At 72.4% G+C, this 57,671-nt stretch carries 51 protein-coding genes (2 of these 51 only partly in view); 32 read left to right on the top strand and 19 right to left on the bottom strand.

What is annotated here, in order from left to right; genetic code table 11:
- From H4696_RS19950 to H4696_RS19965, 4 genes are all read right to left on the bottom strand, one after another.
- Positions 1-96 carry the 5' portion of a hypothetical protein gene (locus H4696_RS19950; RefSeq protein WP_086864915.1) on the bottom strand. It extends 123 nt beyond the left edge of the window, so 96 of the gene's 219 nt are visible here — the first part of the coding sequence; the start codon lies at positions 94-96; the stop codon falls past the left edge of the window.
- A gap of 215 nt (positions 97-311) precedes the next feature.
- Positions 312-1,283 (bottom strand): LLM class flavin-dependent oxidoreductase, encoded by a 972-nt coding sequence (locus H4696_RS19955; RefSeq protein WP_192782429.1) that lies wholly within the window; start codon positions 1,281-1,283, stop codon positions 312-314.
- 48 nt (positions 1,284-1,331) lie between these two features.
- Positions 1,332-1,724, bottom strand: coding sequence for a DUF6221 family protein (locus H4696_RS19960; RefSeq protein ID WP_086864913.1), 393 nt, complete (start codon positions 1,722-1,724; stop codon positions 1,332-1,334).
- A gap of 487 nt (positions 1,725-2,211) precedes the next feature.
- Positions 2,212-3,228 (bottom strand): DNA polymerase domain-containing protein, encoded by a 1,017-nt coding sequence (locus H4696_RS19965; RefSeq protein WP_086864912.1) that lies wholly within the window; start codon positions 3,226-3,228, stop codon positions 2,212-2,214.
- Between the two features lie 172 nt (positions 3,229-3,400).
- Here H4696_RS19965 and H4696_RS19970 point away from each other — a divergent pair, with 172 nt between their 5' ends.
- The 8 genes from H4696_RS19970 to H4696_RS20005 all read left to right on the top strand — a co-directional run bounded on the left by H4696_RS19970 (position 3,401) and on the right by H4696_RS20005 (position 9,745).
- Positions 3,401-4,066 (top strand): TVP38/TMEM64 family protein, encoded by a 666-nt coding sequence (locus H4696_RS19970; RefSeq protein ID WP_086864911.1) that lies wholly within the window; start codon positions 3,401-3,403, stop codon positions 4,064-4,066.
- A gap of 166 nt (positions 4,067-4,232) precedes the next feature.
- Positions 4,233-5,834, top strand: coding sequence for a serine/threonine-protein kinase (locus H4696_RS19975; protein ID WP_249027244.1), 1,602 nt, complete (start codon positions 4,233-4,235; stop codon positions 5,832-5,834).
- 53 nt (positions 5,835-5,887) lie between these two features.
- Positions 5,888-6,193, top strand: a complete 306-nt coding sequence (locus tag H4696_RS19980; RefSeq protein ID WP_192782430.1) for an aminotransferase class IV — start codon at positions 5,888-5,890, stop codon at positions 6,191-6,193.
- Between the two features lie 19 nt (positions 6,194-6,212).
- Positions 6,213-6,635, top strand: a complete 423-nt coding sequence (msrB, locus tag H4696_RS19985) for a peptide-methionine (R)-S-oxide reductase MsrB (RefSeq protein ID WP_086864908.1) — start codon at positions 6,213-6,215, stop codon at positions 6,633-6,635.
- Between the two features lie 89 nt (positions 6,636-6,724).
- Positions 6,725-7,636 carry a TIGR04222 domain-containing membrane protein gene (locus H4696_RS19990; protein ID WP_192782431.1) on the top strand — a complete coding sequence of 304 codons (912 nt, stop codon included), beginning with the start codon at positions 6,725-6,727 and terminating at the stop codon, positions 7,634-7,636.
- A gap of 66 nt (positions 7,637-7,702) precedes the next feature.
- Entirely contained in the window at positions 7,703-8,617 is a 915-nt protein-coding gene (locus H4696_RS19995; RefSeq protein ID WP_192782432.1) for a TIGR04222 domain-containing membrane protein, read from the top strand.
- On the top strand, positions 8,610-9,410 hold the full coding sequence (locus H4696_RS20000) for an MbnB/TglH/ChrH family RiPP precursor modification enzyme (protein WP_086864556.1): 801 nt from the start codon (positions 8,610-8,612) through the stop codon (positions 9,408-9,410). The genes H4696_RS19995 and H4696_RS20000 overlap by 8 nt, the downstream gene beginning before the upstream one ends.
- Entirely contained in the window at positions 9,407-9,745 is a 339-nt protein-coding gene (locus H4696_RS20005; RefSeq protein WP_086864555.1) for an SCO6045 C-terminal-like domain-containing protein, read from the top strand. The genes H4696_RS20000 and H4696_RS20005 overlap by 4 nt, the downstream gene beginning before the upstream one ends.
- Positions 9,746-10,132: 387 nt before the next feature.
- Here H4696_RS20005 and H4696_RS20010 read toward each other — a convergent pair whose 3' ends face one another.
- The 4 genes from H4696_RS20010 to hemE are packed head-to-tail and all read right to left on the bottom strand — an operon-like array spanning position 10,133 to position 14,689.
- Positions 10,133-11,473 carry a CoA transferase gene (locus H4696_RS20010; protein ID WP_086864554.1) on the bottom strand — a complete coding sequence of 447 codons (1,341 nt, stop codon included), beginning with the start codon at positions 11,471-11,473 and terminating at the stop codon, positions 10,133-10,135.
- Positions 11,473-12,165, bottom strand: a complete 693-nt coding sequence (gene hemQ, locus H4696_RS20015; protein WP_086864553.1) for a hydrogen peroxide-dependent heme synthase — start codon at positions 12,163-12,165, stop codon at positions 11,473-11,475. The genes H4696_RS20010 and hemQ overlap by 1 nt, the downstream gene beginning before the upstream one ends.
- Positions 12,166-12,221: 56 nt before the next feature.
- A complete protein-coding gene (gene hemG / locus H4696_RS20020; protein WP_086864552.1) occupies positions 12,222-13,622 on the bottom strand; it encodes a protoporphyrinogen oxidase in 1,401 nt (466 codons plus the stop codon).
- Complete coding sequence (hemE, locus tag H4696_RS20025; RefSeq protein WP_086864551.1) at positions 13,619-14,689, bottom strand: uroporphyrinogen decarboxylase; 1,071 nt, start codon at positions 14,687-14,689, stop codon at positions 13,619-13,621. The genes hemG and hemE overlap by 4 nt, the downstream gene beginning before the upstream one ends.
- Positions 14,690-14,777: 88 nt before the next feature.
- On the opposite strand from hemE, the gene H4696_RS20030 reads away from it, so the two are divergent.
- From H4696_RS20030 to H4696_RS20040, 3 genes are all read left to right on the top strand, one after another.
- On the top strand, positions 14,778-15,341 hold the full coding sequence (locus H4696_RS20030) for a DUF3000 domain-containing protein (protein WP_163046892.1): 564 nt from the start codon (positions 14,778-14,780) through the stop codon (positions 15,339-15,341).
- Between the two features lie 1,110 nt (positions 15,342-16,451).
- Positions 16,452-17,168 (top strand): response regulator, encoded by a 717-nt coding sequence (locus H4696_RS20035; RefSeq protein WP_033261886.1) that lies wholly within the window; start codon positions 16,452-16,454, stop codon positions 17,166-17,168.
- 98 nt (positions 17,169-17,266) lie between these two features.
- Positions 17,267-18,490 carry an HRDC domain-containing protein gene (locus H4696_RS20040; protein ID WP_086864549.1) on the top strand — a complete coding sequence of 408 codons (1,224 nt, stop codon included), beginning with the start codon at positions 17,267-17,269 and terminating at the stop codon, positions 18,488-18,490.
- A 100-nt stretch (positions 18,491-18,590) separates the two neighbouring features.
- Here the strand turns inward: H4696_RS20040 and H4696_RS20045 are convergent, their stop codons facing one another.
- Positions 18,591-19,253 carry a TetR/AcrR family transcriptional regulator gene (locus tag H4696_RS20045; protein ID WP_086857730.1) on the bottom strand — a complete coding sequence of 221 codons (663 nt, stop codon included), beginning with the start codon at positions 19,251-19,253 and terminating at the stop codon, positions 18,591-18,593.
- Between the two features lie 165 nt (positions 19,254-19,418).
- On the opposite strand from H4696_RS20045, the gene H4696_RS20050 reads away from it, so the two are divergent.
- The 9 genes from H4696_RS20050 to H4696_RS20090 all read left to right on the top strand — a co-directional run bounded on the left by H4696_RS20050 (position 19,419) and on the right by H4696_RS20090 (position 32,846).
- Positions 19,419-20,885 (top strand): amino acid permease, encoded by a 1,467-nt coding sequence (locus tag H4696_RS20050; protein WP_086857731.1) that lies wholly within the window; start codon positions 19,419-19,421, stop codon positions 20,883-20,885.
- 10 nt (positions 20,886-20,895) lie between these two features.
- Positions 20,896-21,729, top strand: coding sequence for an urea amidolyase associated protein UAAP1 (locus H4696_RS20055; protein WP_086857732.1), 834 nt, complete (start codon positions 20,896-20,898; stop codon positions 21,727-21,729).
- Entirely contained in the window at positions 21,726-22,361 is a 636-nt protein-coding gene (locus H4696_RS20060) for an urea amidolyase associated protein UAAP2 (protein WP_086857733.1), read from the top strand. Before H4696_RS20055 ends, H4696_RS20060 begins: the two co-directional genes overlap by 4 nt.
- A complete protein-coding gene (uca, locus tag H4696_RS20065; protein ID WP_086857734.1) occupies positions 22,358-25,885 on the top strand; it encodes an urea carboxylase in 3,528 nt (1,175 codons plus the stop codon). The genes H4696_RS20060 and uca overlap by 4 nt, the downstream gene beginning before the upstream one ends.
- Complete coding sequence (locus H4696_RS20070) at positions 25,882-27,474, top strand: allophanate hydrolase (protein WP_086857735.1); 1,593 nt, start codon at positions 25,882-25,884, stop codon at positions 27,472-27,474. The genes uca and H4696_RS20070 overlap by 4 nt, the downstream gene beginning before the upstream one ends.
- A gap of 30 nt (positions 27,475-27,504) precedes the next feature.
- Complete coding sequence (locus H4696_RS20075) at positions 27,505-28,728, top strand: hypothetical protein (protein WP_086857736.1); 1,224 nt, start codon at positions 27,505-27,507, stop codon at positions 28,726-28,728.
- A gap of 59 nt (positions 28,729-28,787) precedes the next feature.
- Positions 28,788-29,417, top strand: a complete 630-nt coding sequence (locus tag H4696_RS20080; RefSeq protein ID WP_086857737.1) for a DUF998 domain-containing protein — start codon at positions 28,788-28,790, stop codon at positions 29,415-29,417.
- 127 nt (positions 29,418-29,544) lie between these two features.
- Complete coding sequence (locus H4696_RS20085) at positions 29,545-30,735, top strand: thiolase family protein (protein WP_086857738.1); 1,191 nt, start codon at positions 29,545-29,547, stop codon at positions 30,733-30,735.
- The gene (locus tag H4696_RS20090; protein ID WP_086857739.1) at positions 30,735-32,846 is read left to right on the top strand and encodes a 3-hydroxyacyl-CoA dehydrogenase NAD-binding domain-containing protein; all 2,112 of its coding nucleotides are present in this window, start codon (positions 30,735-30,737) and stop codon (positions 32,844-32,846) included. Before H4696_RS20085 ends, H4696_RS20090 begins: the two co-directional genes overlap by 1 nt.
- Here the strand turns inward: H4696_RS20090 and H4696_RS20095 are convergent.
- On the bottom strand, positions 32,843-33,283 hold the full coding sequence (locus H4696_RS20095; RefSeq protein WP_086857740.1) for a hypothetical protein: 441 nt from the start codon (positions 33,281-33,283) through the stop codon (positions 32,843-32,845). The genes H4696_RS20090 and H4696_RS20095 overlap by 4 nt on opposite strands.
- Positions 33,284-33,340: 57 nt before the next feature.
- Here H4696_RS20095 and H4696_RS20100 point away from each other — a divergent pair, with 57 nt between their 5' ends.
- Together H4696_RS20100 and H4696_RS20105 are read left to right on the top strand one after the other, a co-directional pair.
- The gene (locus H4696_RS20100) at positions 33,341-34,870 is read left to right on the top strand and encodes a twin-arginine translocation signal domain-containing protein (protein WP_086857741.1); all 1,530 of its coding nucleotides are present in this window, start codon (positions 33,341-33,343) and stop codon (positions 34,868-34,870) included.
- Positions 34,864-35,925 carry an alpha/beta hydrolase gene (locus H4696_RS20105; RefSeq protein WP_086857742.1) on the top strand — a complete coding sequence of 354 codons (1,062 nt, stop codon included), beginning with the start codon at positions 34,864-34,866 and terminating at the stop codon, positions 35,923-35,925. The genes H4696_RS20100 and H4696_RS20105 overlap by 7 nt, the downstream gene beginning before the upstream one ends.
- A gap of 4 nt (positions 35,926-35,929) precedes the next feature.
- Here H4696_RS20105 and H4696_RS20110 read toward each other — a convergent pair whose 3' ends face one another.
- The 3 genes from H4696_RS20110 to H4696_RS20120 are packed head-to-tail and all read right to left on the bottom strand — an operon-like array spanning position 35,930 to position 39,245.
- Positions 35,930-37,054 (bottom strand): sensor histidine kinase, encoded by a 1,125-nt coding sequence (locus H4696_RS20110; protein WP_086857743.1) that lies wholly within the window; start codon positions 37,052-37,054, stop codon positions 35,930-35,932.
- Entirely contained in the window at positions 37,051-37,728 is a 678-nt protein-coding gene (locus H4696_RS20115; protein WP_169734892.1) for a response regulator transcription factor, read from the bottom strand. The genes H4696_RS20110 and H4696_RS20115 overlap by 4 nt, the downstream gene beginning before the upstream one ends.
- Positions 37,729-37,763: 35 nt before the next feature.
- Positions 37,764-39,245 (bottom strand): PucR family transcriptional regulator, encoded by a 1,482-nt coding sequence (locus H4696_RS20120; RefSeq protein ID WP_225955748.1) that lies wholly within the window; start codon positions 39,243-39,245, stop codon positions 37,764-37,766.
- A 118-nt stretch (positions 39,246-39,363) separates the two neighbouring features.
- On the opposite strand from H4696_RS20120, the gene H4696_RS20125 reads away from it, so the two are divergent.
- The 5 genes from H4696_RS20125 to H4696_RS20145 are packed head-to-tail and all read left to right on the top strand — an operon-like array spanning position 39,364 to position 46,186.
- A complete protein-coding gene (locus tag H4696_RS20125; RefSeq protein ID WP_086857745.1) occupies positions 39,364-40,809 on the top strand; it encodes a sodium:solute symporter family protein in 1,446 nt (481 codons plus the stop codon).
- Positions 40,802-41,746: an agmatinase gene (gene speB, locus H4696_RS20130; RefSeq protein ID WP_086857746.1), complete on the top strand. Its 945-nt coding sequence runs from the start codon at positions 40,802-40,804 to the stop codon at positions 41,744-41,746. The genes H4696_RS20125 and speB overlap by 8 nt, the downstream gene beginning before the upstream one ends.
- A complete protein-coding gene (locus tag H4696_RS20135) occupies positions 41,743-43,386 on the top strand; it encodes a thiamine pyrophosphate-binding protein (protein ID WP_086857747.1) in 1,644 nt (547 codons plus the stop codon). Before speB ends, H4696_RS20135 begins: the two co-directional genes overlap by 4 nt.
- Entirely contained in the window at positions 43,383-44,741 is a 1,359-nt protein-coding gene (locus tag H4696_RS20140; protein ID WP_086857748.1) for an aminobutyraldehyde dehydrogenase, read from the top strand. The genes H4696_RS20135 and H4696_RS20140 overlap by 4 nt, the downstream gene beginning before the upstream one ends.
- Positions 44,738-46,186, top strand: a complete 1,449-nt coding sequence (locus H4696_RS20145) for a purine-cytosine permease family protein (RefSeq protein WP_086857749.1) — start codon at positions 44,738-44,740, stop codon at positions 46,184-46,186. Before H4696_RS20140 ends, H4696_RS20145 begins: the two co-directional genes overlap by 4 nt.
- Before the next feature lie 195 nt (positions 46,187-46,381).
- Here the strand turns inward: H4696_RS20145 and dxs are convergent, their stop codons facing one another.
- Positions 46,382-48,295, bottom strand: coding sequence for a 1-deoxy-D-xylulose-5-phosphate synthase (dxs, locus tag H4696_RS20150; protein ID WP_086857750.1), 1,914 nt, complete (start codon positions 48,293-48,295; stop codon positions 46,382-46,384).
- 187 nt (positions 48,296-48,482) lie between these two features.
- Here dxs and H4696_RS20155 point away from each other — a divergent pair, with 187 nt between their 5' ends.
- Positions 48,483-49,952 carry an aldehyde dehydrogenase family protein gene (locus H4696_RS20155; RefSeq protein WP_086857777.1) on the top strand — a complete coding sequence of 490 codons (1,470 nt, stop codon included), beginning with the start codon at positions 48,483-48,485 and terminating at the stop codon, positions 49,950-49,952.
- A gap of 50 nt (positions 49,953-50,002) precedes the next feature.
- On the top strand, positions 50,003-50,422 hold the full coding sequence (locus H4696_RS20160; protein ID WP_249026897.1) for a hypothetical protein: 420 nt from the start codon (positions 50,003-50,005) through the stop codon (positions 50,420-50,422).
- Between the two features lie 91 nt (positions 50,423-50,513).
- On the opposite strand, the gene H4696_RS20165 is transcribed toward H4696_RS20160, so the two are convergent.
- Genes H4696_RS20165 through H4696_RS20175 form a run of 3 tightly spaced genes read right to left on the bottom strand, consistent with a single transcriptional unit; the run spans position 50,514 to position 54,323 of the window.
- Positions 50,514-51,071, bottom strand: coding sequence for a TIGR03086 family metal-binding protein (locus tag H4696_RS20165; RefSeq protein ID WP_086857752.1), 558 nt, complete (start codon positions 51,069-51,071; stop codon positions 50,514-50,516).
- 34 nt (positions 51,072-51,105) lie between these two features.
- Entirely contained in the window at positions 51,106-52,293 is a 1,188-nt protein-coding gene (locus H4696_RS20170; RefSeq protein ID WP_086857753.1) for a class I SAM-dependent RNA methyltransferase, read from the bottom strand.
- Complete coding sequence (locus H4696_RS20175) at positions 52,290-54,323, bottom strand: APC family permease (protein ID WP_086857754.1); 2,034 nt, start codon at positions 54,321-54,323, stop codon at positions 52,290-52,292. Before H4696_RS20175 ends, H4696_RS20170 begins: the two co-directional genes overlap by 4 nt.
- A 148-nt stretch (positions 54,324-54,471) precedes the next feature.
- Between H4696_RS20175 and H4696_RS20180 the strand changes: the two genes are divergently transcribed.
- Both H4696_RS20180 and H4696_RS20185 read left to right on the top strand, forming a co-directional pair.
- Positions 54,472-55,137, top strand: coding sequence for a potassium channel family protein (locus H4696_RS20180; RefSeq protein WP_086857755.1), 666 nt, complete (start codon positions 54,472-54,474; stop codon positions 55,135-55,137).
- Complete coding sequence (locus tag H4696_RS20185) at positions 55,134-55,790, top strand: potassium channel family protein (RefSeq protein WP_086857756.1); 657 nt, start codon at positions 55,134-55,136, stop codon at positions 55,788-55,790. The genes H4696_RS20180 and H4696_RS20185 overlap by 4 nt, the downstream gene beginning before the upstream one ends.
- Before the next feature lie 514 nt (positions 55,791-56,304).
- Here H4696_RS20185 and H4696_RS20190 read toward each other — a convergent pair.
- Positions 56,305-57,027 carry a DUF3159 domain-containing protein gene (locus H4696_RS20190; RefSeq protein ID WP_086857757.1) on the bottom strand — a complete coding sequence of 241 codons (723 nt, stop codon included), beginning with the start codon at positions 57,025-57,027 and terminating at the stop codon, positions 56,305-56,307.
- 9 nt (positions 57,028-57,036) lie between these two features.
- The gene (locus H4696_RS20195) at positions 57,037-57,417 is read right to left on the bottom strand and encodes an OB-fold nucleic acid binding domain-containing protein (protein ID WP_003074944.1); all 381 of its coding nucleotides are present in this window, start codon (positions 57,415-57,417) and stop codon (positions 57,037-57,039) included.
- Between the two features lie 135 nt (positions 57,418-57,552).
- Here H4696_RS20195 and H4696_RS20200 point away from each other — a divergent pair, with 135 nt between their 5' ends.
- On the top strand, positions 57,553-57,671 hold the 5' end (the start) of the coding sequence (locus H4696_RS20200; protein ID WP_086857778.1) for an alpha/beta hydrolase. It continues 565 nt past the right edge of the window; the window shows 119 of its 684 coding nt (coding positions 1-119); its start codon is at positions 57,553-57,555; its stop codon lies off the right edge, out of view.

Below are 57,671 nucleotides of genomic sequence, written 5' to 3' on the forward strand. Positions count from 1 at the left end.
TTCGACGAACGCGCCGAAGGGCACCACCCGGGCCACGACGCCGTCGAGGATCCCACCGCCGGTGTGGGCCGCGACGAACTCTTGCCATGGGGACATGCGATTCACCTCCTTCCCGCGCACGTTCCGATGACGGAAGACGTGCGGGAAGCGGCGGGCCACGGGCCCGCCCGGAGGTCACGGCACAACCGGGTACCCCGTCTGCTCACGGCTCGAGGCCGACCCGGCAGTCACACCGGAAACTGTATCGCCGCCGCGCGGAAATGGACCAGCGGTAATTCTCCGACGCGATCTCCGGCTATCGGGAAATCGAGTCACACGAGTGCGCACAGATCGGCCAATCGGGCGAGGGAATCGAGCCGCGCGGATTGGTCGTAGGCGGCCGTCGTCACCAAAACCTCGTCGGCGCCCGCGGCCTCGGTCAATGTCCCCAGCCGCTCCTCGACTTCGGCCGCGGTGCCGGAGATCTGGCCGTCGAGGGTCTCTTCGAGACGACGGCGTTCGCGCTCGGTCATCGGCAGCGCCAGGACCTCCGACGGCGGCGACAGCGGCAGGAAGACGCCGTGGGAGCGCGAATACACCGTCGCCCAGGCTTCCGAAACGAGCAGCCGCCGCGCGTCGGCCGCCGTGTCCGCCACGGCGATCGCCGTCGACACCACGACGTACGGCTCGAGCGCCCACGCACTGGGCCGGAACCCGTCGCGGTAGCGCGTCACGGCTTCGGCCATGGCCCGTTCCCCGCGCACCGGCGCGATCACCAGCGGCAGCCCGAGTTCCGCGGCGAGATCGGCGCCGGAGCCGGTGGCCAGCAGGAACGGCGGCACGCGCAGTCCCTCGGCGGGGTAGGCGTGGACGCCGGGGTAGGCGTGCTCACCGGTGAAGAACCCGAGCAGTTCCCGGACCTGCGCGCCGAAGTCGTCGGCGGCTTCCTTGCCCTGCCCCAGCGCGGCCCGCACGCCGCCGGTGAAGCCGACCGACCGGCCGAGCCCCATGTCGATCCGGCCCGGGTGAAGCGCTTCCAGCACCCCGAACTGTTCGGCCACGACCAGCGGCCGGTGGTTCGGCAACATGACCCCGCCGGTCCCGACCCGGATCCGGCTGGTGGCCCCGGCGACGGCGGCGGCGAGCACGGTTGGCGCGGACCCGGCGACCCCGGGCACGCCGTGGTGCTCGGACACCCAGAACCGGTGGTACCCCAGCCGTTCGACGTCCACGGCGAAGGCGACGGTGTCCCGCAGCGCCCGCGCGGGCCCGCCGTCCCGCCGCACGGGCGAGCGATCGAGCACCGAGAACTTCACACGGAGTGCAACGCGCCGCCGTGAACGGGATTCCCGTCAGGGACGCCAGCGCTCGCTGTAGTCCGGGTGGTCGGCGTAGGGCAGGGCCAGCAGGCGCAGCGTGAGGCACCAGTTGGAGCCGGCCTCGTCGGCGGGCACGTGGCAGGTCTCACACCAGTATTCGCTGCCGTAGAGCGGAAACCCGGGGACTTTCTCCGAGACCGTGGTGCGGTGCGCGAGCAGGATCCGCCGCGTCGCTTCGATCTCGTTGATCATCTGGTTGACCGCGTCGAGGTCGAGATCGCTCAGCCCGCGGATCTTCTGCTCCACGGCGACCTTGGTCTCGCCGCGGTTCATCGTGTCGCCGGCCTTCGCCTTGTTGACGGCCTGCATGATCAACGCCTGCCGTGCGCCCACGCGCGCGGCGAGGAATGCGATCAGGTCGTCCACGAGGGCCTCCTTCCGGAACCCGCTCCCCGGCCCTGCCCGGGGAGTCATCGATTCGGGACCGCACGTTACGCCAGCGAAGCCGGTGATCGTGATCTCGAAGAAGGCCGTGCGCCATTTGTGACCCGAAAGGCGACAGCGGGCGCCCGCGTGATCACTCCGCGTTCGATGCGCATTTAGGCGGGGCTGATTAAAGCTTTGACGGAGTGGTGCTCGACACGGATGTGCCGCTCGTTACAGCGGGTGCCGGAGGGGCGAATTCCCGCCCCGCTCGGTGACAAGCGGGGCGGCCGCCGCACCTGTGCTCGCTGCCGCCGGTGGACCGTCGGCGGCAGTTCGGCCAGTCCAAGCCTCGACAAGGCCCGGCCGGCGCCTCGGCCGCCGCCGGCGCCGGCCCGTCCATCCCGGCCTTCGTCGCACCGACCACGAGTCGACCTGCTGTGCTGGCCAAGCGGTGCTGCGGCCGGGCCGCGCTGCCGCAAGCCCTGACTCAGTCCGGGCGGGCCTTGCTCGGCTGCACCCGCTTCGGCTCCCCCGGCATCTTCGGGTAGTCCGGCGGGTACGGCATGTCCCCCAGCCCCTCGTCCCGCAGGTCCCGCTCGTACCACTCCAGCGCCGTCTCCAGGCCGAACGCCTCCGCGTCCATCCCCGCGTGCAGGTCCCCGTGCTCGGCCAGGAAGGCCGGGATCGTCAGCACGTCGAAGTCGTCCGCGTCGACCTCGTCCAGCAGGTCCCACGTCAGCGGGGTCGAGACCGTTGCCCGCGGGGTGCCGCGGACCGACCAGGACGACGCCACCGTGCGGTCGCGCGCGGCCTGGTTGTAGTCGAGGAAGACGCGGCCGCCGCGCTCCTCCTTCCACCACGCGATCGTCGCCTTCTCCGGGATCCGGCGCGCGACCTCGCGGCCGAGCGCGATCACCGCGTGGCGGACCTCGATGAAGTCCCACTCCGGGCGGATCCGGACCAGGACGTGCACGCCGCGGCCGCCGGACGTCTTCGGGTAGCCGGTCAGGCCCGCGTCCGCCAGGACCTCGCGGACCACCCGCGCGACCTCCACCGCGTCCGCGAAGCCCGCCCGGTCCGGCGGGTCGACGTCGATGCGGAGCTCGTCCGGGTGGTCGGCGTCGGCGCGGCGGACCGGCCACGGGTGGAAGTCGAACGTCCCCAGGTTGGCCGCCCAGGCGAACACCGCGGGCTCGGTTGGGCACACCTCGGCGGCCTTGCGGCCCGACGGGAAGGTGATCTCGGCCGTCTCGACCCACGGCGGCGCGCCCTTCGGCACGCGCTTGGCGTAGAACCACTCGCCCTCGACGCCGTCGACGTAGCGCTTCAGCGTGGTCGGCCGCTCGCCGATCGCGCGCAGCAGCGGCTCACCCACGGTGATGTAGTGCTCGACGACCTGGCGCTTCGTGATGCCGCGCTGGGGGAAGTACACCTTGTCCGGGCTCGAGACGCGGACCGTCCGCCCGCCCACCTCGTACTCGACCGGATCTCCGTGCTTCGGCATGCGGCCACGCTAGCGGGAATCGCCTGCCCCGGCCCCCGCGAAACCGCCCGCCCGGAGGTCTTGAATGAGTCATTCAGGACCTCCGGTGCCCTGAATGACTCATTCAAGACACGCGGCGGCGGGCCGGACCAGGCCGGGGAACCGGCGAACCGGCCCCGGTAAGCTCGGCCGGGTGTCCGGCCGCACCAAGCTGATCTGCGCGCTCGCCGTGCTCGCCGTCTTCGCGGCGGCCGCGGTGCTGCTGCCGATCCCCGGCCCGGCCGAACTGCGGGCCTGGGCGGCCACCACCGGCGCGGCCACGCCGCTCGTGCTCCTCGTCGCCTACTCGCTGCTCACCGTGGCGCCGATCCCGCGGACCGTCTTCAACCTCGCCGCCGGGCTCCTCGTCGGCACCGCGGCCGGGATCGCGATCGGGCTGGTCGCCACCACGATCGCGGCGGCGCTGTCGTTCGGGCTGGCCCGGCTGCTCGGCCGCGACCTCGTCACCCGCCACCTGCACCGGTCGGCCGTCAGAACGGTGAACGACCGGCTGTCCGACGGCGGTGTCCTCGCCATCACCTCGCTGCGGCTGATCCCGGTCGTCCCGTTCGCGCCGTTCAGCTACCTCTGCGGCGTGTCGTCCGTGCGGCCGCTGCCCTACCTGGCCGGTACGCTGCTGGGCAGCGTGCCCGGCACCGTCGCCGTGGTCGTCCTCGGCGACGCCCTGACCGGCGGAACGCCACCGGCGCTGCTCGTCTGTTACGGCTTGTTCGCGCTGGCCGGGGCGATCGGCCTGGTCCGGGTGTTCCGGAAACGAGCGCCGGTGCCCGAACCGGAGCCCGCCGGACCGGCTGGCTGACGCGAAGAGCACCGGGCCGACCGCTACACTCGATCGGGTGCGCGAAGCGGAAACGCGCTGAGCAGGGTCACCACCACCGGGAATTTCGTCAGGAGCAGTCGCCATCGACACCGGTCAGCTGATCGCGGGGCACTACCGCCTCGTCGAGCACATTGGTAGCGGTGCCATGGGTGTCGTGTGGCGCGCCACCGACGTGCGCCTCGAGCGCACCGTCGCGATCAAGCAGATCCTCCCCCAGCCGGGCGTGTCCGAGACCGAACGCGACAACATGCGCCAGCGCGCGATGCGCGAGGCGAAGAACGCCGCCCGGTTCCAGCACCCGAACGCGATCGTGGTGTTCGACATCGCCGAGCACAACGGCGACCCGTGCCTGGTGATGGAGTACCTGAACGGGCCCAGCCTCTCCACGATCCTCGCCGAGGAGGGCACGCTCCCGCTCGGCCGGATCGCCCGAATCGGCGAGCAGGTCGCCTCGGCGCTGGTCGCCGCGCACCGCGCCGGGATCGTCCACCGCGACGTCAAGCCGGGCAACATCCTGATCGACGAGACCGGCACCGCGAAGATCACCGACTTCGGCATCTCGCGCGCGGCCGGCGACATGACGCTGACCGCGACCGGCCTGATCGGCGGTACGCCCGCCTACCTGGCGCCCGAGCTGGCGCGCGGCGCCGACCCGGTGCCCAGCTCCGACGTCTTCGCCCTCGGCGCGACCCTCTACCAGGCGATCGAGGGCACCACGCCGTACGGCAACACCACCAACCAGCTCGCGCTGCTCTACGCGGCCGCGAACGGCCAGATCAACCCGCCGGTGCAGGCGGGCGCGGCCACCGCGCTGCTGATGAGCCTGCTGCGCAGCGAGCCGGGCGAGCGGCCGAGCATGGCCGAGGCCCGCGAGCGGCTGGCCGCGCTGGCCCGCACCGAGCCCGGCGGCATGTCGGCGTCGCCGCCGCTGCTGTCGGGGGGCGCGGGCCGCAAGCCCGCCGCGCCCGCCGAAAGCGGCGATCGCCCGCCGTGGCAGCGGACCGACCAGCCCGCGCCGTCGTCGCCGCCGGTCGGCACGCCAGTGCCCGCGGGCAAGGCGCCGTCGAACCCGCCGCGCCCGACCGCGGCGTTCATGCCGATGCGGTCGCCGGCCGCGCCGCCGAACACCCCGCCCAGACCGATGCCCGCGGCCGCGCCGACGGCCAGGGCACCGCAGTACTCGTCGAACCCCGCGAAACCGGACAACAAGCGCAAGTACGCCCTGTTCGCCGGCGCGGGAGCCGCGGTCGTCGTGGTCGCGGTGGTCCTGTTCCTGGTGCTGAACTCCGGCAACGGCGGCTCCGGCGGCGACCAGACCGCCCAGTCGCCGGGCACCCAGCCGACGACGGGCCAGACCACGCCGAAGAGCGGCCAGAGCAGCGCGACGAACGCGCCCGCCGGGCTCGGCAAGACCGTCCCGGAAAGCAAGATCACCGACTTCGGGGCCGCCGGCCACGCGCTCACGGGGTTCTACGACAACCCCGCCGGCGGCTGGTCGAAGCTCACCCCCGCGGCCCAGCAGGTGTACGGCAGCGAGCAGGCCTTCGCCGACTACTGGGCGAACAACAAGGTCGCCACCTACGCGAGCGCCCGCGCCGACAGCGGCGGCTCGAACTCCGACGGTTCGATCACGATGAACCTGACGGTCAACGGCACGCGCAACGGCTACCGGATCGTCATGAGCGGCGGCCAGATGCTCATCGACGCCGACACCCGGCTCGGCCCGCACGACCAGGCCGGCTACTGAGACTTAACGCGCCGCTGGTGGGCTGACGGGCGCCGATGGCCTACCGTGGGGGTATGGCCGAGAACGGAGCTTCGCTGCCGGGCCAGAATCCTCGCTTCCACGAGGACCTGGTCGGCCTGGACCCCTACGACCCCGAGGCGCGCGCCTTCGCCGAGCACCTCGACCGGATGGAACGCTCCGGTCCCAACTTCACCATCGAGGCGGCGCTCGACGGCGTCGCCGACTTCGCGGACTCCAGCAACCGCCTCGGCGGGCTGCGCTACTGGGTGTCGGCCCTGATCGTGGTGCTCATCGTGCTCGGCGTGATCGTGACCGCATGGGACATCGTGGTGCACGCCCTCGCGTGGCTCGCGGCGTAACGTGGATCGGGTGAAAGGTATGAAACCCGTTGTCGGCGCGACCCCGCGCGTCGTGAAGTCCGAGCAGGAATGGCGGCAGCAGCTCAGCCCCGACGAGTACGCCGTGCTCCGCCAGGCGGGGACCGAACGGCCGTTCACCGGTGAGTACACCGACACGAAGACCACCGGCGTCTACGAGTGCCGCGCGTGCGGTGCCGAGCTGTTCCGCAGCGACACGAAGTTCGAGAGCCACTGCGGCTGGCCGTCCTTCTTCGACCCGGCCGACTCCGACGCCGTGCTGCTGCGCGAAGACCGCGCGATGGGCATGAAGCGGATCGAGGTGCTCTGCAGCTCGTGCCACAGTCACCTCGGGCACGTCTTCGAGGGCGAGGGCTACCCGACCCCGACCGACCAGCGCTACTGCATCAACTCGATTTCGCTGAAACTGGTCCCCGAGTCGTAAGAACCGTCAGCCTAAATCCTCCTTAAGCGAGCAACCAGCCGCCCTTCCTCGAACGTAGTCTCCGCACACGGACGAGGGAGGGCGGACTCATGACCGACACCTGGGGCATTCCCGGACCGGTGTTCGCGGGCCTTTACCTGGCCCTGCTGCTCCTCACGGCGCTGGCCGCGGTGGTGCGCCTGGCGCTGCTGGCGCGCGGGCACGCCGGCGGGGCGCCGGAGCGGGCCGAAGAACTCGCGCTGCTGACCGGCGGCCGACTGCGCGCCGGCGAACTCGTCGTCGCGCGCCTGCTGGAGCAGCAGGCCATCCGGCTCGACGGCACCGGCCGGGTCTCGCGCGTCAAGGGCACGACGTCCGACCCGCTGGGCCGCGCGGCGCTGCTGCGGGTCGGCAAGCACGGCTCCTCGATCGACCGGGTGCGCGCGGCCGTCGCCGAGCACACGTCGATGCGCGAGCTGGAAACCGCGCTGGTCGGCCGGGGCCTGCTCACCGACCCGCGGAAGGCCCGCTCGACCCGGGTGGCCGCCGCGGTGGCGCTGTGGCTGCTGGTCGCCTTCGGCGTGGTCCGGCTGATCGCCGGGGCGAGCACCGGGCATCCGGTCGGCTACCTGCTCGGCCTGCTCGCGCTCGGGGTCGTCCTGGCGATCGTCGCGACGGTCAAGGCCCGGAAGGAACCGCAGGTCAAGGCTACTTTCGCCGGCCGGAAGGCCGCGGCAGACGCACGCCGCGCCGGCACGCTCACCGCGGGCCCGGCCGGGGCGGTCGCGGCGGGCGGGTTCGGCGAGCACCCCGACAAGGACGTCCGGCTGGCGGTCATCCGGGCCACGCAGCAGTCGCCGGCGCGGGCCTACCGCAGCTCGCGCACCCGCTGGGCGAGCGCCGGGGGCGGCGCGGCCGTCGGCTACTACGGCGGCAGCTCCTGCGGCGGCGGGGGTGGCAGCTCCTGCGGCGGTGGCGGCGGGGGTTGCGGTGGCGGCGGTGGCGGGGGCTGCGGCGGTTGAAACGCCGACGCGAGCGCGTGCGTCTCACAGCTACGGTAATCGCGACTCACTGAGGGGAGACGGGCGATGGACGACCCGTGGGGCATCTCCGGACCGGATTTCGTGGTCCTCTACATCGTGTTGCTCGGCGCGGTCCTGCTGGTCAGGGTCGTCGTGTCCGGCGTCGTCGGCGGCCGCGCGCTGCGTGAGGACACCGGGCGGCCCGTCCCGCCGCCGACGGTCTACCAGCTCGCGTTCCTCGCCGGCGGCCCCGACCGGGCCGTCGACGCGGCGATCGCGGCCCTGGTGGACCGCGGGCAGCTGCGCGTCAACAGCTACAAGCAGGTCAGCCAGGCCGGCGCCCGGCCGTCCGAGCCGCTGGAGCAGGCGGTCTACGACATGGCCCAGCTGAGCACGACGACGACGCTGCGGGCGTACGGCCGCCAGTCGGCGGCGATGCGGGCCCTGGAGGAGAGCCTCGACCAGCACGGCCTGCTGGCGTCGGCCGCGGCGAAGCGCAAGGCGCGGACGATCGGGCTGGTCCTGCAGCTCGCCGTGCTGGCGCTCGGCCTGGTGCGGCTGGTGAACGGCATCTCGCTCGGCCGCCCGGTCGGCGTCCTGGTGTTCCTGGTCCTGGTCGCGGCGGTGCTGGCGATCGTGGCCGCGGTCCGCCGGTCCAAGACGGGCGCCCGGCAGCCGTCGGCGGCGGGGCACCGGGTGCTCGGCCAGGCGCGCGCGGCGGCGTCCGGACCGGTGCCGGCCGGCATGCTCGCGGGCGGGGTGCTGCTCGGCGGCGCCGCGGCGGCGGTGGCGCTGGGTGGCTGGGCGATGTTCCCGGACGAAGAGCTCGGCGCGGCGCTGACCCCGCCGGTGACGTCGTTCGGCGGCGGCGGTTCGTCGGGCGGTTCTTCGTGCAGCAGCGGCTCGTCCTGCTCGAGCTCGTCGTGCAGCAGCGGGTCTTCGTGCGGTTCTTCGTGCGGCGGAGGGGGCTGCGGTGGGTGAGCTCGGCATCGGGATCGGCTGGCGGCACGAACTGGACCTGTCCATCGCGCGGCTCCCGGGCGTCGACTGGGTGGAGGTGGTCGCGGAGAACCTGCACGCCGACCACCTCCCCGAGACACTGGTGGCGCTGCGCCGGAAGGGACTGCCGGTGCTGCCGCACGCCGTCTCGCTGTCGCTGGGCGGGGCCGAGCCGCTCGACACCGGCCGCGTCCAGCACCTGGCGGAGATCGCGCGGGCGGTGGACGCGCCGCTGGTCAGCGACCACGTGTGCTTCGTGCGCGCGGGCGGGCTCGACTCGGGGCACCTGATGCCGCTCCCCCGCACGCGCGAGGCGCTGGACGTGCTGGTGGCGAACGTCCGGCTGGCCCAGTCCATCGTGGACGTGCCGTTCGCGCTGGAGAACATCGCCGCGGTGCTGGACTGGCCGGACAACGAGCTGACGGAGGAGCAGTTCCTCACCGAGCTGACCGACCGGACCGGCTGCCGGCTGATCATCGACGTCGCGAACCTGTACGCCAACGCCCGCAACATCGGCACGGACCCGATGGCGTTCCTGGACGGCATCCCGTGGGAGCGGCTGGCGTACGTGCACATGGCGGGCGGTGTCGAGCGCGACGGCGTCTACCACGACACGCACGCGCACCCGGTGCTGCCCGAGGTGCTCTCGCTGTTGACGGAGCTGCGTAAGCGGACGGACCCGCCGGGCGTGCTGCTGGAACGCGACGACGACTACCCGAGCGACGCCGAGCTGGCCGCGGAACTGGCGGCCCTGCGCGCGGCGGTGACGGTGTGAGCCGCGAGCAGCTGGCGGCGCGGCAGGCGGAGCTGCTGCACGCGCTGCTGGCTTCGGGTCCGGCACCTTCCGGCTTCGATCCCGCGCGGTTGCGGGTGGAGGCTTCGGTGCTGCGGCGGAAGCACGGGCGGGTGCTGGCTTATCAGCGGCCTGAGCTGGCTGAGGCGCTGGGTGAGCGGTATGGGCCGTTGTTCGCGGAGTTCGCGGCGGAGCGGCCGAAGCTCGCCGCGGAACGGTCGGGGGCGTACGCGGATGAGTTCGTGACGTGGCTGATCGCTCGTGGGCATCTGCCGAAGCCGCGGCGGGGACTGCGGGCCCGGCTGCGGCGGCGTTGACCGGCTTTGTCGACGGCCGGCGCGGGGTGTCTTGAATGAGTCATTCAAGACCTCCTGCGCCCTGAATGACTCATTCAAGACATCCCCGCCCCCGCTTCCGTGGCCCCGCCGGAGTGATCACCCACCGGCATCTCGGTGCTGCCGCGGCCAGACATCCGCCGAGCTGAAGGGGACTTTCCTCTCGTCACGTGAGCGGAAAGTCCCCTTGAGCACATCAAGTCGGTGTCACCAGGCGCCCGGCGCCGGAGCCCGGCCCGGCGTCGCCCATCCACAACCGAGCCGGGCTGTGGACAACCCGGTCCAACCAGGGGCTTTCGTCGGGGGGCGCCGGTAAGCTGGCAGCGGGGCCTGCCCCCAGGGACGGGCGGGGCCCGTCTCCAGGGGTGACTACGGCGTCCAGGTCGGTTTGTCGACTCCCGGCAGCCGCGTCCCGAAGTCCCAGTGCGGCTCCGCCCCCGGCAGCCCGCCTGCCATCCGGACCCGCGTGAGGCGGCCGTAGCCGCTGTCCGCGTCCTCCATCAGGTCGCTGTAGTCGACCTCGACGCCCGCAGGATCCTTACGCCCCAACGAATCCAGCCACCTGCCCGTACCGGCAAGCGACAACCGCGCGCGCCACGTGCCGCCGTCCGTCAGCTGCCGGTGCACCGCCGTCATGACCGCCGCTGCCGCGAGCCAGCCCGTCGCGTGATCCAACGCCTGGACCGGCAACGGTGACGGCTCCTCCGGCCCCCAAGCCATCCCGTTCGACATCTGGACCAAGCTGTCGAAGCCGCGCCGCCGGGCCCACGGGCCCTCCCAGCCATACGCGCTCAGGTCCGCGACCACCAACCCCGGCCGCAGCTCAGCCAGCTCCGACGGGCCGAACCCGATGCGCTCCAGCGCTCCCGGCCGGAAGGACTGGACCAGCACGTCCGCCCGGCTGATCAGCTTCTTCAGCCGCGCGCGGCCCCCCTCGGTGTCCAGGGCCACGAACGTCGAACGCTTGCCCTGACCGGTGTCGCGCACCAAGGCCTCGACGCGCGGCAGGTGCGCCGCCCCGACGTGCAGGACGTCAGCCCCGTGCGCGGCCAGCACCCGCCCGGCCACCGGGCCCGCGAGGACGTGAGTCAGCTCCAGCACCCGGACCCCGCCCAGGGGACGGTCCGAGTAGAACAACGTCCGCTTCGGCGCCGCATCGATCGGCTCCAGGGAAACCAGCGGCAGTGAAGCCACCGCCGCCCCTTGCGGGTGCGCCGCCCAGTCCTCCGGCGAACGCAGCTCGGCGGCCGCTCCCCCGGCGGACACCACCGCGTGCTCGATCTCGCGCGCCGGCCGTCCGGCGACCGCCTTCGCGACCGCGGCCCGGGTGCCGGGCACGCCCAGCCCCCAGCACACCGCCGCTTCGTGGCGCGGGTAGTTGCAGTGCAGGCGCACCCAGCCGTCGGCCGTGCGGTAGTTGCCCGACAGCGGCGCCCAGACCGACTCCGCGCCCGTGCCGTCGACCCGCAGCAGCTGCTCGCTGTGGAACGCCGCCGCCGCGTGCCGCGTGTCCGCGGTGACGACGCCGGGCTCGATCCCGCGCTGCTTCAGCAGTTCACCTGCCGCCAGGGTCGCGGCCGCGATGGACGCCGTCGCCGCGGCCGCCACCCGGTACGGGCCGGGCAGCACGTCCTCGGTGCCGGTCAGCTCGAAGGGGCCCGGCGCCGAACCGGTGAGCGCCCGCCAGACGCCCTCGACTGCCTCGCGCACTACGGCAGAGCCGCGACGAGCTCGGCGGGCGGCACGCGCGTGCCGGTGTAGAACGGGATTTCCTCCCGGACGTGCAGCCGCGCCTCGGTGCCGCGCAGGTGGCGCATCAGGTCGACGATCCGGTGCAGCTCGTCGGCCTCGAAAGCGAGGATCCACTCGTAGTCGCCCAGCGCGAACGACGCGACGGTATTGGCGCGCACGTCCGGGTAGTCGCGGGCTTCCTTGCCGTGGTCGGCCAGCATCTTGCGGCGGTCGGCGTCCGGCAGCAGGTACCACTCGTAGGAGCGGACGAACGGGTACACGCAGATGTACTTGCGCGCCTCTTCCCCGGCCAGGAACGCCGGGATGTGGCTCTTGTTGAACTCGGCGGGCCGGTGCAGCGCGGTCTGGCTCCAGACCGGCGTCGACGCGCGCCCGAGCGGGGTCCGCCGGAAGCCGGAGTAGGCGGCCTGGACCTGCTCGATCTCCTCGGCGTGCCACCAGACCATGTAGTCGGCGTCGGCGCGCAGCGCGGACAGGTCGTAGACACCCCGGACGGTGACGCCCTTGGCCTCCAGGCCGTCGAGGTACTCGGTCGTCTCGCGGCCGGCGGTCCCGCGGTCCTCGCCCAGCCTGCCGGGCTCGATCCGGAAGACCGACCAGGTCGTGTACCGAATGGTGTCGTTGAGCTCGTTGTAGTTGACCCGCGCCATGCGTCCATCCTGTCACCGCGCCGGGCCGGTCGCCGCCACGGGTCAGGTGAGAGCACTCACTCGGCGAGGTGGGCCGCGACCCGCTGCGCGGCCGCCTCCGCCGTGGCCACGCAGGCCGGCAGCCCGACCCCGTGCAGCGTCGCCCCGGCGACCGCCAGCCCCGGGACCGCCGCGATCGCCTTCTCGATCCGCTCGACCCGCTCGAGGTGCCCGGCGCCGTACTGCGGCAGCCCGCCGCCCCACCGCGTCACGAGCGTCTCGATCGGCGCGGCCTTCACGCCGGTCAGGCGCGCGAGGTCGTCACGGACCACGCGAACCAACTCGACGTCGTCGGCCTGCAGCGCGCCCAGCTCGCCGAAGCGCCCGACCGAGCCGCGGACCAGCACCGGGCCGGTGCCGAAGTGGCTCCACTTCCGCGAAGAGAACGTGAACGCCTTCGAGGCGTACGGCTTGCCGGAAGCGTCGCGCTCGCCGTGGCCGATCAGGATCCCCGACGCGTCCGGCAACGGCGTCCCGGGCGGCAGCGCCAGCGCGACCACGGCCATCGACGCCAGTTCGACCTCGCCGAACGCCGCCGAAGCCGCGGGCACCAGGTCGGCCAGCAGCCGGCGGGCCGAGGGCGCGGGGACCGCGAGGACGACCGCGTCGGCCTCGACCGTGTTGTCCGCGGGCGCGTGCGCGGTCGGCGCGGCGCCGATGCGCAGCCGCCAGCCCGTGCCGTGCCGCTCGATGTCGCAGACCGGCAGCCCGGTCCGCAGCTCCGCGCCGGAAGCTTCGGTGAGCCGGTCGATGACCGTGCCGAGCCCGCCCGGGACGGTGCCGAACACCGGCGCGGTGGACGGGTTCGCCGGCAGCTGGGCGGCGGCCGCCGCGGTCAGCGAGCCCGCACCCGCGGCCAGCGCCGAGGCCAGGCCCGGCATGGTCGCGCGCAGGCCGAGGCCGTCCGCGCCACCCGCGTAGACGCCGCCGAGCAACGGGTCGACCAGCCGGTCGACGAGCTCGTCGCCGAAGCGCTCGCGCAGCAGCGGCCCGAGCGGCAGGTCACCGCTCGGCAACCGCAGCTCGGGCAGGGAGACTTCGGCCTCGACGGCCCGCCGTCCCGCTTCCGAAAGCACGCCGGCCACGGACTCGGCCGACGCCGGGACGCCCATCAACGTGCCGGGCGGCATGCCCGTCACGCTGCCGCCCGCGTGGATCTTCGCGCGGGCCTTCGTCGGGTGGACGACGTCGAGGTCCAGCTCGCGGACGAGCGCGAGCATCTCGGGACGGCGGACGAGGAAGGCCTCGGCGCCGACGTCGTAGGGGACGCCGGCGAGCTCGGCCGTGCGCAGCTTCCCGCCCGGCGTCTTCGTCTTCTCGAACACGACGATCTCGGCGTCCGCGCCGAGCAGCCGCCGCAGCCGGTACGCCGCGGTCAGCCCGGAAACGCCGCCCCCGACGACCGCGACGCGCTTCACAGCTCGTGCACCAGCCCGACCACGCGGGTCAGCACGTCCGGGTCGACGCCCGGCAGCACGCCGTGGCCCAGGTTGAAGATGTGGCCGTCGGCCGCCTTGCCCTCCTCGACGATCCGGCTGACCTCGGCTTCGAGGACCGGCCAGGACGCGTGCAGCAGCGCCGGGTCGAGGTTGCCCTGCACGACGGCCTTGCCGCCGAGGCGCCGCACCGCTTCGTCGAGGGGGATGCGCCAGTCGACGCCGACGACGTCCGCGCCCGCGTCGCGCATCGCGGACAACAGCTCGCCGGTGCCGACGCCGAAGTGGATGCGCGGCACGCCGTAGTCCGCGACGCCCGCGAGGACCCGCGCCGAGTGCGGCAGGACGAACTCGCGGTAGTCCCGCTCCGACAGCGCGCCGGCCCAGGAGTCGAACAGCTGGACCGCGTCGACGCCCGCGTCGAGCTGCGCGCGCAGGAACGTCAGCGCGACGTCGGCCAGGCGGCCGGCCAGCTCGTGCCACAGCGCCGGCTCGGAGTGCATCAGCGCCTTGGTGTGCTCGTGGTTGCGGCTCGGGCCGCCCTCGATGAGGTAGCTGGCGAGCGTGAACGGGGCGCCGGCGAAGCCGATGAGCGGGGTGCCGCCGAGCCGCTCGACGAGCAGCCGGACGCCGTCGGCGACCTTCGCCACGTGCTCGGGCTCGAGCACCGGCAGCGCTTTCACCGCGGCGAGGTCGCGCACCGGCGAGGCGGCCACCGGGCCGGTGCCGGGCACGATGTCGATGTCGACACCCGCGGCCTTCAGCGGCACCACGATGTCGCTGAAGAGGATCGCGGCGTCGACGCCGTGGCGGCGGACCGGCTGCAGCGTGATCTCGGCGAGCATTTCGGGGTCGAAGCAGGCGTCGAGCATCGGCACGCCCTCGCGCAGCGCGCGGTATTCGGGCAGCGAACGGCCGGCCTGGCGCATGAACCAGACCGGCGTGCGGGCCGGGCGTTCGCCGCGCGCGGCGGCCAGGAACGGGGCTTCGGGCAGCTCGCGGCGGCCGGACGGGGCGGTGCGCTGCGGCAGGGGCGTGGTCGGTGACATCGCCGTCAATCGTGCCACGAGCCGGGGACGGCCCTTCTATCGGCGCGCCTGCGCCCGCAACGGGGCGTGCCCGCCCTAAAGTCGAAGCGTGACCGCGATGACGCCAGTGCCCGAACTCTTCCGCGAAGCAGTCGCGGCGCTGCAGTCCGTCCGGCCCCGCCGGGAGGTGCTGCTGGAGCCGATGCGGGCCCCGCAGCGGCTCGCGCCGTGGTCGTACGCGGTCAGCTGCGAAGTGGCGGGCCCGGCCGACGTGCTGGCCTCCGGCCGGCTGGTCCTGCTGCACGACCCGGACGGCCAGGAAGGCTGGGACGGCGTGCTGCGGCTGGTCATGTACGTCCGCGCGGAGCTGGACCGCGAGCTGGCGACCGACCCGTTCCTGCCGGCGGTCGGCTGGTCGTGGCTGACGGATGCGCTGGAGGTGTCCGGCGCGAGCTGGACGGCACTGGGCGGCACGGTCACCGAGACGTCGTCGGCCCGCTTCGGCGACATCTCCGGCCCGGCCCGCACCGATGACCTGGAGCTGCGGGCGTCGTGGACCCCGACCGATGCCGGGCTGCTGCCGCACGGGCAGGCGTTCTGCCAGGTGATGGCGAGCGTCGTGGGCCTGCCGCCGGTGGGTGTGACGTTGTTCGGGCAGCGCCAGAGCTCCTGACCCGCCGAGGGGCATGAACGACTCGTTCAAGACGCTGGACGCCAGGGCCTCGGCAAAGTCGTGCGGCCAGGCCACTCTGCCGCCGGTGAGCCGCTCGCCCCACGTCCTGAATGACTCATTCAGGTCTTCGGGCGTCCTGAATGAGTCATTCAAGACACTGGAGCACCGCTGCGGACCGCACCGACGCGACTTTGCCGGAGCCCTGACGCCGGACGCGGTGAACGACTCTTTCCTGGCATCGCCGGTCCGCTCCTGACCGCCTGCGCCCCCGGGACGTCTTGAATGAGTCATTCAGGTCCCCGGACGTCTTGAATGAGTCATTCGAGACACCGGCATCGCCGCCACGAGCACGACTAGGCTGGGAACGGCTGCCCGACCCGCTCCTGACCCGCGGCGTTCGGGCGATCGTCGGCAACGAAACGGCAACGGCGTCCCTCCGGGATCCACCCCGCGTCCGACCCCTTGTACCGATGTGAGCAAATTTCACGTCCACTGAACGCCGTTCACGTTCATTCCGGCCCCCTGAAGCGCCCCTGCGCGCCCGAAACGGCCCCGGACGAACCGGGGCACTCGGAGCCCGCCCGGCCGCTCTGAGGCCGTTTCACGTCTCCTCGTTCGTGACTCACCGCGGTCACGCACCGCAACAAGATCAACTCGGCCACTTCAGGCCCGCCGGCGCCGGTGATCGACACGGACAGTCACGCTCCACAGGCTCGGCGACCCTCACCGAGCCCGCTCCGCGGAAATGATCATGCCCCGGCCGGGGCCACATTCCGGGTCCTGCCCGCGCCCATCCGGACCCTCGTCACTAGGCGCACCGGCAGCTGCACGACCCATCTGCACGGCCATTTGGCCGTCGGCAACTTCTTTGCATCGTGTTCGCTGGGCTATCCGTTAACAACCGGCCGTGTACTAGCCCGATCGTGTTACTCCGAACTCTCTGAGTGACTGTTCGTTTGAGATAGATACCCATTCGATCCCCCCGCAACGGCCTCCGGGCGGCTACAGTGCCTTCGACGACACCACTTTCGGTCTAAAGCTGGCGCGGCTGAACGGCCGAAGGTCCCGGTGCCGGTCGGGGGGCACGACCGACTCCAGGGAGGTAGTGACGTGGCTACCGTCGGCATTTCTCAGGCCGTCCGATCCACGCCAGCCGGCGCGTTGCCGGCGAGCATGGTTCCGCACCCGCGGGAAGAGCTCTTTTCGGTACTGGTGGTCGACGACCACCCGCTGTTGAGGGAGGCAATCGCAGCAAGACTCGCACAGATGGGTGCGGGGACCGTCCACGAAGCCGCCACGGTGGCCGAGGCGAGGGCGCGAGCACAGGCCACCGGGCCTTGTGACCTGGCGATCCTCGATCTCGGACTGCCGGACGGCAGCGGCATCGAGCTGGTTACGGAACTCCGTAGCCACGGCTGGCCGCGCGTGGTCGTACTCGCATCCTCGGACGATCCGTACGCGGTCCGCTCGGCCTTCCAGGCCGGGGCCCAGGCGTACCTGCTGAAGTCCGCGTCGCCGGTCGTCGTGACCGATGGCGTGCGGCGTGTGCTCGAGGGCGGCGTCTACGCCGACCCGAGCGTGGCTCCGGTGCTGGCCACCGGGACCCGCGTCGCGGGCACCGACAACACCCCGCGCGAGCTGTCCGCTCGTGAGGTGGAGGTGCTCCAGCTGGTCGCCGACGGGCAGTCCAACAAGGAGATCGGCGAGGAGCTTTCGCTCTCCGCCCTCACCGTCAAGTCCCACCTGTCCCGGATCGGGCGCAAGCTCGGCACGGGCGACCGGGCCCAGATGGTGGCGCTGGCCATGCGAGCCGGCGTGATCCGCTGACGCAAGCGAACAGCCCTGCGGGGCGGGCAGACCAGGCGCGGTATGCCCGTCCCGTAGGGTCGTCAACCATGGGAAGTGCAGAGGCCGAGGACACCGGGATGGAGATCGAGTCCACGGGCGGCCCTGTGCTGCTACGCGAACCCGCCGAGGGCACGCCCCCGGTGATCACCGAACCGTCCGCGCTGGCCGAAGCCTGCGCGCGACTCGCCGCGGGCACCGGCGCGGTGGCCGTCGACACCGAACGCGCGTCCGGCTACCGGTACTGGCCCAAGGCCTACCTCGTGCAGCTGCGCCGCGAGGGTTCCGGCACGGTGCTGATCGACCCGATCGCACTGGCCGACGACCTCCAGCCGCTGCGCGACGTCCTCAACGACCTGGAATGGGTGCTGCACGCGGCCTCCCAGGACCTCCCCTGCCTCGCCGAGCTGGACCTGCACCCGGCGGCGCTGTTCGACACCGAGCTGGCCGGCCGGCTGGCGGGCTACGAACGCGTCGCGCTGGGCACGCTCGTGGAGCTGCTGCTCGGCTACACCCTCGAGAAGGGGCACAGCGCGGCGGACTGGTCGAAGCGGCCGCTGCCGGTCGACTGGCTCAACTACGCGGCCCTCGACGTCGAGCTGCTCATCCAGCTGCGCGAAAAGCTGGAGGCGGAGCTGGGCGCCCAGGGCAAGCTGGAGTGGGCACGGCAGGAATTCGAGGCCGTGCGGACGGCCCCGCCGTCGCCCCCGCGGGCCGAGCCGTGGCGCCGGACGTCCGGCGTCCACAAGATCCGCAACCCCCGCGGCCTGGCGGCGGTCCGCGAGCTGTGGCAGGCGCGCGACGAGCTCGCCCGCAAACGCGACCGCGCACCGAGCCGCATCCTGCCGGACAGCGCGATCATCAACGCGGTGACGGCCGACCCGAAGACGGTCGAGGACCTCCAGGCCCTCCCGGTCTTCAGCGGCCGGGTCCAGCGCAAGTACACGGCGAGCTGGCTGCGCCACCTCCAGGCGGCCCGCGCCCTCCCGGCTTCCGAACTGCCGTCCCCGTCGCAGCCGACGGACGGCCCGCCCCCGGTCAACCGCTGGGCGGACAAGGACCCGGACGCGGCAGCCCGCCTGTCGGCGGCCCGCGCGGCGCTGACGGCGATCGCGGAGGACCGCCGGCTGCCGGTGGAGAACCTGCTGCTGCCGGACCTGGTGCGGCGTACCTGCTGGCGGCCGCCGGCGGAGACGGACGAGGACTCGGTGGCCGCGGTGCTGCGCGCCGGCGGGGCACGGCCGTGGCAGGTGGAGCTGACGGCGACGGCGCTGAGCAAGGCCCTCCAGACGTCGGCTTCCTGACGCCGACCTCAAGCGCCCCAATGTGGCCTTGGTTGCGTCTTGCGCACCGAAGGCCGCCTTGGGTGCGTCTGACGCACCGAAGGCCACATTGGGGCGCTGGTCAGCCGGTGAGGGTCGCCAGCAGGGTGTGGGCCTCCGCCCGCAGCTCCTCCGCCGGCTCCACCCCCACCAGCCGCACCACCCCGTCCGCCCCTTCACGGACATGCGCCTCGACGTCCAGCTCCGGGTCGTCCCGCCGCACCACCGCGATGCTCTCCACCAGCCCGAACACCAGGTCCGTCCGGATCGCCACCGCCTCGGGAGCCACCCCCGCGGCCGCCACCAGACGACCGTAAGACGCCTTCAGATCCGCCCGTTCCGCCCGGAACCGGGCCAGGTTCGGCGACCCCACCTCCGGCAGCAAGTACAACGCGCCCAAGTTGTGCCGGGCGCCGCCGAGCAGCCCGATGTCCGCGTACGCCAACGCCCATAGCCGAACCGCCGCCGGGCCGGAAGCACCGACCAGCCGGGAAGCCAGATCCAGCGAAGGCCGGACCGTCTCCGCCAGCAGCGCCGCGAGGATGTCTTCCTTCGCCGGGAAGTGGTAGTAGAGCGACGCCTGCCGCAGGCCCGCGCGCTCCGCTATCGCGCGGGTCGTCGTTGCCGCGTAGCCCGCTCCGGTGAACAGCTCTCCCGCCGCGTCGAGCACCGCCTGGCGCGCGTCCGGGCGGCTTGCCGCCGCTCCGCTGGCCCTCGGCCTGCCGACTCCCGCCCCTTTGCCCACGGGCGTGATCTTGCCAGGTCCGGCGCCCGCGCACCCGTGGTTACCCCCGTATGTCGCTGTTGACACCCGGAAGCCCTCGCCGTTAACACTCCCCTCACACGCCGGAGATCGAAAAGTCCGGCCGCGGGCCTAATTTCTGTCAAACGATCGAAACAAGGAGTCCGCATGCCACCCGACGATCTCGCCGCCTTCGGTTACCGCCAGGAGCTCCGCCGGTCGCTGGGCGGGTTCTCCGCCTTCGCCGCCGGCTTCTCGTTCGTCTCCATCCTCACCACCGTTTTCCAGCTCTTCGGCTTCGGCTACACCTTCGGCGGCCCGCTCTTCTTCTGGACGTGGCCGGTCGTCCTCGGCGGCCAGGTGCTCGTGGCGCTCACCTTCGCCGAACTCGCCGCGCGCTTCCCGCTCGCCGGATCCGTGTACCAGTGGGCGAAACAGCTCTCGAAGGGATTCCTCGGCTGGCTCGCCGGCTGGATGATGCTGCTCGGCTGCGTCGTCGCCCTCGCCGCCGCGGCGATCGCGCTGCAGGTGGTGCTGCCCTCGGTGTGGGACGGCTTCCAGCTCGTCGGCGGCGACCCGTCGGTGACGTCGCCCTCGGGCGCGGCCAACGCCGTCCTCCTCGGCACGCTCCTGCTCGTCTTCACCACCCTCGTCAACGCCGGCGGCGTCCGGCTGATGGCCCGGATCAACGATGTCGGGGTCGCGGCCGAACTGCTCGGCGTCGTCGTCCTGATCATCGGCCTCGGTTTGTTCGCCGTCCGCGGGCCGCAAGTGGTCGCGCACGACGCCCCCGGCACCAGCGCCGGGATCGGTGGCGTTCTCGCTTCGGCGCTCATGGCCGCCTACGTGCTCTACGGATTCGACACCGCCGCTTCGGTCGCCGAGGAGACGAAGGACGCGCGTAAGGCGGCCCCGCGGGCGGTGCTGCGGGCCGTGCTCGTCTCCGGGATCGGCGGGCTCGCCGTGGTGCTCACCGCGCTGATGGCCGCACCGAGCCTCACCGACGGGCAGCTCGCCGGCCACGGCCTGCCGTACGTCATCACCGCCGTCTTCGGGGACACCCTCGGCCGCGTCTTCCTCGCCGACGTCGCCATCGCCGTCGTGGTCTGCACGCTCACCATCCAGACCGGCACCGTGCGGCTGATCTTCGCGATGGCCCGCGACGGCGCGCTCCCCGGCGCCGCCCGACTTTCGTCGGTGAATCCGCGCACCGGGACGCCGGTCGGGCCCGCGCTCGTCTCCGGGGTGCTGGCCATCGCGCTCCTGCTGCTCAACGTCGGCAACCCGACGCTCTTCAGCACGATCACCGGGACGTCGGTGGTGGTCGTCTACCTGGCGTACCTGCTGGTCACCGGCCCCCTGCTGATCGCAAGGCTGCGCGGGCGGTTCCCCGCCGAACCCGGCCGGTTCTCGCTCGGCCGCTGGGGTGTTCCGCTGAACGGCGCAGCCGTGCTCTACGGGATCGCCATGATCGTGAACATCGCCTGGCCGCGCCCGGAGATCTACGACGTCGCCGGTTCGGGCGCCCCCTGGATGCTGCTGTTCCCGATAGAGTTCGTCGGCGGCGCACTGGTGATCGGCTGGCTCTGCTGGCTGCGGCTGCGCCCCGCTCCCGCCCTCGAACCCGCGATCTGAGAGGACGTCCATGAGCACCACCGCCACCACCTACGGCGCCCGGGACCACGCCCGGGCCCAGGCCGGCACCGTGGTCGAAACGATGCCGTCGATCCCGGCGAGCACGTTCGGCACTCCCCCGCCCGGGGTCGCGCCCGAAGCGCTGACCTGGGCGGAGACCGTGGCCGGGGGCGGCTACACGCACAAGGTGCTGGCCCGCGGCACGCGGCTGCGCCTGACCGACGTCGAGGGCGACGCCTGCGCGCACGTGCTGCTGTTCAACGCCGAGGGGCCCTGGGAGCGGCTGAACGTCGCGGACACGGTGAAGGTGCAGTGGAACGCCTACCTCGGCGAGAAGGTGGCCCTGCTGTCCGACCAGGGCCGCGTCCTCGCCACGATCGTCGCGGACTCCAGCGGCCGCCACGACGCCCTGTGCGGGACGTCCACTGTGGACGGCAACACCGGGCACTACGGCGACGGTGCCCCGCAGGGCCCCTCCCCCGCCGGCCTGCCGCTGTTCACTCTGGCCGCGGCGAAGAACGGGCTCGGGCCGCGTGACCTGCCGCCGAGCCTGTCGTTCTTCCAGGGCGTGCGCGTCCAGCCGGAAGGCGCACTGGAGTTCACCGGCTCGGCGGGCGCCGGGAAGTCCGTCGACCTGCGGATCGAGATCCCGTCGATCGTGCTGATCGCCAACGTGCCGCACCCGGTGGACCCGCGGCCGGACTACACCGCGACGAACCTCGAAGTCCTCGCCTGGCGCGACAAACCTTCCACGCCGGACAGTCCGGAATGGACACATTCGCCGGAGGCGCAGCGCGCGTTCGAGAACACCGCCGACTACCTGACCGCACGGGGGATCGCATGAGCACGGCGTACGAGTCGCAGCTTGAGCTGACGTTCGACGTCCCGGCGCGCGCGCCGTTCTCGACCATCCTGAAGCGCGGCAGCGAGCTGGCGATCATCGACCTGGGTGGCAACCAGGCCGTCGACTTCCTCTGCTACGACGCGAACGACACGGCCAAGCGCTACAGCGCGGCGGCGACGATCGCGGCGCAGCGCAACATCTTCCTGACCACGGGCAGCGTCCTGCGCACGCAGGAGGGCGCGCCGCTGCTGACCGTCGTCGCCGACACCTGCGGCCGCCACGACACCATCGGCGGGGCGTGCAGCAAGGAGTCCAACAGCCTCCGCTACGGCCAGCACACCCGGTTCCAGCACGCGTGCGTCGAGAACTTCCTCAGCGAAGGCGCGAAGTGGGGGCTGGGCAAGCGCGACCTGGTCAGCAACGTCAACTGGTACATGAACGTGCCGGTCGAAGAAGACGGCACGCTCGGCATCGTCGACGGCATTTCCGCGCCGGGCCTGGAAGTCCGGCTGCGCGCCGAGACCGACGTCCTCGTGCTCGTGTCGAACTGCCCGCAGATCAACAACCCCTGCAACGGGTTCGACCCGACACCGGTCCGCATGGTCGTGACGGCCCCCGGAGGCAGCGAGTGAGGCTGCTGGTCGCCAACCGCGGCGAGATCGCGGTCCGGATCCTCCGCAGCGCCGGGGAAATGGGTCTCGAGACCGTCGCGGTGTACTCCGACGCCGACCGCCTGGCACCGCACGTGCGGCTCGCCGGCCGGGCCGTGCGGCTCGGCCCGGCTCCCGCGGCCGAGAGCTACCTGCGGGCCGGCGCCATCGTCCAGGCCGCCCTCGACACCAGCTGCGACGCGATCCACCCCGGCTACGGCTTCCTGTCGGAGGACGCGGCGTTCGCGCGGGCCTGCGAAGACGCCGGGATCGCGTTCGCCGGCCCGTCGCCGGAACACCTCGAAGTGTTCGGCAGCAAGCACACCGCGCGCGAGGCGGCGATCGCGGCGGGCGTGCCGCTGCTGGCCGGTACCGGCCTGCTGTCCGATGTGGACGAAGCGCTGGCGCGTGCGGCGGACATCGGCTACCCGGTGATGCTCAAGGCGACCGGCGGCGGGGGCGGCATCGGCATGCGCGCCTGCGCGTCGCCCGACGAGCTGCGCGCCGCCTGGGACACCGTGCGCAGCGTCGCGGCCAAGAGCTTCGCCAGCTCCGGCGTCTTCCTGGAACGGCTGGTGACCCGCGCGCGGCACGTCGAGGTCCAGGTGTTCGGCGACGGCTTCGGCGAAGTCATGGCGCTGGGCACCCGGGACTGCTCGCTGCAGCGGCGCAACCAGAAGGTCGTCGAGGAGTGCCCGGCGCCGGACCTGCCCGAAGCCGTCCGGAAGCAGCTCGTCGACTCGGCCGTCGCGCTGTGCTCGTCGGTCCGGTACCGCTCGGCGGGCACGGTCGAGTACGTCTACGACCCCGAACGCGGCGAGGCGGCGTTCCTCGAGGTCAACACCCGGCTGCAGGTCGAGCACCCGGTCACCGAGGCGGTGTACGGCGTCGACCTGGTCGCCTGGATGCTGCGGCTCGCCCAGGGCGACCGCGCGATGTTCCGCGCGACGCCGGTCGCGCGCGGCCACGCCGTCGAAGCCCGCGTGTACGCCGAAGACCCGAACGCCGGGCACCGCCCCAGCTCCGGCCTGGTCACGCGGGCGGAGTTCCCGGCGGGCACCCGGGTGGACACCTGGGTCGGCCCGGGCACCACCGTGACCACGCACTACGACCCGTTGCTGGCCAAAGTGATCTGCACCGGCCCCGACCGCGCGGCCGCGCTGGCGAACCTCCGGGCCGCGCTCGCCGACACCCGCGTCGACGGGGTCCGGACCAACCTCGGGCAGCTGCGGGCCGCGGCCGCCGACGCCGCCGTCGGCTCGGCCACCCACGACACGTCCACTTTGGACGGCATCGAGGACGCCGAACCGCAGATCGACGTCGTGCGCGGCGGGACGATGACGACCGTGCAGGACTGGCCGGGCCGCACCGGGTTCTGGCACGTCGGGGTGCCGCCGAGCGGCCCGATGGACGACCTTTCGCTGCGGCTGGGCAACCTGGCGCTGGGCAACCCCGAGGGCGCGCCCGGCCTGGAGTGCACAGTGGACGGCGTCACGCTGCGGTTCTCGCACGCCGCGCAGGTGTGCGTCACCGGCGCGCCGACGACGGTCCTCGTCGACGGCGCCGAAGTGCCGTTGTGGACCCCGGTCGAGGTACCCGCCGGAGCCACCCTGGACGTCCGCGCGTGCACGGCCGGGTTGCGCAGCTACGTGCTCGTCCGGGGCGGCGTGGACGTCCCGGAGTTCCTCGGCAGCGCGGCGACGTTCACGCTGGGCAAGTTCGGCGGGCACGGCGGCCGCGCACTGGCCGCGGGCGACGTCCTGCGGCCCGGCCCGGCACCCGCGGACCCCGTCGTGGGCCCGGTCGCCGACCGGCCCGACTTCGCCACCCACTGGACGATCGGCGCGCTCGAAGGGCCGCACGCGGCCCCGGAGTTCTTCACCCCGGCCGACGTCGACACCTTCTACGCCACCGATTGGCAGGTGCACTTCAACTCCGCCCGCACCGGCGTCCGCCTGGTCGGGCCGCGGCCGGAGTGGGCGCGCCCGGACGGCGGCGAGGCGGGCCTGCACCCGTCGAACATCCACGACACGCCGTACGCGATCGGCGCCGTCGACTACACCGGCGACCTGCCGATCCTGCTCGGCCCGGACGGTCCCAGCCTGGGCGGGTTCGTCTGCCCGGCGACGGTCGCCACCGGCGAGCGCTGGAAGCTCGGGCAGCTGCGGCCGGGCGACACCGTGCGGTTCGTGCCGATCGGCACCGACCACGCGGCGGCACTGCGGGCGCGGCCCGCGTCGGCGGTCGAGCCGAGCCGGCCCGCGCGCGACGACGGCGGAGTCCTCTCGCGACTGTCCGCTTCGGACGGTGAGCCGCCGGTCACCTACCGCCGCAGCGGCGACGACAACCTGCTCGTCGAATACGGCGAGATGAAGCTCGACCTGGCGCTGCGGATGCGGGTGCACGCGCTCGCGGAACGGCTCGCGGCCGAAGGCGTGCCGGGGATCGTCGACCTGACCCCGGGCATCCGGTCGCTGCAGGTGCACGTCGACCCCGACGCGCTGCCGGTCGGCAAGGCGCTCGGGCTGGTGCGCGAGCTGGAACGGGACCTGCCGCCGACGCACGACCTCGTGGTGCCCAGCCGCAGCGTCCGGCTGCCGCTGTCGTGGGACGACCCGGCCACGCGCGAGGCGATCGAGCGGTACATGACCGGCGTGCGCGACGACGCGCCGTGGTGCCCGTGGAACATCGAGTTCATCCGCCGGGTGAACGGCTTGTCCACAGTGGACGACGTCTACCGGACGGTGTTCGACGCTGAATACCTCGTGCTGGGCCTCGGCGACGTCTACCTCGGGGCGCCGGTGGCGACGCCGCTCGACCCGCGCCACCGGCTGGTCACGACGAAGTACAACCCGGCGCGGACGTGGACGGCGGAGAACTCCGTCGGCATCGGCGGCGCGTACCTCTGCATCTACGGCATGGAGGGGCCGGGCGGGTACCAGTTCGTCGGGCGGACCACGCAGGTGTGGAACAGCTGGCACGGCGGGGAGCGGCCGTGGAACCTGCGGTTCTTCGACCGGATCTCCTGGTACCCCGTGTCGGCGGAGGAACTGCTCGAACTGCGCGCGCAGAGCGCGTCCGGGCAGCTCGAACTCGACACCACCGAAGGCACGTTCGCGCTCGCCGACTACGAGAGGTTCCTGGCGGACAACGCCGAAAGCATCTCGGCGTTCCGGGCGACGCAGGCGGCCGCGTTCGAAGCCGAACGGAAGGCGTGGGCCGCGGCGGGCGAGTTCGACCCGAAACCGGAGCCGGTCACCCGGCCGCCGGCCCGGGTCGAAGCACCGCCGGGCGGGCACGTGGTGGAGGCGCCGTTCGCGGCGACCGTGTGGCGGGTCGACGTCACCGCGGGCGAGCGCGTCGAGGACGCGCAGTCGCTGGTGACGCTGGAAGCGATGAAGACCGAGGCGCGCATCCCCGCGCCGGCGAGCGGCGAGGTGGTCGAAGTGCTCGTGTCCCCCGGCGACCAGGTGGCGCCCGGCACGCCGCTGGTGGTGCTCGGATGACCGCCATCGAGGAACGGGTGCGGGCCGCGTACCGCCGGATCGAGCAGGTGGATCGGCCGGAGATCTGGATCGACCTGCGGCCCGAAGCCGAGGTACTGGCCGAGGCGGCCACGCTCGCGAACCGCGGCCTGCCGCTGGCCGGGAAGCTCGTCGCGGTCAAGGGCAACATCGACGTCGCCGGGCTGCCGACGACGTCGGGCTGCCCGGCGTACGCGTACAAGCCGGAGGCCGACGCCCCGGTCGTCGCGCGGCTGCGGGCGGCCGGAGCGCTGGTGCTCGGCACGACCAACCTGGACCAGTTCGCGACCGGGCTGGTCGGGACGCGCAGCCCGTACGGCGCGGTGCGGAACGCCGTCGACCCGGCGTACGTCTCGGGCGGGTCGAGTTCGGGGTCGGCGGTGGCCGTCGCACTGGGCATCGTCGACCTGGCCCTGGGCACGGACACGGCGGGGTCTGGCCGGGTGCCGGCGGCGTTCAACGGTATCGTCGGGCTCAAGCCGACCCCGGGCCTGCTGCCGACCGAAGGCGTGGTGCCCGCGTGCGCGAGCATCGACTGCGTGTCGCTGTTCGCGCGGACAGTCGAGGAAGCGTCGTACGCGCTGACCTGCCTGGCCGAGCCCGCGCAGGTCCACACGGGACGGTTCCGGCTGGGCGTGCCCGCCGAGCTGGGTCCCTTGGCACCGGGGTGGGCGGAGGCGTTCGAGGCCGCCGTCGAGGAGTACGCGGCCGCGGGTGCCGAACTGACCACTGTGGACATATCGGCTTTCCTGGAGGCGGCCCAGCTGCTGTACGGCGGCGCGTTCGTCGCCGAGCGGTACACCGCGGTCGGCGAGTTCCTGGACGCGCACCCGGACGACGTGGACCCGGTGGTGCACGGCATCATCACCGGCGGCCGGGACATCCCGGCCCACCGGCTGTTCGCGGACCAGGCGAAGCTCGCGGGCCTGCGAGCCGAAGCGCTGGCGACACTGGCCGGCGTCGACGCGCTGCTGGTCCCGACGACGACCGAGCACCCGACGCTGGCGGAGGTCGCCGCGGACCCGGTCGCGGTCAACGCCCGGCTGGGCCGGTTCACCAACTCCACCAACCTGTTCGGGCTGTCCGCGCTGGCGGTGCCCTCGGGCACGGTGGCCGGGCGCCCGTTCGGCGTGATGCTGGTCGGCGCCCCGCACGACGACCTGAAGCTGGCGGCACTGGCGACCCTGCGCGACGAGCGGGTGCCGATCGTGGTGGTCGGCGCGCACCTGCGCGGGCAGCCGCTCAACCACGAACTGACGTCCCGGGGCGGACGGTTCGTGGCTTCGGTTTCGACGTCGGCGTCCTACCGGTTGTACGCGCTGGACACGGTGCCGCCGAAGCCCGGCCTGGTGCGGGCCGCTTCCGGCGGCGTCGCGATCGCGGCGGAGGTGTGGGACCTGCCGGTGCGCGGCTTCGGCGAGTTCGTCTCGCGGATTCCCGCCCCCTTGGCGATCGGGAAGGTGGAGCTGGCCGACGGTACGCGGGTGCCCGGCTTCCTCTGCGAACCGGCGGCGATCGAGGGCGCGGAGGACATTTCGGCGAAGGGCGGCTGGCTGGCGCACCTCGGATAAATCGGATGCGCGTCACCGGATACTGGGTGGGTGAACGTTTCTTCGTGCGGCCATCTCGCACCGGCCGCCGGGGCGCGCGTCTGCGCCCACCTCACCACCGACAACGGACCGGGCTGCTTCCGCGTGCTCACCGGTGTCGCGACCCGATACGACCTGCTGTGCCGAACGTGTGCCGAAGCCGAAGCACCCGAATTGCTGGAAGCGTGTGTCGGCTGCTTCGAACGCGCTGAAAGCGATGCCTACCTGGGCTGGCGCGGCGACCCCGGAATCCTCCGGCGAGACCGGGCTCTCGGCGGCACCTGGACGACGGCGCCCTGCGCGGTCACCCCGCTCAACGACCGGTGTCTCGCGCCGCTGCCGGACGGCTGGCTCGCGCGCACCGGCGCCGGGCTCGTCGCGATCCACCCCGGCGAGCCGCCCCGCCGGGTCGCCACCGTCGACCTCCCGGACGAAGTTCCGGCGACGGGGCCGGGGCAGCCCCGCGCACCGGCGCTGCACACCGCCGCCGACGGCCGGTTCGCCGCCGCGGTCACCGACTACGGCCGTCACGGCGTGGTCGTCGACCTCGCCTCGGGCGCGGTGACCCTGGCCCTGGACCGGCAGGACTACCACACCGAGACGGTCCGGTTCCCGGTCGCGTTCCTCGGCGCGCAGGTCGTCGCCGCCACCGACTGGAACCGGCTCGACGTCTTCGAGGCGGCCACGGGGCGCCTGCTCACCGAGCGCGTCACGACCCGCGAGGAGAGCCCCGAGCACTACCTCGACTACTTCCAGGGCGCACTGCTGCCGAGCCCATCCGGGCGGTCCCTGCTCGTGGACGGCTGGGTCTGGCAGCCGGAGGGGATCCCGCTGGTGCTCGACTGCGCGGCCTGGCTCGCGGGCGAGACGCACGCGCCCGAGCACGGCCAGGCGCTCACCTTCCGCGATCCCTGGGACGTGCCGATGGCTTGGGTGGACGAGGAAACTGTCGCGCTGCAAGAGATCGGCGACGAGCGGACGATCGACGGCGTCCAGCTCCACGACGCGCGGACCGGACGCCGGCTCGGGATGTTCGCGGGCCCGAAGGGACCGATGTGGGGCCACGGCGGGCTGCTGTACGTCACCGCCGAGGACGGGTTCGAGGTCTGGGACCCCGCCGACGGTGCCCGGATCGGCTTCGCGGCGGGCTTCCGCCCCACCGCGCACGACCCGGCGAGCGGCGCCTTCGCCGAACTCCGTAACGATCAGCTGAGGATCTGGGCACCCGTCGGATAACAACGCTCGTCCCGGGGCAGGAGAACGCCGATGACCTCGGTGAGACCCCGGAGGCGGCCATGACCACGGCGACCAGATCCCCGCAGAGCACCCTCGTCCACTCCTACCTGTTCCTCCGGCGCGCCATCGGGCTGATCGGCCTGGCGCTGCCGTTCGTCCTGATCCTCGGCAAGCAGTGGGCGCAGGGCGGCGACCTCGTCGGGTCGCTCAGCGGCTACTACTACACCGACGTCCGCGACGTCTTCGTCGGCTCGATGTGCGCCGCCGGGGTGTTCCTGCTCGCCTACTACGGCCACGACTTCGTCGACAACGTCGCGAGCACCGTGGCCGGGCTCGGCGCGATCGGGCTCGCGCTGTTCCCGACGACGCCGGACCACGACGTCACGGCGTGGGACCGCACCTCCGGCGTGCTGCACCTGACGTTCGCCGCGGTCTTCTTCCTCTCCCTCGCCTACTTCTGCCTGCGCCTGTTCCCCCACGACGGCGAGCAGCCCCCCGGTTTCGGCGTCGTCTACCGCGTCTGCGGCGTGGTGATCCTGGCCGCGCTGGTGCTCATCGCGCTGACGAGCTGGCTGCGGCTGGTGCCCGAGCTACACCCGGCGTTGTGGCTGGAGAGCGTCGCCGTCTGGGCGTTCGGTGTCGCCTGGCTGCTGAAGGGGCAGACGTTGACGCCCAAGAGTGTGCCGTAGCCCACTCGACCGGGCCACAGCACTGGTTACCGACGGGTAACAAGGGCTATCGTGCGGGCAAAGACCTCTACTTCATGGAGCTTCAGTGGCCGCACCAGCAACGCCGCTCGCGCCGACCGCGCGGGGCGTGCGAAACGTCGCCTTCGTCGAGGGGGTACGCACCCCCTTCGGCAAGGCCGGCGACAAGGGCATCTACGCCGGGACCCGGGCGGACGACCTCGTCGTCAACGCCATCCGCGAGCTGCTGCGGCGGCACCCCGAGCTGCCGCCCGAGCGCGTCGACGAGGTGGCGATCGCCGCCACCACCCAGATCGGCGACCAGGGCCTGACCATCGGCCGCACCGCCGCGCTGCTCGCCGGCCTGCCGAAGTCCGTCCCCGGCTTCGCCATCGACCGCATGTGCGCCGGCGCGATGACCGCCGTCACCAGCGTCGCGTCCGGCATCGGCTTCGGCGCCTACGACATCGCCATCGCCGGCGGCGTCGAGCACATGGGCCGCCACCCGATGGGCGAGGGCGTCGACCCGAACCCGCGGATCATCGCCGACAAGCTCGTCGACCCGACCGCGCTCGTCATGGGCCAGACCGCCGAGAACCTGCACGACCGGTTCCCGGCGATCACCAAGCAGCGCACCGACGCCTACGCCGCGCGCAGCCAGGAGCGCTACGCCGAGGCCGTCAAGACCGGCAAGATCGGCCCCGAGCTGGTCCCGGTCGCCACCCGCTCCAAGGAGCTGGGCTGGGGCCTGGCCACCGAGGACGAGCCGCCCCGCCCGGGCACCACGCTCGAAACCCTCGCCGGGCTGAAGACGCCGTTCCGCCCGCACGGCCGGATCACCGCGGGCAACGCGGCCGGCCTCAACGACGGCGCGACCGCCTCGATCCTCGCCGACGAAGAAACCGCCCGCGAGCTGGGCCTGCCGGTCGCGATGCGGCTGGTCGGCTACTCCTTCGCCGGCGTCGAGCCGGAGGTCATGGGCATCGGCCCGGTGCCGGCCACCGAGAAGCTGTTCAAGCGCACCGGCCTGTCCATCGACGACATCGGCCTGTTCGAGATCAACGAAGCCTTCGCCGTGCAGGTGCTGGCCTTCCTCGACCACTTCGGCATCGACGACGAAGACCCGCGCGTCAACCAGTGGGGCGGCGCGATCGCGTGCGGCCACCCGCTGGCGTCGTCCGGCGTCCGGCTCATGACGCAGCTGGCGCGCCAGTTCGCCGAGCGGCCCGACGTGCGGTACGGCATGACCACGATGTGCATCGGCATCGGCATGGGCGGCACCGTGATCTGGGAGAACCCGGCCTTCGAGGGGGCGAAGTAATGACTTTCACCGCTGAAGAAGCGAAGGCCGCTTTCCCGGACGAGGTCGTCACGCACGCCGTGACGCGCCTGGTGAAGGTGCCCGGGCTCACCAAGCCCGTCGCGCTCATCACGCTCGACAACGGCCACGACCACACCCGGCCGAACACCTTCGGCCCGCAGGGTCTGGTGTCCCTGAACGCCGCGCTGGACAAGGCGTTCGAGGCCGAGCCGGCCGCGATCGCCGTCACCGGCAAGCCGTTCATCTTCGCCGTCGGCGCCGACCTGTCCGGTGTCGAGGCCGTCGCCGACCCGAAGCTGGCGCGCGAGATCGCCCAGACCGGGCACGACGTGTTCCGCCGCCTCACCGAGACGGAGATCCCGACGTTCGGGTTCGTCAACGGCGCGGTCATGGGCGGCGGCCTGGAGCTGGCGCTGTCCTGCCACTACCGGACGCTGTCGGAGAACACCGCCGCCATCGCGTTCCCCGAGGTCTTCCTCGGCCTGTTCCCGGGCTGGGGCGGCACGCAGCTGCTGCCGAACCTCATCGGCGCCGACGCCGCTGTCACGGTGATCATCGAGAACGCACTGGCGCAGAACAAGATGCTCTCCGTCAAGCAGGCGGCCGAGCTCGGCATCGTCGACGTCGTCTTCGGCTCGGCCGACTACCTCGAGCAGTCGCTGCTGTGGCTGGCGAAGGTCGTCAGCGGCGAAATCACCCCCGCCCGCCGCGAGATCGACCGCGGTTCCGGCTGGGACGCCGCCATCGCCCGCGCCAAGTCCATTGTGGACGGCCGGACGCATGGCGCCTCGCCAGGCGCCACCAAGGCCGTCGAGCTGCTCGAACTCGCGAAGGAGAACGACCTCGACCGCGGGTACGCCGCCGAGACCGACGGCCTCGCCGCGCTGCTCATGTCCGACGTCCTGCGCGCCGGGCTGTACTCGTTCAACCTGGTCAACAAGCGCGCCAAGCGCCCGGCCGGCGCGCCGGACAAGTCGTTGGCCCGCAAGGTGAACAAGGTCGGCATCGTCGGCGCCGGCCTGATGGCCAGCCAGCTCGCGCTGCTGTTCGTGCGCCGTCTGAAGGTGCCGGTCGTGCTGACCGACGTCGACCAGGAGCGCGTCGACAAGGGCGTCGGCTACGTCCACGCCGAGATCGACAAGCTGCTGAGCAAGAAGCGCGTGTCCCCGGACGGCGCGAACCGGCTCAAGGCGCTGGTCTCCGGTTCGCTCGACAAGGCCGCGTTCTCCGACGCCGACTTCGTCATCGAAGCCGTCTTCGAGGAGCTGGGCGTCAAGCAGCAGGTGTTCGCGGAGCTGGAGCAGCACGTCTCCCCCGAGGCGATCCTGGCGACGAACACCTCGTCGCTGTCGATCACCGCGATGGCGTCGAAGCTGCAGCACCCCGAGCGCGTGGTCGGCTTCCACTTCTTCAACCCGGTCGCCGTGCTGCCGCTGCTGGAGATCGTCCGCGGCGAGCAGACCGACGACGCTTCGCTGGCGACGGCGTTCTCGGTCGGCAAGCAGCTGAAGAAGTCCAGCGTGCTGGTGAAGGACGCGAGCGCGTTCGTCGTCAACCGGCTCCTGCTGCGCTTCCTCGGCGAGGTGCTGGTGACCGTCGACGAGGGCACGCCGTTCGACGTCGCCGACTCCGCGCTCGAGCCGCTGGGCCTGCCGATGACGCCGCTGACGCTGATGCAGCTCGTCGGCCCGGCCATCGCGCTGCACGTCGGAGAGACGCTGCACGAGGCGTTCCCGGACCGGTTCACCGTGTCCGAGAACCTCGCGAAGTTCGTCAAGGCGGGCAAGAAGGGCGTCTGGGTCTGGGACGCGCAGGGCAACCAGTCGGCCGACCCCGAGGTCGTCGAGCTGTGGACGCAGGGCGACAAGCCGTCCACTTCGGAGCAGGTGCGCGACCGGGCGCTGTCGGCCATCGCCGAGGAGATCCGGATCATGCTCGACGAGGGCGTGGTCGCCGAGGCGCAGGACATCGACCTGTGCCTGATCCTCGGCGCGGGCTGGCCGTTCTGGAACGGCGGCATCACGCCGTACCTGGACCGCTCCGGCGTGTCCGAGCGCGTGAACGGCAAGCCGTTCCTCGCCCCGGGCGTGGCCTCGGTTCCGGCTTCCTAGTATTCGCCCTCACGAGGGCACTTCGGCGGCGGCGCGGTGAGTTTCAGCTGCGCCGCCGTCGCGTCGGAATCGATGACCGTCACGCGCTCCGCGGTCCGGAAGCGCGCGTGCAGCTCCTGCGCCCAGGCCTTCAGATCGGTGCCCGGGACGGCGAGCAGCGAGACCGACGGCGGGTCCACGAACACTCGCCGCGCCTTCGGGTCAGCGCGGACTTCCGGCAGCGCCGCCCGCAGCTCGGCGTCGGCCGGGAAGACCACGATCACCGCCGCGCACAGCGTGTGGCCGGCCAGCGGCGCGGGGTTCGTGTCCACCGGCAGGTCCGGCGGCCGCTTCAGCTCCGCGACGCCGAACGCCAGCCCCACACCGGCGAGCAGGGCCAGCGCGACGGCCGGGACGACCACGCGGACCAGCGGCTTGTCCTCCACACCCAAGATCACAGCACACGTTGGCCGCCGGGACACCGCCCGTTCACCCCGGCGGCTTAGCGTCCCGCCGTGACCACCGACAGACGCCGGTTCCTCAAGGGTGCCGGGCTCGCGGCCGCCGCCGCGGGCGTGCCCCTCCCCGCTTCCGCAAGCCTCGACGTGAGCCGGTTGTGCGGCCGCTACCAGTGGCTGGTGGGCGACCACCACACGCACAGCCAGTACTCCTACGACGCGATGTACCGGATCGACCAGATCGCGGGCGGCGGGCGGGCGCACGGCGCCGACTGGATCGTCTTCACCGACCACGGCCACGCCGAGCACGAGAAGGTGTCGGTCGAGCCGACGGAAGCCGACTTCCTCGCCGCCCGGCGGAAGTACCCGGATCTGCTGCTGTGGCACGGCATGGAGTGGAACGTGCCGGGCGCCGAGCACGCGACCGTGTTCTTCCAGGCCGGCGATCAGCAGGCGGCGAAGCTGCGCGAATTCGAGCGGAGCTTCGACTGGCGGCTGACGAACTCCGAGGCGTCGAGCCCGGCGAACGAGGCGCTCGCGCTGCGGGCGTTGCGCTGGCTCGCCGACGAAGAACGCGCACGGCGGATCCACGCGCCGGTCGTGCTGATCAACCACCCCCTGCGCAACGGCCGCGTCGCCCCGCACGAGCTGCGCGCCTACCGCGACGCCGCCCCGCACATCGTGATCGGCATGGAAGGCGCGCCCGGCGCGCAGGCCGACGGCTTCCCGAAGCCGCTCGGCAACGGCGGCGCGCGCGGCGGGTACGCCAACAGCGCGGGCCCGAACTCGTGGCCGGGCTACCCCGCCGAGGCGTACCGGACGTTCGGCGGCTGGGACTGGTCGACGGCGAAGGTCGGCGGGCTCTGGGACTCGCTGCTCGCCGAGGGCAAGCCGTGGTGGATCACCACGAACTCCGATTCGCACTACAACCGCGGCGACACGCTGGTGCGCCCGCAGGTCCCGGACGGCTGGTACGACACGACCGGCAAGTTCCCCGACCCGGTCGACACCGGCACTCCGCAGCTGCTCGCGCCCTACGCGGACTTCTACCCGGGCGAATTCAGCCGGACGCACGTCGGCGTCACCCGGCGCAGCCTCGAAGGCGTGCTGGAAGGCCTGCGCGCGGGCCGGATCTGGCTGTCGCACGGCGGCCTGGTCCAGGCGCTCGAGGTCGGCGCGTACGGCGACGGTGCGGCGGCGACGCTCGGCGGCCGGCTGCGGGTGCGCCGCGGCTCGGACGTCACGCTGGTGGTCGCCGCGCGGCTGGCGTCCCAGCCGAACGGCGGCGGGGCGATCCCGCGGCTGGCCCGGCTGGACGTCGTCGCGGGCCCGGTCACCGGTCCGGTGACCGACCCGGACACGATGACGGCGCCGGGCACGCGGGTCGCGGAGTCGTTCGAACCGCGCTGGGCCCCCGGGCGGCAGGTGGTGTTCCGGCACACCTTCCGGAACGTGCGGGCGCCGTTCTACGCGCGGATCCGTGGCACGTCGGGCGACGGCGAGCCGACGCCGGACGTCATCGGGCAGGCAAACCCGTTCGAGGACTTGTGGATGTACGCGAACCCGATTTTCGTGGACGTGTGCTGAACGGAAGAGTGCTGCTCGTCCGGGCGGTGATGGCCGGGCTGCGCTGGCTGCTGGGCCTGCCCGCGCCGGTGCTGCGCGTGCTCGCGGGCCGTCCGGTGGTGGTGGACGGGCGGCAGCCGGTGCTTTCGGCCCAGGTGCTGATGCGGGTGTCGCGGTTCGCGCCGTTCGACGCGCCGCACCGGAACGGCAGCCTCGCGCGGGCCCGGGCCGAGCTGAACCTGGCGGGCGCGCTCGCGGGCGCGGGGATCTGCCCGGGCGTCCGGACGCGCGACTCGTCGTGGCCCGGGCCCGGCGGCCCGCTGCCGCTGCGGCACTACGAACCGGCCGGGCTCCCGGCGCCCGGCCCGGCGCTCGTGTACTTCCACGGCGGCGGGTTCGTGCTCGGCAGCCTGGACACGCACGAAGGCGCGTGCCGGCTGCTGGCCGAGGAGGCCGGCGTCCGGGTGGTGTCGATCGGCTACCGGCTGGCACCGGAACACCCGTTCCCCGCGGCGGCTTCGGACGCGGTGGCGGCGTTCGCCTACGTGCACTCGCGGGCGGCGGACTTCGACATCGACGCGGACCGGCTCGCCGTGGGCGGCGACAGCAGCGGCGGCAACCTGGCCGCGGTGGTGGCCCACGCGGGCGCCCGCGGCGAGCTGCCCCGCCCGGCGTTCAGCCTCCTGCTCACCCCGGCGACGGACGCGCTCGGCGGTTCGGCGTCGCACCGCCAGTTCGGCTCGGGCTTCCGGCTCGACCGCGACGAGTGGGCCTGGTACCGCGCGCAGTACCTGCGTGACCCCGCTTCCTACCGCGACCCGCGGGCGTCGGTGCTGTACGACGAGACCCTCGACGGCCTCCCGCCGACGTACGTGGCGACGTGCGGCTTCGACCTGCTGCGCGACGAAGGCGAGGCCTACGCGGCCCGGCTCGCCGCCGCCGGAGTCCCGCTGGTGCACCGGCGGCACGAAGGCCAGTTGCACGGCTTCGCGAACCGCGTCGGCATCGACCCGGACGCCCGCGCGGCCCTCCTCCACGCAGCCGGCGTCCTGCGTGCCGGTCTCGCCCTCGGCTGACCGCTCAGCGAACCGGCAGGTGGACCGTCACCGCCAGGCCGCCGCCCACGATCGGCTCCGCCGTCACGCTCCCGCCGTGTGCCTGGACCGCCGCCCGCACGATCGAGAGGCCCAGCCCGGCGCCGTGGCGGGCGGTGCGGGCGACGCCCGCGCGGCGGAACGGCTCGAACAGCTCCGCCACCGTCGCCGGGTCCACCAGGCCGCCCGAGGACCGGACCCGCAGCGTCGACCACCGCGGGCCGGACTGGGTCGTGACCTCCAGCCAGCCGCCCTCGACGTTGTGGCGGACCGCGTTCTCCAGCAGGTTGCCCGCGATCCGCTCCAGCAGCGCCGGGTCGCCGAACGCGGGCGACGGCACCACCGCGAACGTCGCCCGGATGCCGCGGTGCTCGGCCTCGCGGTGCACCGCGCGCCAGGCCCGGTCGACCACGACGGCCAGGTCGACCGGTTCGCGCACGCCGAGCCCGGCGCCGTCGGTGCGGGCCAGCAGCAGCAGCGAGTTCACCAGCTGCCCGGCGCGCTCGGTCGCGTCGCGGACCACCCCGCCCATCCGGCGCAGCTCGGCTTCGTCGGCGTCGTCGTCGCCGAGGGTGACGTCGAGTTCGGTGCGGATCACCGACAACGGCGTCCGCAGCTCGTGGCTCGCGTTCGCGACGAAGTGCCGCTGGGCGTCGAACGCGGCCTGGAGCCGGTCGAGCATGTCGTCGAACGTCTCCGCCAGCACGGCCAGCTCGTCGCGCGGGCGCACCTCGCCGATCCGCTCCCCCAGCGACTCGACCGACAGCCGCCGCGCGGTGCCGGTGATCTCGCGCAGCGGCAGCAGGACGCGGGAGGTGAACGTCCAGGCGAGGATCGCCGCGGCCGCCACCACGAACAGGAACGCGATCGACCCGAACAGCAGCATCCGGTTCCGGGCGTGCAGCCGCAGGGACTCGGCGAGCGTCGAGGCGTCGACCGTGACGCCGTCGACGACCACCGTGCTGCCCGGCGGCATCTGCGGCACGGCGTCGAGCGAATCCCGGACCAGCGTCCAGGCCAGCCAGAGCAGCAGCAGGCTGACGGCGGCGACCAGCACGGTCGCCAGCAGGGTGATCCGGGCGCGGAGGCTGCGGGTGCCCGGCAGGTTCACGCGCGTGGCGCGCCGGGCTCCGGCACCCGGTACCCGGAGCCGACGACGGTCTCGATGATCCCCGGCTCGCCGAGCTTCTTGCGCAGCGTCATGACGGTGACCCGGACGGTCGTGGTGAACGGGTCGGCGTTCTCGTCCCACACGCGTTCGAGCAGCTCTTCGCTGCTGACGACGGACCCGGCGGCCGACAGCAGCACCTCGAGGACGCCGAACTCCTTGCGCGTCAGCTCGACCGGCCCGCTCGCCCGCCGCACGGTCCGCTTGGCCGGGTCCAGCTCGACGTCGCCGGCGGTGAGCAGCGGCGGCGCGGCCGGCGTGGCGCGGCGGCCGAGCGCCCGGACGCGGGCGACCAGCTCGGGGAAGGCGAACGGCTTCGCGAGGTAGTCGTCGGCGCCGAGGGAAAGCCCGTCGACGCGATCGGACACCGAGCTGCTCGCGGTCAGCATCAGCACCCGGGTCAGCTCCCCGGACGCGACGATCTCGCGGCACAGCTCGTCCCCGGACATCCCGGGCAGGTCCCGGTCCAGCAACACGACGTCGTACCGCGTGACGGCGGCCTTCTCGTGCCCGTCGTCCCCGGTGAGCGCCACGTCCACCGCCATGCCTTCGCGGCGCAGGCCACGGGCGATCGCGTCGGCCAGGGGTTCTTCGTCCTCGACTACCAAAACTCGCACGAGCCCACAATCCCATATTTTCCTGAGAGTGCCCTTTAAGGACTGGGCGCGACCCAGCGCAGTGCGAACCACAACTGCATCCGGACCTCCGGATCCGCGAGATCAACGGCCAAGGCTTTCTCCACCTGCGCGATCCGGTGCCGGACGCTGTTGCGGTGCACGCCCAGCTCCACCGCCGTCGGTTCCCAGGCGCCGTGGTGGGCCAGCCACGTGCGCAGCGTCAGCACCAGCGCCCGGTCCCCGGCTTCGTCGAGCGAAACCAGCGGCGCCAGGGTCTTATCCGCGAAGCTCCGGGAAGCGTCCGGAGGCAGCAGAGCGTCGAAGTCCGGCGCACCGGTTTCCGCCACGACCGGGCGGCCCAGTGCCCGGGCCCGCGCCAGCAGCAGCTCCACCTCCGCCCCGGCCGAAGCCGCCCGGGAAGCGGGCACCGGCGAACCCACGGCCGCCAGCCAGCCGTGCTCGCGCAGGTCCTCCAGCACCGGCCGCGAGACGTCCCCGGCGACGGCCACGAACGCGGGCCCGGGCAGCACCGAGACCAACGGCGTGTCCAGCCGCGCGCGCAGCCAGTCCGGGCGCTGGGCCACCTCGTCCGGGCCGCGCCGGTGCGCCGCCCCGGCGACCAGCCGGACCACCTCCGACCCCAGCAGCGACCGGGCCACCGCCGCGGGGGACGTCCGGCCGAGCAGCAGGCCGGTCGCCGCCGCGCCGAGTTCGGCCGCGTCCGAGCCCGCGCGGCCGACCAGGCCGAGCAGGGCCGCGCCGACCGCGAGGATCGCCCGCTCGGCGCCGTCGAAGCGCCGGGGCCGCCCGACCACCACCAGGTGCGACGCCGTCGCCTGCGGGTACACCGGCTGGACCACCACGAACCCGCCGTCCACCTCGGTGGTCGCGCTGCGGATCCCGCTGCCCGCCCGCACGGTCGCCACCAGCTCGCGCACCTGCGGCGGCAGCGGTGCCGGCGCGTCGTGCGCCGAGGCCAGGACGTCCCCGGCGCCGACCAGCGCCACCCACGACCTCAGCTGCGCGGCCAGCGACGACGTCAGCTCGCCCAGCCCGCCGCCCGCCGCGCGGGTCAACGTCTCGCGGGCCGCGGTGATCCGCCGTTGCTCGCGCTGGCCGGCCTCGGTCAGGGCGACCGACACCGCCCGGTTGATCGCCAGGAACGGCGTCCGCGCCGGCACCACCAGCAGCGGCAGCCCGTACCGCGCGCACGCCCGGCGCAGCGGCTCCGGCAGCGTCTCGGACACCGTCGGGGTGAGCCCGAACCCCAGCGCCGTCACGCCGGCGTCGCGCAGCCCGCGCACGTACCGGTCGAGCCGCGCCGGCAGGTTGACCCCGGCGGTGAGGATCAGCTCGCCGCCCAGCAGGTAGGGCGCGGGATCCTGCAGCTCGCTGACGTGCGCCCAGCGCACCGGCGCGTCCAGCGCGCCCGGCCGCAGGGTCTCCGGGACGACGTGGAGCGCGAGCTCCCGGTTGCCGACCACGTCCCGTAACGGAACATTCACTTCGGTGGACATCGCATCCGTGATCGAGGTCATTTCATCCCCGCCGAGGTCGACATGGAGATGAATCCTCCCATGCCGCGGGGGTGGCGGGCGAACCTACGGTGACCCGAAACGACGTGAGGAGGACACCGTGACCGGCGACTACGCGGTGATCGCGCTGTACATCGCGGGCATGATCGGGGTCGGCTGGTACGGCCTGAAGCTCGCGAAGACGAAGTCCGACTACCTCGTCGCCGGGCGGCGGCTGGGCTGGTTCATGTACTCCGGCACGATGTCGGCCGTCGTCCTCGGCGGCGCGTCCACCGTCGGCGGCGTGAAGCTCGGCTACACCTACGGCATCTCCGGCATGTGGCTGGTCGTCAGCATCGGCGTCGGCATCCTCGTGCTGCACACGCTGTTCGCGCGCCGGCTGGTGAAGCTCAAGGTCTACACCGTGGGCGAGATGCTCGACCTGCGCTACGGCGGCCGCACCAGCGCGGTGTCCGGCGTGGTCATGTGGGGCTACACGCTGATGCTCACGGTCACCTCGACGCTGGCCTTCGCGACCATCTTCAAGGCGCTGTTCGAACTGCCGAACTGGGCCGGGATCGCGGTCGGCGGCTCGATCGTCGTCCTCTACTCGGTGCTCGGCGGCATGTGGTCGATCACGCTCACCGACATCGCCCAGTTCGTCATCAAGACCATCGGCATCCTGGCGATCCTGCTGCCGGTCGCGATCAGCTCGGCGGGCGGCTTCTCGGGCATGAGCGAGAAGCTCGACGCGAGCTTCTTCAGCTTCACCTCGATCGGCACCGACACGATCATCACCTACTTCGTCATCTACACCTTCGGCCTGCTCATCGGCCAGGACATCTGGCAGCGCGTCTTCACCGCCCGCACGCCCGGGATCGCGACGTCCGGCGGCATCACCTCCGGCGTCTACTGCCTCGTCTACGGCCTGGCCGGCGCCCTGATCGGCACCGCGGCGCACGCGCTGTACCCGGACCTCGCCAGCGCGCAGGACGCCTTCGCGACGATCGTCGAGCGCCTGCTCCCGACCGGCGTCCGCGGCCTGGTCCTGGCCGCCGCGCTGTCGGCGATGATGTCGACGGCCAGCGGCGCGCTGATCGCCTGTTCCACCACGACGACGTCGGACCTGCTGACCAAGCTGGGCCTCAAGAAGGGCGGCGAGGTCCGCCGCAACCGGATCGCCACGCTCGTGCTCGGGCTGCTCGCGATCGGCATCGCGATGGTCGTCGACGACGTCGTCAACGCGCTCACCATCGCCTACGACATCCTGGTCGGCGGCCTGCTGGTGGCGATCGTCGGCGCGCTGTTCTGGCGGCGCGGCACCCGCCAGGGTGCGTACGCGTCGATGGTGGCCGGCACGGTGTCGGTGGTCGCGTTCATGATCATCGACGGCGTCGACGCCAACACCCCGATCTACTGGGGACTCGGCGCGAGCCTGGTCGTCTACCTCGCGGTCAGCTTCGCCACGCCCCGCACGTCCGACTCGATCCTTTCCGTCTGGACCCGCCGCCTGAGCGGCCGGGAAACCACCACCGAGACCCGGGAACAGGAGCCCACCAGTGCCTAACATCGGACCCCTCGACTCGTCGCGCGTCCCCCGGTTCGCCGGCTTCGCGACCTTCGCGCGGCTGCCGCGGATCGACCAGGTCGAGCGCGCCGACGTCGCCGTCGTCGGGGTGCCCTTCGACTCCGGCGTGTCCTACCGGCCCGGCGCGCGCTTCGGCCCGGCCGCCGTCCGTGAGGCGAGCCGGCTGCTGCGGCCGTACCACCCGGAGCTGGACGTCTCGCCGTTCGCCGAGAAGCAGGTCGTCGACGCGGGTGACATCGCGATCAACCCGTTCAACATCGGCGAGGCCATCGAAACGCTGCAGCAGGAAGCCGAAGCGCTGCAAGCGGACGGGACGCGGCTGGTGACCGTCGGCGGCGACCACACCATCGCGCTGCCACTGCTGCGCGCCGTGGCCAAGAAGCACGGACCTGTTGCGCTGCTGCACTTCGACGCGCACCTGGACACCTGGGACACCTACTTCGGCGAGCCGTACACCCACGGCACCCCGTTCCGGCGGGCGTCCGAGGAAGGGATCCTCGACACGAGCGCGCTGTCGCACGTCGGCACGCGCGGGCCGTTGTACGGCAAGCGCGACCTGGAAGAGGACCGCCGCCTCGGCTTCGGCATCGTCACCTCCGGCGATGTCATGCGCCGCGGGGTCGCCGAGACGGTCGACGCGCTGCGGCAGCGGATCGGCGACCGGCCGCTGTACGTCTCGGTCGACATCGACGTGCTCGACCCGGCCCACGCGCCCGGCACCGGCACGCCGGAGGCGGGCGGGATGACCAGCCGCGAGCTGCTGGAAATCCTGCGCGGGTTGCGTGACCTCAACCTGGTCGGCGCGGACGTCGTCGAGCTGGCCCCGGCCTACGACCACGCCGAGATCACCGCCATCGCGGCCTCCCACGTCGCCTACGACCTGGTGAGCCTGCTGTCGCTGGGGAAGGGCGAATGACACGCATCGGCGGGGACGTCGTCGTCGAAACGCTGCGGGCGCTGGGCGCCGACACGGTGTTCGGCCTGCCCGGCCAGCACGCGCTGGGCCTGTTCGAGGCGCTGCGGCGCGCCGACGACGTGCGCGTGATCAGCGGGCGCGTCGAGAACAACCTCGCCTTCGCGGCCGACGGGTTCGCCCGCGCGCGGCTCGCGGAGAACCCGGACGGGCCGGTGCCGGTGACGCCGCTGATCGTGTCGACCGGTCCGGGCGCGCTGCTGACGTTGGCTTCCCTGCAGGAATCCCGCGCGGCTTCGGTGCCGGTGCTCGGGATTTCCAGCCAGGTCCCGGTCGCCGGGCTCGGCGGCGGGCGGCACGGCTACCTGCACGAACTGCCCGACCAGCAGGCGAGCTTCCGCGACGTCGTGAAGTCGGTGCACGTCGTGCGGCGGGCGAGCCAGATCCCGACGGCGTTGCGTGAGGCGTGGACGTCGGCGGCGACCGCGCCCTACGGCCCGGTGTGGGTCGAGATCCCCCAGGACGTGCTGCTCGGCCCGGCCGGGATCCCGCCGATCACGTCGGTTTCCGCCATTCCCCCGGTGCTGGAACCCCTTCCGGAACTGGTCACCGCGGCGGCGGAGCTGCTGGGCGCGGCGGCGAACCCGGTGATCCTCGCCGGGGGCGGCGCGCTGCGGTCCGGCGCTTCTGCCGAGCTGACGGCGTTGGCCGAGGCGTTGCGGGCGCCGGTGATCTCGACGTTCGGCGGCAAGGGCGTCTTCGGCTGGGACCACGAGCTGTCCGGGCAGTCGTGGATGGAGGACTGGCACACCACGGAATTCCTCGCTTCCGCGGATGTCCTGCTTGTGCTCGGCTCCGGACTGGGCGAGCTGTCCAGCAACTACCGCGAGTTCGCCCCGCGCGGCCGGGTGATCCAGGTCGAGGCCGACCTCGGCAAGCTGGAGTCGAACTACCCCGGCCTCGGCATCCACGCCGACGTGCGGCTCACGCTGCAGGCGCTGCTGGAGTGGGTGCCGATGCGGGCGTCCGACGGCCGGGCCGAGAAGGCGGTCTCTTCCCTGTTGTCCGCGGTCGAGTCGCGGCTGTCCGGCCAGGACCTCGCGGTCGAACGGAAGCTGATCGACGACATCCGCGCGGCGCTGCCCGAGGGCACGCAGACGTTCTGGGACATGACGATCGCCGCGTACTGGGCGTGGTCGGCGTGGAACCCCGAGGGCGCGCCCATCCACACCGCGCAGGGCGCAGGCGGCCTGGGTTACGGCCTGCCGGGCGCGCTCGGCGGCGCGGCGGCCGGGCGCCCGACACTCGCGGTGTCCGGCGACGGCGGCGCGATGTACGGCCTCGCCGAGCTGGCCACGGCGGTGCAGCACGGCCTCGACGTCACGTGGCTGATCGTCGACGACGGCGGGTACGGCGTGCTGCGCGAGTACCTCACGGACGCGTTCGGTCAGACCACGGCCACCGAGCTGGCCCGGCCCGACTTCGTCGCCTTGGCCTCTTCGTTCGGCGTGCCCGCGCGGTTGTCTTCTTTGGACACGGTGGGCGCGGACCTCGCCGAGGCGCTGCGCACGCCCGGGCCGTCCGTCGTCGTCCTCCCCGCGTTGCTGAAGCTGTTCGCGCCGACCCACCTGGAGAAGGCATGACCCGCACGCTCGACCTGACCGACCCCGCGACCGGCGAAGTGTTCGGCACCAGTCCCGTCGCGTCGCAGTCCGATGTGGACAACGCGATGGCTGCCGCCGCGCAAGCGTTTGCGGTCTGGCGGCGCAGCACCCCGGCACAGCGGCAGCTGGCCTTGCTGAAGATCGCCGACGCCGTGGAAGCGCGGGCTTCGGAGTTCGCCGACCTGGAGGTGCGCGAGACCGGCAAGATCCGGTCCGTCGTGCTCGACGAAGAGATCCCGGAGTGCGTGAGCGCGCTGCGGTTCTTCGCCGGGGCCGCGCGGCACCTGGAAGGCACCGCGGCCGGGGAGTACGCGCCGGGCCACACGTCGGTGATCCGCCGCGAGCCGATCGGGGTCTGCGCGCAGATCGCGCCGTGGAACTACCCCCTGATGATGGCGGTCTGGAAGATCGCGCCGGCACTGGCCGCGGGCAACACCGTGGTGCTCAAGCCCGCCGAAACGACGCCGTCGACGGCCGTGCTGCTGGCCCAGGTGGCGGCCGAGTTCCTGCCGTCCGGGGCGTTCACCGTGCTGACCGGCGACCGCGACACGGGCCGCGCCCTGGTCAAGCACCCGACCACCGCCCTGGTGTCGATCACCGGCTCGACCCGAGCGGGCATCGACGTCGCCACCGTGGCGGCCGCCGACCTCAAGCGCACCCACCTGGAGCTGGGCGGCAACGCACCCCTGCTGGTCTTCCCGGACGTCGACCTCGCCGCGACGGCGGAAGGGATCGTGGGCGCCGCGTTCTACAACGCGGGCCAGGACTGCACGGCGGGCAGCCGGGTCCTCGTCCACGAGTCCATCCACGACGACTTCGTCGCCGCGCTGGCGAAGACCGCCGCTTCGCAAACTCCGGGCGTCGACTACGGGCCGCTGAACAGCGCGGCGCAGTTCTCGCGCGTCGAGGACCTGATCTCGCACTTGCCGTCGCACGCGCGGATCGAGACCGGCGGCACGCGGTTCGGTGCGCAGGGCTTCTACTTCTCCCCCACGGTGATCTCCGGGCTCCGCCAGGACGACGAGATCGTCCAGGAGGAGATCTTCGGCCCGGTCATCACCGTCCAGTCCTTTTCGGACGAAGCTTCGGGTGTTGAGTTGGCCAACGGCGTCCCGTATGGACTGGCGTCGTCGGTGTGGACGAACGACCTCGGCGTCGCCGCACGGGTGTCGGCCGAGCTGGACTTCGGCTGCGTGTGGGTCAACACGCACGGCCCGCTGGTCGCCGAGATGCCGCACGGCGGGTTCGGCCACTCCGGCCACGGCAAGGACCTCTCGGCGTACGCCTTCGCCGAGTACACCCGCGTCAAGCACGTGATGACGAGGTTCGCATGAGCGACAAGATCACCGAGGTCGAGCAGCACGGCATCGCGCCGATCCCGCCGGAGGAGCAGACGTCACGCCCGCGCGACCTGTTCCGGATGGCGTTCGGCGGCGCGAACACTTTCGCGACGATCATCCTGGGCACGCTCCCGATCGCGTACGGCCTGAGCTTCCGCGACGCGGCACTGGCGACGGCACTCGGCGTGGTCGTCGGCGGCCTGGTCCTGGCACCGATGGCGTTGTTCGGACCGCGCACCCGGACCAACAACGCGGTGTCGTCGGGCGCGCACTTCGGCGTGGTCGGCCGGTGTGTGGGCTCGTTCCTGTCCCTGCTGACGGCGATCACGTTCTTCGCGATCTCGGTCTGGGTCAGCGGCGACGCCGTGGCCGGCGCGGCGCAGCGGCTCTTCGGCTTCGACGGCGGCGCGGTGCTGCGCGGCGTCGCGTACGGCGTGATCGCGATCGCGACGCTGGTGGTCTGCATCTACGGCTACCGGTTCATGCTGCTGGTCAACCGGATCGCGGTCGTCCTCGGCACGCTGATCATGCTGCTGGGGATCGTGGCGTACGGCGGCTCGTTCGACCCGGGTTACGCCGGGACGGGAACGTACGCGCTGGGCACGTTCTGGCCGACGTTCACCCTGGCGGCGTTGACGGCGCTGGCCAACCCGATCTCGTTCGGCGCGTTCCTCGGCGACTGGGCGCGGTACATCCCCGCCCGGTACAGCAAGCGCTCTCTCCTGACGGCGCCGTTCCTGGCCCAGGTGGCGACGCTGCTCCCGTTCGGCTTCGGCATCGCGACGGCGACGCTGGTCGCGGACCCGGCCGACTACATCACCGGCCTGACGGCGATTTCCCCGCTGTGGTACGCGATCCCGCTGATCGTGGTCGCACTGATCGGCGGCCTGTCGACGGGCACGACGTCGCTCTACGGGACGGGCCTGGACTTCAGCTCGATCTTCCCGCGGCTGTCGCGGGTGCAGGCGACGCTGCTGATCGGGACGCTGAGCGTGGCGTTCATCTTCGTCGGCAATTTCGTGCTGGACATGGTGTCGAGCATCAACGCGTTCGCGACGCTGATCGTGCTGTGCACTTCGCCGTGGATGGTGATCATGATGATCGGCTTCGTCCAGCGCCGCGGCTTCTACGACGTGGCGGACCTGCAGGTGTTCAACGAGGGCCGTCGAGGTGGCCGCTACTGGTTCGCCCGCGGGGTGAACTGGCGCGCGATGGCGGCGTGGATCCCGGCGACGACACTGGGGCTGCTGTGCGCGAACACACCGATGATCGCGGGCCCGTTGCGCGACGTGGCGGGCGGGGTGGACATCAGCCTGCTGGTGACGTTGCTGACCGCGGCGGTGGCGTACCCGGTGCTGGTGAAGCTGTTCCCGGAACCCCCGGAAGTCTTCGCCTCGGCCCCGATCCCGGTCACCATCGCGCTTCCCGCCGAAGCCTGACCACCCCACCCGTGGGGCGCCCCCGTTTTCCACTCTACCGGCGGGCACCGACAGTTCCGGAACGCGAAAGCACGCCTGGCGACGCCCTGACCCGAGCGCCCCAATGTGGCCTTGGTTGCGTCAGACGCACCCAATGTGGCCTTCGGTGCGTCTCACGCACCGAAGGCCACATTGGGGCGCTTGAAGCCGGGCCGCTCAGCTGCGGTCGGCGCTCTTCTCGGACGGCTCGGAAGCCGTGCCCAGGCGGCCCGAAGCCCACTCGGTCACCCGGCGGGCCACGTCCTGCGCCGTCAACCCGATGCGGGCCAAAACCTCGTCGCGGCTCCCCAGGTCGTGGAACGACTGCGGCACCGCCAGATCGCGCAACGGCACATCGCACTCGGCGTCGCGGAACATCGCCGCCAGTGCCGAGCCGAAGCCGCCGTGGCGGCCGCTGTCCTCGACCGTCACCACCAGCTTGTGCTGCGACGCCAGCGCGACCAGCTCGGCCGGGACCGGCAGGACCCAGCGCGGGTCCACCACCGTCACGCCGATGCCCTGGTCGGCCAGCCGGTCCGCGGCCGCCAGCCCGAGGGTCGCGAACGCGCCGACCGTCACCAGCAGGACGTCCGCGCCCTCCTTCGGGCGGCGCAGCACGTCGACCGTGCCGATCCGCTCGAGGGCGGTGACGTCGGTGCCGACCTTGCCCTTCGAGAACCGCAGCGCCGTCGGGCCGTCGGCCACGTCGACGGCTTCGTTCAGCTCTTCGCGCAGCGTGGCCGGGTCGCGCGGGGCCGCGACGCGCATGCCCGGGACCATGCCGAGCAGCGAGAGGTCCCACATGCCGTGGTGGCTCGGCCCGTCGGGCCCGGTGATGCCGGCCCGGTCGAGCACCAGCGTCACCGGCAGGCGGTGCAGCGCGACGTCCATCAGGACCTGGTCGAACGCGCGGTTGAGGAACGTCGAGTAGATCGCGACCACCGGGTGCAGCCCGCCCATCGCGAGCCCGGCGGCCGAGGTGACCGCGTGCTGCTCGGCGATGCCGACGTCGTACCAGCGGTCCGGGAAGGACTCGGCGAACTTGTCCAGCCCGGTCGAGCGCAGCATCGCCGCGGTGATCGCGACGACGTCCTCGCGCTCGGAGCCGATCTTCGCCAGCTCCTCGCCGAACACGCCGGTCCAGCTCGGGCCCTTCACCGGCGGCAGGCCGGTCTCCGGGTCGATCGGGTCGGTCTGGTGCATCTGGTCGTGCTCGTTGTTCACCGCGGGCGCGTAGCCGTGGCCCTTTTCGGTCACGACGTGCACGATCACGGCGCCGCCGAACGCCTTCGCGCTGTGGAACGCCTTCTCCAGCGCCACCTGGTCGTGCCCGTCGACCGGGCCGAGGTACTTCAGGCCGAGGTCGGAGAACATCGCCTGCGGGCTCAGCGCGTCCTTCAGCCCGGCCTTCGCGGCGTGCAGCGCGGCGTAGATCGGCTTGCCGACGACCGGGGTGTGCTTGAGGAGCTCGCGGCCGCCGTCGAGGAGCCGCTCGTAGCCGGGCTGCAGGCGCAGCGCGGCGAGGTGGTCGGCCAGGCCGCCGATGGTCGGCGAGTACGACCGGCCGTTGTCGTTGATCACGATGACGACCGGGCGGTCCCGGTGGGCGGCGATGTTGTTGAGCGCCTCCCAGCACATCCCGCCGGTGAGCGCGCCGTCGCCGACGACGGCGATCGCGTGCCGCCCGCCGCCGTCCAGCGCGAACGCCTTCGCCAGGCCGTCCACATAGGACAGACCGGACGACGCGTGGCTGCTCTCCACCCAGTCGTGGTCACTCTCCGCGCGCGACGGGTAACCGGTGACGCCGCCGGTCTGGCGTAGCAGGTCGAACCCGGCCGCCCGGCCGGTGACGATCTTGTGCACGTACGCCTGGTGGCCGACGTCCCACACGATCGCGTCGCGCGGCGAGTCGAACACGCGGTGCAGCGCCAGGGTGAGCTCGACGACGCCGAGGTTCGGCCCCAGGTGCCCGCCCGCGCGGCGGACCTTGTCGACGAGGAAGTCCCGGATTTCGGCGGCCAGTTCGCCGAGGTCCTCGACACTCATGCGCTTCAGGTCCGCCGGCCCGCTGAGGGACTCCAGCATCGTCACTCGTCTCCACCTCGCTCGTCTTCGGACACCCCACGTTCCGGCCAGTCTACGGAGACCCGCCAGGGTGGTTCCGCCCGCCGCGTCCGGCGTCACAGGCGGAGAGCGATCACCCGTCAGCACGCGGGGTGAACCTCGTCTCCCCGCCGTGCTGTGGCGGTCACGCGGCGTGGCCACGAGAATGGCGGTCATGGCGGATTTCTTCATCGGCGGCGAGTGGGTGGACGCGACCGGCGGCGGCCGCCGCGAGATCCGCTGCCCGGCCGACGGTGCCCTGGTCGCGGCGGTCGCCGAGGGCACGGCCAAGGACACCGAGGCGGCCATCGCGGCGGCGCGCCGGGCGTTCGACGCCGGCCCGTGGCCCGGCACGCCCGCGCACCTGCGCGGCGACCTGCTGCTGCGCACCGCGGACCTGCTCGACCGCGACGCGGAGGCGTTCGCCCGCGCCGAGTCGCTTGACACCGGCAAGCGCCTGGTCGAGAGCCGCTACGACATGGCCGACATCGCGGCCTGCCTGCGCTACTTCGGCAAGCTCGCGGCGCAGGACGCCGGGCGCGTCGTCGACACCGGCAACCCGGACGCGATCAGCCGGATCGTGCACGAGCCGGTCGGCGTCTGCGGGCTGATCACGCCGTGGAACTACCCGCTGCTGCAGACGGTGTGGAAGATCGCGCCGGCGCTGGCGGCGGGCAACACGTTCGTGCTCAAGCCCAGCGAGCTGACACCGCACACGGCGATCCTGTTCCTGAAGCTGCTCACCGAGGCGGGCCTGCCGCCGGGCGTGGGCAACCTGGTGCTCGGCGCGGGCGCCGAAGTGGGCGCGCCGCTGGCGGCGCACCCGGACGTCGACCTGGTGTCGTTCACCGGCGGCCTCGCGACCGGCAAGGTGATCGCCGCGGCGGCCGCCGGGACGGTCAAGAAAGTGGCCCTCGAGCTGGGCGGCAAGAACCCGAACGTGGTCTTCGCCGACGCCGACTTCGAGACCGCGGTCGACTACGCGCTGACGGCGGTGTTCCTGCACTCGGGCCAGGTCTGCTCGGCGGGCGCGCGGCTGATCGTGCAGCGCGAGTGGCACGACGAGTTCGTCGACGAGCTGGTGCGCCGCGCCGAGCGGATCCGCCTGGGCGGCCCGTTCGACGACCGCGCGGAGACCGGTCCGCTGATCTCGGCGGCGCACCGGTCCAAGGTGGAGGCGTACGTGGCGGCGGCGCTGGCCGAGGGCGCGGTGCTGCGCACGGGCGGCCGCCGCCCCGACGACCCGGCGCTGGCGGAGGGCTTCTACTACCTGCCGACCATCCTGGACGACGTCCGGCAGGGCTCGTCGGCGGTCGTCGAGGAGTCGTTCGGGCCGGTCCTGACGGTCGAGACGTTCACCGACGAGGACGACGCGGTCCGCATCGCCAACGACACGCACTACGGCCTGGCGGGCGCGGTGTTCACGCAGGACGCTTCGCGCGCGCAGCGGGTGGCCGGGCGGCTGCGCCACGGGACGGTGTGGATCAACGACTTCCACCCGTACCTCCCGCAGGCCGAGTGGGGCGGGTTCAAGCAGTCCGGGTTCGGCCGCGAGCTGGGGCCGACGGGGCTGGCGGAGTACACCGAGGTCAAGCACATCTACCAGAACCTGCGCCCGGGCCCGCAGCACTGGTTCTCGGGCTGAGTAGCCCGTTCGGGATCATGCGAACGGCCCAGCGTTTTATGCTGCGTGACGTGACGCAGTGGCGAGGGCCGCGAGCCGTGGTGGTGGCGGTGGCCGGGCTCGGGGTGATCGCGGGCCTGACCCTGCGCACGGCGTCGTTCCCGGCCGCGCTGCCCCCGGGCACCCCGGACCCGGAACTGAACGTCGGCCTGCGCCTCGTCTGCGCGGCGGCGGTCCTGGTCGCGGGGACCTTGGCGTACCTGACGTTCGCGCGGCGGCAGGACGAGCCGCTGGCGATGGCCTGCCTGCCGGGGCTGGTGGTGACGGGCGTGGTGCTGCGCCACCTGGTGGTGACGTTGCCGGGGGTGGCCCGCTTCCAGCCTGCGGCGCGGGTGGTGCCGGGCGCCGGGGCTTGGGTGCTGCTGGCGTCGGGGGTGGCGATGACGGCAACCGGGCTGGCGGCGGCCTTCGCGGTACGACGGGCAGGCTGAGGGGCAGGTCGCGCCTCAGTTGCGAGCGAGCGCGAGCCAGCCGCGTTGAACAGCCCCGGCGCGGCAACCCCACAGCTCCGGCAGCCTGGCCTCAGCTCCGCACCGACCTCCTCCCCAGGAACGCCGCCAGCCGGTCCGCCGCCGTCGCCCCTGCCGGTGCCTCCACCTCCGGACCAAACGGCCCGCCCGGCTGCCGCGGCGTCGCACCGAACCGGGCACGCCACTGCTCCAGCGCCCCCGCCGCCAGCTCCGGGAGCAAGTCCGTCGAAGCACCGGTCGCGTCCGCGATGTCCCAGCCGTGCACCACGTACTCGTTCACCCGCATGTGCACCAGGAACACCCCCGGCACCTCGCCCAGCGGAGTCGTCACCGTCCGCGTCAGCAGTCCCGGCGCGGACAGCACCGAACGCGCGCGCAACACCGACGCCGCGAACGCTTCGACCGGCGACGCGCCCAGGTAGTCACCCTCCGGCGCGGGTGGGCCCGCTCCCGCCCAGAACGCCACCTTCGCGTTCCCGTGTGCCAAGTGGTTCACCACCGCGCGCACGTCCCACTCCGCGCACGCCGTGGGCGCGTGCCAGTCGCCGACCGCCGTCACCAGGGCGGTCAGCGTCGAAGCTGCCAAGTCGAAGTCGTCCAATGCAGTCACCCGAGCAGTGTGACCGCCACCACCGACAAAAAACTCAGGACAGCAGCGCCACGCACTCCACGTGGTGCGTCATCGGGAACGCGTCGAACGCCCGCAGATCGGTCAGCGAGTACCCGTGCGAAGCGAACGTCGCCAGGTCGCGGGCCAGCGCCGCCGGGTCGCAGGCCACGTACACGATCCGGTCCGGGGCGCCCGCCACGATCGACTCGACGACCGCCTTGCCCGCGCCCTTGCGGGGCGGGTCCAGCACCACGACGTCGACCGGCTTCTCGGCCGACTCCAGCACGTGCTCGACGCGCCCTGCCTGCCACGACACCTGCGGGAGGTCCGCCAGGTTCCGCTCACCATCCGAAACCGCGCGCCGACCGGACTCGACCGCCAGCACCCGGCCCGACGCGCCGACCTGCGAGGCCAGCACCGACGCGAACAGCCCGACCCCCGCGTACAGGTCCCACGCCGACCCGCCCGCCGGTGCCTCCGCCCACTCCGCGACGACCGCCGCGAGCGTGGGCGCCGCCGCCGGGTGGACCTGCCAGAAGCCGTGGGCGTCGAGGCGCCAGTCGCGGCCCGCCGCGTGCTGGACCGCGACGCCGCCGGACAGCTGGCGGGCGCGGACCTTGCCGCGGACCGTCGACAGCTCGCGCACGTGCCGGGTGCCGTCGCCGTCGCTGGTGACCTCCAGCTCGGTGCCCGGGCGCCAGCGGCGCGCGAGGACGTCGTCCAGCGCGCCCGGCACCGCGATCGGGCACTTCTCCAGCGGTACCACGCGGTGGCTGTGGTGGGCGCGCAGGCCCGCGCGGCCGTCCTGGCCGGCGACCAGGCGGACGCGGCTGCGCCAGTCCAGCGGCCCGCCGTCCAGCGCTTCCACGACGACCTCGCGCTCGATCCCGGCCAGCCGTTGCAGCTGCTCCGCCACGACGGCGGCCTTCAGCTCGCGCTGGTACGACGGCGTCGCGTGCTGCCAGTCGCACCCGCCGCACCCGCCGGGCACCGCGAGCGGGCAGGGCGGCTCGACGCGCGCCTCGGCCGCCGACAGCACCTCCACCGCGTCGCCGCGGCAGAACGAACCGCCGTTGTCCTCGGTGACCTCGACGCGGACCCGCTCGCCCGGCAGCGCGTGCCGGACGAACACGACCCGGCCGTCGGCGCGCGCGACGCAGTGGCCGCCGTGCGCGACCGGCCCGACCTCCACCTCGAGGACGCGGCCCAGCCAGCTCGTCATTCGGCCGGCTCCTTCGGCTTCGGCGCGGCCACTGGCTTGCCGTTGGGCGAGAACCCGCGCCGGACGTCGCCGGCCGCGGGCCGTTCGTTCCGGACGCGCGCGGCCGCCTTGGCCGAGGACTCCAGCTGCCACGGCACGCTCGCCACGATCACGCCGGACTGGAACAGCAGGCGGCCCTTGAGCCGCAGCGCGCTCTGGTTGTGCAGCACCTGCTCCCACCAGTGCCCGACCACGTACTCCGGGATGAACACGGTCACCACGTTGCGCGGGTTGTCGCCGCGCACGCGCTTCACGTAGTCGAGCACCGGCTTCGTGATCTCGCGGTAGGGCGATTCGACGACCTTCAGCGGCACCTTGAAGTTGTGCGCGTCCCACTCGGCGGTGAGCCGGCGCGTGTCCGCATCGTCCACATTGACCGTCACGGCCTCGAGGACGTCCGGGCGCATCGCCTTGGCGTAGGCCAGCGCGCGCAGCGTCGGCCGGTGCAGTTTGGACACCAGGACGATCGCGTGGTTGCGCGACGGCAGCACGGTCGGGGTGTCGCCGAGGTCCTTCAGCTCGTCGGCGACGCGGTCGTAGTGCCGCCGGATCGCCGTCATCAGCACGAAGATCGCCACCATCGCCGCGATCGCGATCCACGCGCCGAGCAGGAACTTGGTGATCAGCACGATCACCAGGACGGTGCCGGTGCAGGTGAGGCCGATCGCGTTGACGGTCTGGGACCGCCGCATCCGCCGCCGCACGCCCGGGTCGGTTTCCTTGGCCAGCAACCGGTTCCAGTGCCGGAGCATGCCGGCCTGGCTCACCGTGAACGACACGAACACGCCCACGATGTAGAGCTGGATGAGCCGGGTGACCTCGGCGTCGAACGCGACGATCAGCACCAGCGCGAACGCCGCCAGGAACAGGATCCCGTTGGAGAACGCCAGCCGGTCCCCGCGCGTGTGCAGCTGCCGCGGCAGGTAGCGGTCCTGCGCCAGGATCGAGCCCAGCACCGGGAAGCCGTTGAACGCGGTGTTCGCGGCCAGCAGCAGGATGATGCCGGTGGAGAAGGACACGTAGTAGAACGCCGGCGGGAAGTCGGCGAACACCGCGTGCGCGATCTGGGCGAGGATCGTCTTCTGCTCGTAGCCCGCCGGCGCGCCGACGAGCTGGCGGTCGGGGTCCTCGGCGAAGGTCACCTTCGTGATGATCGCGAGCGCGATGATGCCGACCAGCATGATCACCGCGAGCAGGCCCATCATCAGCAGGGTGGTCGCCGCGTTCTTCGACTTGGGCTTCTGGAACGCGGGGACGCCGTTGCTGATGGCCTCGACCCCGGTGAGCGCGGCGGCACCGGAGGAGAACGCGCGCAGGACCAGGAAGGCATACGCGGCGCCGGCGAACGTGCCTTCGGCGTTCAGCGTCAGCCCGGCGCTTTCCGCCAGCATCTCCGTGCCGGTGGCCGCCTGCACCAGGCCCCACCCGACCATGACCAGGATGCCCAGGATGAACCCGTATGTCGGGATCGCGAAGGCCTTCCCCGACTCCCGGATGCCGCGCAGGTTCAGCGACGTCAGCACGACGACGATGACGATCGAAGCCAGCACCTTGTGCTGGGCCACCCACGGCACCGCGGATCCGATGTTGGCCACACCGGACGAAGTGGACACTGCGACGGTGAGCACGTAGTCGACGAGCAGCGCGCTCGCCACGGTCAGCCCGAACTTGCCGCCCAGGTTCGTGTTGGCGACCTCGTAGTCGCCGCCGCCGCTGGGGTAGGCGTGCACGTTCTGCCGGTAGGACGCGACGACGACCAGCATGACCAGCGCCACGGCGATGCCGATCCACGGCGCCAGCGCGTACGCGGACAAGCCCGCGACGCTCAGCGTCAGGAAGATCTCTTCCGGCGCGTACGCCACGCTCGAGAGCGCGTCGGACGCGAAGATCGGCAGCGCGATGCGCTTCGGGAGGAGCGTGTGAGCGAGCCTGTCACTGCGGAACGGACGTCCGAGGACCAGGCGTTTCAGCACGGTCGGGAACTTCGACACCTGGGGAATGTACAGCGGAGCGAAGCTCCTCCGCTGAGGGCGGTGGAGGGGAGGACGGTGGAGCTAACCGGCGGAGCACACGGTAGGTTCGGCGCTGGCATGTCGGGGTAGGTACGGACGGGTGAACCCGCCGAAGAGGAGGCAGGGCGTGCACGTGGTGATCATGGGGTGCGGCCGGGTAGGCGCGTCCCTGGCCGCTGCGCTGGAGCGGCTCGGCCACGAGGTGGCCGTCATCGACAAGAACCAGCAGGCGTTCCGCCGGCTCGGCAGCGACTTCCACGGCCAGCAGGTCGTCGGCGTCGGCTTCGACCGCAAGGTGCTCATCGAGGCGGGCATCGAGCGGGCGAGCGCGTTCGCGGCGGTGTCCAGCGGCGACAACTCGAACATCATTTCGGCGCGGGTGGCGCGCGAGAACTTCGGCATCGAGCACGTGGTGGCGCGGATCTACGACCACAAGCGCGCGGCGGTGTACGAGCGGCTGGGCATCCCGACGGTCGCGACCGTGCCGTGGACCACCGACCGGTTCCTGCGGACCCTGCTGCCGGACGGCGTGGCGTCGGCGTGGCGGGACCCGTCGGGCAACGTCGCGCTGCTGCAGCTGCCGCTGCACGAGGGCTGGGTCGGGCACTCCGTCCGGTCCCTGCAGGAGGCGACCGGCGCGCGCGTGGCGTTCATCATGCGCTTCGGCACGCCCGTGCTGCCGGACACCAAGACCGTGGTCCAGGACGGCGACGACGTGTGGGTGGCCGCGCGGTCCGGCACCGTCAGCGACGTGACCAGCGTGGCGCACCGCGAACCGGAGGACGAGGCATGAGGGTCGCGATTGCGGGCGCGGGCGCGGTCGGCCGCTCCATCGCCACCGAGCTGATCGACGGCAGGCACCAGGTGATGCTCATCGAGCGCGAAGCGGACCAGTTCGAGCCGCACGCGGTCGAGCAGGCCGACTGGGTGCTCGGCGACGCCTGCGAGGTGTCGATCCTGGAGGAGTCCGGGATCGAGCAGTGCGACGTGGTCATCGCCGCGACCGGCGACGACAAGGCCAACCTGGTGGTCTCGCTGCTGGCGAAGACGGAGTTCGCGGTCCGGCGCGTGGTGGCCCGGGTGAACAACCCGGCCAACGAGTGGCTGTTCACCGACGCCTGGGGCGTCGACGTCGCGGTCTCGACCCCGCGCATGCTCGCGGCGATGGTCGAGGAGGCGGTCAGCGTCGGCGACCTCGTGCGGCTGATGACGTTCCGGCAGAGCAACGCGAACCTCGTCGAGCTGACGCTGCCGGCGGAGACGCCGCTGGCGGGCAAGCCGGTGAGCGAGCTGTCGCTGCCGCGCGACGCGGCGCTGGTGACGATCCTGCGGGGCGACCGGGTGATCGTGCCGCAGCCGGAGGACCCGCTGGAGCCGGGCGACGAGCTGCTGTTCGTCGCGACGGCCGACGTCGAGCCGGAGATCCGGACGGCTCTCGGGTACTGAGGACGTTGAGAAGGCCCCCGGCGGAGTGTGCCGGGGGCCTTCTTCGTGTCGCGAATGACTCATTCGGGACCACCGACGCCGCGAATGGGTCATTGGCGACGCTCGGCGGCCGGAACTGTCGGTGCCCGCCGGTAGCGTGGAAAACGGGGGCGCCCCCGCGCGGGCACGGCTCAGGCCGCGGGCCCTCGATGTCATGAACGACTCGTTCATGTCGTCTGGCGACAGGGCTGCGGCAAAAGTCGCGTCGGTGCAGCCCGCAGCGTTGCAGCAGCGTCTTGAATGACTCATTCAGGTCTTCGGAGGTCCTGAATGAGTCATTCAAGACGTCGGGGCGAGCGGGTCACCGACGGCCGAGCGACCCGGCCGCGTGACGTTGCCGGGACCCGGCCGTGATGTCGTGAACGACTCGTTCATGTCGTCTGGTGAGGTGAACGACCCGTTCATGACACGAAGCGGCCGGATCGGCCTCGCCCAGGGGCAACGGTCTTGAACGACTCATTCAAGACCCGCCCGCTCAGGCCTCGGGGGCCGCGTACTTCTCGCGCAGCCGGGCCTCGACCTCCGCGTCCGTCTCCGGCTTCTGCTCGGTCTCCGCCAGCGCCTTCAGGCGCTTGTCCGACCGCCGCACCGCCCACACGACCACCAGCAGGCCCAGCGCGTACAGCGGGTACCCCATCGCGATCTTCGCGAAGGCCAGCCAGCCCGTGTAGTCCTCCTGGTACAGCCAGCGCTGGACCACGAACCGGGCGGCGAAGATCAGCGCCATCGCCAGCGTCGCGATGTCGTAGCCGTAGCGGGACGGCTTGTCCTTGCGCCAGGCCTGGCCGGTGCCGTTCAGCATGTTCCAGACGACGCCCGCGATCGGACGGCGGACCACCACCGACAGCACGAAGATGCCGCAGTAGACCAGGCTCGCGTAGATCCCGAACAGGAAGAAGCCCTTCGCGGACCCCGTCCGGTAGGCGATGAACGCCGCGATCGCGACGCCGAAGAACCCCGAGATCGCCGGCTGCAGCGGCTCCTTGCGGACCAGCCGCAGCACGGTGATGGCCACCGCGCTGCCGATCGACGTCCAGATGGCCGCGGTCAGGCCGAAGAACGAATTGGCCAGCACGAAGACGATCACCGGGAGCGACGAATAGATGAGTCCCGACACGCCGCCCATCTGGTCGAGCAGGGTCGGCTGCGGTTCTTCTTCCGCGTCGGTCTTCTTCTCGCTCGGGGCGGGTTCAGTCACGATGGGTGATCAACTCACTGGGCTCTGGAGCTCGTAATAGGGGTTGTACAGCACCTTCTGGCCGTCACGCTCGGCCATCCGGCCGCGCACCTTGATCGTCCGGCCAGGCTCGATGCCCGGGATCCGGCGGCGGCCGAGCCAGATTAGCGTCACGCCCTGTGTCCCGTCGAACAGCTCGGCCTCCAGGGTGGCGGCCTCGTTCGTCGGGCAGAGCTCCACGCTGCGGAGTCTCCCCATCACGGTGACCTCTTCACCGGAACGGCAGTCACAGGCCCGCTGCGCCCCTTCGGCGCCCGACCTCATCGACATTTCGTCTGCGTCGAGATCCTCGACGTCGCTGGTCAGCTTGCGTACCAGCCGGCTGAAGTAGCCGCCGTCTTTGGCGGACATAGGTGCTCCTGTGCTCCGGGGCCCCCGACAAACTGCTTGCGGCCCGTGCGATTCCAGCGTACTGCGGTCCCCGCCAGGGAAACGCCTTTGCGCAAAGATCGCAACGTGACGTCCGCGATCAGAGTTCCCGCCGCGGTGCTCCTCCCCGGCACCGGCTCCGACGAGGTGTTCGTCCGGGCCGTCTTCGAGGGGCCCCTGCGCGCCCTCGGTGTCCCGCTCATCGCGCCCCCTCCGCCGGCCGGCGCCGCGCTGGC

The sequence above is a fragment of the Amycolatopsis lexingtonensis genome (genome assembly GCF_014873755.1).
In the GTDB taxonomy this organism is placed as follows: Bacteria; Actinomycetota; Actinomycetes; order Mycobacteriales; family Pseudonocardiaceae; genus Amycolatopsis; species Amycolatopsis lexingtonensis.

Bases quoted from the DNA above. Each gene is read 5' to 3' on its own strand.
- H4696_RS19965 (WP_086864912.1), bottom strand. From the start codon at position 3,228: ATGCCGAAGCACGGAGATCCGGTCGAGTACGAGGTGGGCGGGCGGACG.
- H4696_RS19975 (WP_249027244.1), top strand. From the start codon at position 4,233: ATGGGTGTCGTGTGGCGCGCCACCGACGTGCGCCTCGAGCGCACCGTC.
- H4696_RS19980 (WP_192782430.1), top strand. From the start codon at position 5,888: ATGGCCGAGAACGGAGCTTCGCTGCCGGGCCAGAATCCTCGCTTCCAC.
- msrB (WP_086864908.1), top strand. From the start codon at position 6,213: ATGAAACCCGTTGTCGGCGCGACCCCGCGCGTCGTGAAGTCCGAGCAG.
- H4696_RS19990 (WP_192782431.1), top strand. From the start codon at position 6,725: ATGACCGACACCTGGGGCATTCCCGGACCGGTGTTCGCGGGCCTTTAC.
- H4696_RS19995 (WP_192782432.1), top strand. From the start codon at position 7,703: ATGGACGACCCGTGGGGCATCTCCGGACCGGATTTCGTGGTCCTCTAC.
- hemQ (WP_086864553.1), bottom strand. From the start codon at position 12,165: ATGGCGCGGGTCAACTACAACGAGCTCAACGACACCATTCGGTACACG.
- hemE (WP_086864551.1), bottom strand. From the start codon at position 14,689: ATGTCACCGACCACGCCCCTGCCGCAGCGCACCGCCCCGTCCGGCCGC.
- H4696_RS20040 (WP_086864549.1), top strand. From the start codon at position 17,267: ATGGAGATCGAGTCCACGGGCGGCCCTGTGCTGCTACGCGAACCCGCC.
- H4696_RS20050 (WP_086857731.1), top strand. From the start codon at position 19,419: ATGCCACCCGACGATCTCGCCGCCTTCGGTTACCGCCAGGAGCTCCGC.
- H4696_RS20055 (WP_086857732.1), top strand. From the start codon at position 20,896: ATGAGCACCACCGCCACCACCTACGGCGCCCGGGACCACGCCCGGGCC.
- H4696_RS20060 (WP_086857733.1), top strand. From the start codon at position 21,726: ATGAGCACGGCGTACGAGTCGCAGCTTGAGCTGACGTTCGACGTCCCG.
- H4696_RS20070 (WP_086857735.1), top strand. From the start codon at position 25,882: ATGACCGCCATCGAGGAACGGGTGCGGGCCGCGTACCGCCGGATCGAG.
- H4696_RS20080 (WP_086857737.1), top strand. From the start codon at position 28,788: ATGACCACGGCGACCAGATCCCCGCAGAGCACCCTCGTCCACTCCTAC.
- H4696_RS20090 (WP_086857739.1), top strand. From the start codon at position 30,735: ATGACTTTCACCGCTGAAGAAGCGAAGGCCGCTTTCCCGGACGAGGTC.
- H4696_RS20120 (WP_225955748.1), bottom strand. From the start codon at position 39,245: ATGTCCACCGAAGTGAATGTTCCGTTACGGGACGTGGTCGGCAACCGG.
- H4696_RS20135 (WP_086857747.1), top strand. From the start codon at position 41,743: ATGACACGCATCGGCGGGGACGTCGTCGTCGAAACGCTGCGGGCGCTG.
- H4696_RS20140 (WP_086857748.1), top strand. From the start codon at position 43,383: ATGACCCGCACGCTCGACCTGACCGACCCCGCGACCGGCGAAGTGTTC.
- H4696_RS20145 (WP_086857749.1), top strand. From the start codon at position 44,738: ATGAGCGACAAGATCACCGAGGTCGAGCAGCACGGCATCGCGCCGATC.
- H4696_RS20155 (WP_086857777.1), top strand. From the start codon at position 48,483: ATGGCGGATTTCTTCATCGGCGGCGAGTGGGTGGACGCGACCGGCGGC.
- H4696_RS20170 (WP_086857753.1), bottom strand. From the start codon at position 52,293: ATGACGAGCTGGCTGGGCCGCGTCCTCGAGGTGGAGGTCGGGCCGGTC.
- H4696_RS20185 (WP_086857756.1), top strand. From the start codon at position 55,134: ATGAGGGTCGCGATTGCGGGCGCGGGCGCGGTCGGCCGCTCCATCGCC.
- H4696_RS20195 (WP_003074944.1), bottom strand. From the start codon at position 57,417: ATGTCCGCCAAAGACGGCGGCTACTTCAGCCGGCTGGTACGCAAGCTG.